Here is a 55923-nt window from a genome sequence, read left to right as displayed (position 1 = left end):
AGGCCGCGATGCCGCCCGCGACCCGCAGCCCCGTGATCGAGGCGATGTTGACGATCGCGCAGCCCCGCCCCGCATCGCGCGCGGCGCGCGCGGCCGCCTGCGCCACCAGAAAGCAGCCCTTGAGGTTGGTGTCCAGAACGCGGTCCCATTCGGCGGGGGCCAGATCCAGGCTGCGCCGCGCGTCGCTGACGCCCGCGTTGTTGATCACGATATCGGGCGCGCCCGCGCTGTCGAACACCGCCGCCACCGAGCCCGCCTCGGTCACATCCAGCCGCAGGCCCCGCGCGCTGCCCCCGCCCGGCTGCGCCGCGATCTGAGCACATGCCTGATCCAGCGCCTCCTGCCTGCGCGCGGCCAGAACGACATGCACCCCCCTGCCCGCCAGAAGCCGCGCGAAATGCAGCCCCAGCCCGCCCGAGGCCCCCGTCACCAGGGCGGTCTTGCCGCTCAGATCGTCGAACATGGCCGCTGCCTCCCGTTTTTTCGTCCCGACGATGGTTTCGGAAATCGCCACCGGCAGCAACCCCCGCGACCCGGCCCGGGCGCAGGAAATTTTCGCAGCGCGCCGGGCCCTACCCATGCCTCTGACAGCACATGTGTTTCCTGGCATTTCCAGGCGCACCCCGCGCCGCCGTCGGCAATTCCGCCACCCCGCGCTTCCCGCGCGAAATTTAATTGAAAAACCCCTTGCTTTTAGGCGCGACTCGCCTCATTTGCCAAACTCAAGACGCCAACGCACGCGCCTCTGGCCGGTGGGCTCGACCCACCCGTGTTTACGTAGCGACGGTAACGTCTCCCTTGGAAGTGAGCGGTCATATCTTTGGCCGGGTCTATTGGAGATGACCATGAACGCCTACGTAACCGATTTCGTCGGACGTGTCGCCGATGCACAGGCCAACCGCATTGAAACCTATATCCGCGCGCATGATTTCGATCGCCCGACGCTGGTGCTGGACACCGAAGTCGTGGCCGCGAACTTCCGCGCGCTGAAGGCGGGCCTGGGCCACGCCGACATTCACTATGCCGTCAAGGCGAACCCCGCCCGCGAGATCGTGGAAGAACTGGTCAACCTCGGCTCGCATTTCGACGCCGCATCGCGCGGCGAGATCGAGCTCTGCCTCAGCCTGGGCGCCGCGCCCGACACGATCTCCTTCGGCAACACCGTCAAACGCGGCTCCGACATCGCCTTCGCCCATCACGCGGGCATCGAGCTTTTCGCGGCCGACGCCGAGCAGGAGCTCGAGAAGATCGCCCTCCACGCCCCCGGCGCGCAGGTCTACATCCGCCTGATCGTCGACGCGTCGGAGGCCGACTGGCCGCTCAGCCGCAAGTTCGGCTGCGCCCGCGACAAGGCGCTGGACCTGCTGGCACTGGCGCGCGATCTCGGCCTGCGTCCCGTCGGCTTTTCCTTCCACGTCGGATCGCAGACCCGCAAGGCCGAGATGTGGACCACCACGCTCGACCAGATCGCCGCGATCTGGGCCCAGGCGCAGGCGGCGGGGTTCGACCTGTCGCTGCTCAACATCGGCGGCGGTTTCCCCGCCTTCTACGGCGAGGAGATCGAGCATCCCACCACCTACGCCGCGCGCGTGATGCAACTGGTCGAGGCCCGCTTCGGCCATGTCGCCCGCGTGATGGCGGAACCCGGTCGCGGCCTCGTCGCCAATGTCGGCATGATCGCCGCCGAGGTGCTGCTGGTGTCGAAAAAATCCGAGCAGGACATGCACCGATGGGTCTATCTCGACATCGGCAAATTCTCCGGCCTGGCCGAAACCATGGACGAGGCGATCCGTTACCAGTTCACCACCGACCGCGACGACGAGGCGACAGGTCCCTGCATCCTCGCGGGGCCCTCCTGCGACAGCGCCGACGTGCTGTACGAAAAACGTCCCGTCCAGCTGCCGCTGGGCCTGCGTTCGGGCGATCGCTTCATCATCCGCTGCTGCGGCGCCTATACCTCAAGCTACTCCTCGGTGGGCTTCAACGGCTTCCCGCCGCTCGACGTGGTCGTGATCTGACCGGACACCGCCCGCCACGACGCCCTGCCTGACCCCCGCGCGCCCCATCGGCGGGCGGGGGTCTGTGCTTTCGCGCGCCGCCCCCTTCATTGTCGTCCATACATCCCCGCCGGAGGCATCCCGCCCCCGCCGTCCGTTCCCGCCGACGGCTCACAGCGCCCGTTCCGCCGCCGACTGACAGAGCCCGTGCCGCACGCTCTTGCACGGCACAACCTTCTACGCCACAAATCCGCGACCGCTTCAATTCAAGGACCAGACAATGCCGGGGTTTTCCGACGACCTGCTCTCCCAGATCCGCGACCGCTTCGCGCATGTCGACAGCGATCCCTGGCAGGGAGAGCGCATCTTCTTCGAGAACGCCGGCGGCGCGCTGACGCTGAAATCGGTGGTGGAGACCTCGGCCGAATTCGCCGCGATCCCCGACAATCAGGGCCGCGCCAACGCGGCCTCCCGCGCGCTGGTCGAGGTGATCGAACGTGCCCGCGACGACGTGCGCCTGTTTTTCAACGCGACCGGCGGGCAGGTCATCACCGGCGAAAGCGGCACCGAGCTGCTGTTCCGCCTGATCGGCACCGCCATCCTCGGGCGCGGCAAGGGGCTGGTGCTGGGCTCCACGCTGGAACACCCCGCCTCCGCCTCCGCCGCGGCGCGCTGGTCCGAGGTCGCGGGCATGGACTACGTGCAGGTGCCGCATGACGATGCCACCGGCACCGTCGGCGCCGAGGCCTACGCCCCCGCGATCCATCCCGACACGGCCGTGGCCACCATCCTGCACACCTCTCCGGTCACCGGCATGGGGGTCGACGTGGGCGCGATCACCGCCACAATCCGCAAACGTGCGCCCGAGTGCATCGTGATCGTCGACGGCATCCAGCACGCGGCCCACGGCCATATCGACGTGGATGCCTATGGCGTCGACGGCTACGTGATCTCGCCCTACAAGGTCTTCTCGCGCCACGGCTACGGCGTCGCCTGGCTGTCGGACCGGCTGGCGGCCCTGCCCCACAACGCGCTGCGCGGCGGACCCGAGATGAACTGGGAACTGGGCACCCGCGACACCGGCTCCTACGCCACGATGTCGGATGTGGTGGGCTATCTCGACTGGCTGGGCGGCGCGGTTTCCGACGCCACCGATCCCCGCGCCCGGATCGAGGCCGCGGCCCGCGCCATCCACGAACACGAACACGCGCTGACCCGGGCGATGCTGCACGGCACCGGCAACCAGACCGGCCTGGCGGAACTGGACGGGGTCGAGGTCCTGGGCGGCATCGACAACCCCGCGCGCGAGGGGCTGGTGTCGCTGACCGTCCGCGGCAAGGAGGCGCCCGAGGTCGTGGAGGCGCTGAACGCGCGCGGCATCCGCACCCATTCGCGCAAGGCGGATCATTATTCGGGCAACATCCTCAACCCGCTGGGGCTGAGCAGCTGCGTGCGGGTGTCGATGTGTCACTACAACACTCTGGGCGAGGTCGCCGATTTCCTCGCCGCGATGCGCGAGATCTCGGGCACCGCAGGCTGAACCGCACGCGCCCCTACACCCGACAAAGGAGAGAGACGAATGCTGACCATCAAGCGGCTGGACATCGAGGAGGCGCGCAAGCTGATCGCGGGTGCCCGCGCCAGAGCAGACGAGATCGGCGTGCCCATGTGCATCGCCGTGACCGACGAGGGCGGCAACCTGATCGCGTTCGAGCGGATGGACGGCGGCAAGATCACCTCGATCACCCTGGCCATCGACAAGGCCTTCACCGCCGCCGCGGCGCGCAAGCCCACCCATGAATACGGCACGGCCAGCCAGCCGGGCGCGCCCGCCTACGGCATCGCCTCGGCGATCGGGGGGCGGCTGATGGTGGTGGGCGGCGGGCTGCCGGTGATCGCGGGCGGCGAGGTCGCGGGCGCCATCGGCGTGAGCTCCGGCACGCCCGAGCAGGACCGGGAAGTCGCACAGGCCGGGATCGACGCCCTCGCCGCCGGGTAGCACAGCGGCGGCGCCCGCGCGCCGCGCGCCCGAATGCCCGCGCGCCCGAATGCCCGGGTGCCCGCGCGCCTGATCGTCCGATCGTCCGACGCGCGCGCAGGATCAATCGGGGGATTCTCTTGCGCGTGCATCGACGCTATCATGGCGCGCATGACAGGGCCCTGCCGCGAAACCGACCTATACCCGCCGATCAAGGCCTTTCTGGAATCCCAGGGCTATGAGGTGAAATCGGAAATCGGCGCCGCCGATGTGGTGGCGCTGCACCCCGGCGTGCAGGACGAGGACCCGCTGATCGTCGAGCTGAAGACCGGCTTTTCGCTGTCGCTGATCCATCAGGCGGTGCAACGGCAGGCGATCAGCGACACGGTCTATATCGCCGCCCCCCACGGGCGCGGAAAGCCCTTCATGCGGGCGCTCAAGAACATGACCGCGCTTTGCCGCAGACTGGGCGTGGGGCTGATCACGGTGCGCCTGCGGGACGCGCTGGTGCAGGTGCATTGCGACCCCGCCCCCTATCGGCCGCGCCCCGCGCCCCGCCGCAGGGCCGCGCTGCTGAAGGAATTCGCCCGGCGCGTGGGCGATCCGAACAGCGGCGGCGCGACCCGGCGGGGCCTGATCACCGCCTATCGGCAGGACGCGCTGCGCTGCCTGCACCACCTCAACCGCAGCGGCCCCAGCAAGGGCGCCGAAGTCGCCCGCGAGACGCAGATCGCCCATGCCCGCCGCCTGATGGCCGACAACCACTACGGCTGGTTCATCCGGGTGGAACGGGGGATCTATGCACTCAGCCCGCAGGGTGTCGCGGCGCTCGATGCCTATGGGCCTGCGCTGCCACAGCCTGCGGCGGGCGATTGACCGGCCGCGCATAAATCTCGCCCGGTTGCAAATCGCGACGTTGCCGCGCCACGGCAATCGCTGCACTATCCGGCGCAAGGCACAAAAAACCGGGAGGATGCGAGATGACCACCAAACTGATGAAGACCGCACTGACGGCTGCGGCGCTGATCCTCGTTCAGGGCACAGCCTTCGCGCAGGAATTCACCTTCAAGCTGCACCATTTTCTGGGGGCCAAGGCGCCCGCGCAGACCCAGATGCTGGAACCCTGGGCAAAGGCGGTCGAAGAGAACTCCGGCGGCCGCGTCAAGATCGAGATCTTTCCGTCGATGACGCTGGGCGGCCGCCCGCCGGAACTGGTCAGCCAGGCCCGCGACGGCGTGGTCGATCTGATCTGGACGGTGAACGGCTATACCCCCGGCCTTTTTCCCCGGACCGAAGTGATGGAGCTGCCCAACGTCTATGAAAACGACCCCAGGGCGGCCAACCTGGCGCTCTACGACATGTTTCAGGATCAGCTGAAACAGGATTACAAGGGGCTCGAGGTGATGTTTTTGCACGTGCACGCCGGTCAGGCCATCCAGATGGCCGACAGCGACGTGCGCGCCCCCGCCGACCTGGCGGGCAAGAACATCCGCATCCCGACCCGCACCGGGGCCTGGGTGATCGAGGCCCTTGGCGCCAATCCCGTCGCCATGCCGGTCCCCGAGCTGCCGCAGGCCCTGTCCAAGGGTGTCGTCGACGGCGCCTTCATCCCGTGGGAGATCATCCCCGCGCTGAAAATCCAGGACCAGACCAGGTTTCAGATCGAGGGGGCCGACAGGACCCGTTTCGGCAACACCACCTTCCAGGTCTCAATGAACCAGGCGCGCTGGGACGGGCTGCCCGACGACATCAAGAAGGCGTTCCGCGACGCGTCGGGGCGCGATTGGTGGGGCAAGGTGGGCGATATCTGGCGCGCCTCCGACGACTTCGGCATCAAGGTGGCCACCGACGCGGGCAACACCCATGTCACCCTGACCGACGCGCAGACCGAGGCCTTCCGCCAGGCGATGGAGCCGGTCGTGCAGCGTTGGATCGATGAGGTCGCCGCCAAGGGCATCGACGGTGCCGCGCTGGTGGAGGAGGCGCGCCGCCTGATCGCGGAAAACGCAAGCGGCGCGTCCAACTGATGTCGCAACGGCCCCCGGCCGCGCCCCGCGCACCATCGGCCCCGCCGGGACGGGTCCCGGCCGGTGGAGCGTCGGTGCACGGGGGTCCGGTGCAGGATGGCCGCGGCGGCGCGCCCGGCCTGCTCGGGCGGCTCATCACCCTCTGGGCGCTGCTGGGCGGGGTCGTGCTGCTGCTGGTGGTGGCCATGAACGTGGCTTCGGTGCTGGGGATGATCGTCTGGAAACCCTTTCCTGGCGATTTCGAGATGACGCAGGTGGGCGTGGCGGTCGCCGTCTTCGCCTTTCTGCCCTACTGCCAGCTGACGGATGCGAATGTGACCGCCGATATCTTCACCGCCCGCGCATCACCGCGCGCGCGCGCGCTGCTGCGCGGGCTGGCCTCGCTGATCGCGATGGGTTTCGCCGCGCTCCTGCTGTGGCGGATGTATGCGGGGATGCTGGACCAGAGGGCATATGACTACACCACCGCGATCGTGCAATTTCCGATCTGGCTGGCCTTCTTGCCTATCCTGGTCTCGCTGGCGCTGCTGGTCGCGGCCGCGGCGCTGACGTTCGTGCAATCGCTCGGCGCTGCGGCCACCGCGGCGCGAACGCCGCGCGGATGAGCGACCCGATCATCCTCGGCCTCGGCAGCCTGGCGCTTCTTGTCGTGCTGATCGCGATCCGCATCCCGGTCGCCTATGCGATGATCCTGGTGGGCGGCGGCGGCATCGTCTGGGTCAACGGCCCCGGGCTGATGCTGAGCCAGCTCAAGACGCTGGCCTACGGGCAGTTCTCCATCTACGACCTGTCGGTGGTGCCGATGTTCATCCTGATGGGCGAGCTCGCCACCGTCACGGGGTTGTCGGGCGCGCTCTTTCGCGGCGCGAACGCCTGGCTGGGCTGGATGCGCGGCGGCACCGCGATGGCCGCCATCGCCGGTTGCGCGGGCTTCGGCGCGGTCTGCGGCAGCTCGCTCGCGACCGCCTCGACGATGGGCAAGGTCGCCCTGCCGGAACTGAAGCGCTACAACTACTCGGGCGCGCTGGCGACGGGCGCGCTGGCGGCGGGCGGCGTGCTGGGCATCCTGATCCCGCCCTCGGTGGTGCTGATCGTCTATGCCATCATCGTCGAGGCCAATATCGTCACCATGTTCATGGCGGCGATGATCCCGGGCCTGTTGGCGGTTCTGCTGTTCATGCTGACCATCGCCGCCTATGTGATGATCCGCCCCGACGCGGGCCCGCGCGGCGGCGCCGCCGACCGGGCGGAATTCATCGCGGCGACGCTGGGGATGCTGCCGGTCTTCGCGATCTTCGGCATCGTGCTGGGCGGCATCTACGCGGGGTTCTTCAACCCCACGCCCGCCGCCGCGGTGGGCGTCGTGCTGGTGTGGATCTATGGGCTGGCCAAGGGCCGCATCCGCCTGGCGCAACTGTCGCGCGCGCTGCTGGCGACGGCGGGCACCTCGGGGATGATCTATCTGATCCTGCTGGGCGCGGAGCTGATGAAGATCTTCATGTCGCGCCTCGGCCTGCCCCAACAGGCCGCCGCCTGGATCGCCCAGTCCGGCCTTTCGCCGATGGCGGTGATGGTGCTGCTGCTGGTGGCGCTGATCCTGCTGGGCTGTTTGATGGACAGCCTGTCGATGATCCTTCTGGTGATCCCCTTCTTCTGGCCCATGCTGCTGGAAATCAACGGCGGCCTCTATCAGATGGCCGAGGGCTCCGGCTTCGGGATGAGCACGGAGGATCTGAAAATATGGTTCGGCATCCTCGCGCTCATCGTGGTGGAGCTCGGGCTGATAACGCCGCCCGTGGGCATGAACGTCTTCGTGATCTCGGCGCTGGCCCGCGACACGCCGATGACCGAGACGTTCAAGGGCGTGGCCCCCTTCTTCGGGGCGGAGCTGATCCGCGTGGCGCTGCTGCTGGCCTTTCCGGCGCTGACGCTCTGGCTGCCGCGCATGCTGGGGGGCTGAGCCATGGCCGCAACCGTCACCGCCGGCGGCGCGATCTTCCGCAGGCTCAAGGCGCTCGGCGTCGACTGCGTCTTTGCCAATTCCGGCACCGATTTCCCGCCGATCATCGAGGGGCTGGCCGAGGCCGCCGCCGAAGGTGCGGACCTGCCCCGCGCGCTGGTGATCCCGCATGAACATGCCGCGCTCGGCATGGCGCACGGCTATACGCTGATGACGGGCCGGGCGCAGGCGGTGATGCTGCACACCAACGTGGGGCTGTCGAACGGGGCGACCGGCGCGATCAACGCGGCCTGCGACAACATCCCGATGATCCTGATGTCGGGCCGCACCCCGGCGACGGAAAAAGACCGCTTCGGCGCGCGCACCGTGCCCATCGGCTGGGGCCAGGAAATGCGCGACCAGACGGCGCTGGTGCGCGAGGCGTGCAAATGGGATTACGAGCTGCGGTTCCCCGAACAGATCACGGAACTGCTGGACCGCGCCCGCGCCATCGCGCATTCCACGCCCCGCGGCCCGGTCTACCTGTCGCTCCCCCGCGAGGTGCTGTGCGAGCCGGTGGAGGCCGCCGCGCTGGCGGACCCGCCGACCATGACCCCCGCCGCCGCCGCGCCCGATCCGGCCGCCATCCGCCAAGCCGCGCAATGGCTGGCGCAGGCGCGCGCGCCGCTGGTGATCGCGCAACGCGGCACGGGCGACGCGCGGAGTTTCGCGGCCTTTGCCGACTGGGCCCGCGACTGGGGCGTCGCCGTCTGCTCCTGGTGGGCCAACCGGCTGCCCATCGCGACCGACCACCCCTGCCACATCGGCCCCGACCCCGGCGCGGCGCTGGCGCGCGCGGATGTGGTGCTGGTGCTCGACAGCCTCGCTCCGTGGTGGCCCGACCGCCACACCCTGGCCCGGGGCGCACGTGTGATCCAGGCGGGGCCAGATCCGCTCTTTTCCCGCTTTCCGGTCCGCACTTTCCGCGCGGATCTTTCCCTCACCGGAGAGCTTGCGCTGATCCTGCCGCCGTTGATCGACGCGATGCGCGCACAGCCCCGCGACAATCCCGCCATCGCCGCCCGGTGCGCCGCGCTTGCCGCCGACAGTGCGCGCCGCACTGCCCGCGCCACGGCATCGACCGAAAGCGGGACCGGCATCACCAAGGCGCTCGTCGCGCAGCGGCTGGGCGAGGCGCTCGGTTCGCTGCCGTCCTCCGTCTTCTCCGAACTGGGCGTGCCGCTGTCGCATCTGCCGCGGCGCGATCATCTGTCATGGTTTCAGGAACCGCACTCCGGCGGGCTCGGCTGGTGCTTTCCCGCGGCACTCGGCGCGCAGCTCGCCGCGCCCGAACGGATCTGCGTGGCGACGATGGGCGACGGCTCCTACATGTTCTCGAACCCCACCGTCTGCCACCAGATCGCCGAGGCGCTGGCGCTGCCAGTGCTTGTCGTGATCCTCAACAACGAGGAATGGGGCGCGGTCCGCGCCTCCGTCGCAGGGCTCTATCCCGAAGGCCAGGCCGTGCGCGCCAACCGGATGCCCCTGACCGCCCTCGAACCCACACCCGATTTCACCCTGACCGCGCAGGCCAGCCGCGCCTGGACCCGCCGCGTGAGCGACCCGCAGGCGCTTGCCCCCGCGCTCGAGGCGGCGCTGACGGTGGTGCGCTCCGAACGCCGCTCCGCGCTGCTGGACATCAAGATCCTGGCGGACCGCTGAGTCGGCCGCTTCTTCTGGTCAAAAATATCCATGGCGCCGCGGCGGGCGCGGGTGCGCCGCCCCGACAGGCGATCAGCGGCCGCCCCGGCTTTGCCCGCCGCTCCGCGCCGCCCCGTCCCCGCCGCGCCCGCCGCGGCCCAGACGGTGCTTGCGGAACATCCGCCGGTTCAGCTTGATGAAGCCGTCGACAAAGTAATGCACCCCGCCCACATCGCGCCCCGACAGGTAAAGATACCCCGCCCCCGCACCGAGGCTCGCGCCCGCGACATCGACGATCAGATCGCCCATCGTGTCCACGAGCCCCGATTTCTGCATGTTCAGGCCGAACCATTGGTCCATCGCGAATTCGAAGATTTCCCACAGCACACCGATGGTCACCGCGAAATTCAGCGCCATGAATGCCACGACGACAGGCGGCGCGGCGTAGCGGTCGCCCTCGAACAGGGTAAAGACGAACAGGAACCCGATCAGCCCGAACCCCAGCGCCGATCCGCCATGCAGCACGATATCCCACCACCAGTATTTTTCGTAGAAATCGATCGCCTCGCCCAGAAAGATCGTGGCGAAGATGAACACCACGATCGCCGCGATAAAGCTGAGCGGCAGCTTCACCTCCATCCGCTGCGCGAAATAGACCGGCACCAGCGTCAACAGAAAGGTGATCCCCGCGACGAAGGACAGCGACAGCCGCCCGATCGCGATGCCGCCCACGAAGGCGAGGCACAGGATCAGCCAGATCCCCTTGACGACGAAACCCTGTTCTCTCATCGGCTTTAGCATTCCGGCTCCACTTGTTTCCGGGGCACACTATATAAAGCCGATGAGCAGCAACAGCCCTCCCGAGCTTCGCGTCGCAAGCTATAACATCCGTGCCGGCCTGGGGACCGATCTGCGCCGGTCCGCGGATCGCACGGTCGCGGTGATCGACCGGCTCGACGCCGATGTCATCCTGCTGCAAGAGGCCGATTTCCGTCTGGGCGCGCGGCCCGCCTCGCTGGCCCGGCACCGTTTCGGACCGCACTGCGAATTCGTCTCGGTCCCGGTGCCCCATAACGAGGTGTCGATGGGCTGGCACGGCAATGCGATACTCGTGCGCCCTTCGACGGTGATCGAAGAGGTGCATCTGATGGATCTGCCGGGGTTGGAGCCGCGGGGCGCCATCGCCGCCGATCTGACGCTCGGCGGGCGGCGCGCGCGCGTGGTGGGCGTGCATCTGGGCCTGCTGCGCAGCTCGCGCCGCAAGCAGCTGCACGCGATCCGCGAACAGCTTGCCCGGATGCCGACGCGCCCGACCATCATCGCGGGCGATTTCAACGAATGGGCCGCCACCCGCGGCACCGAGCCGCTGGCGCCCGATTTCAGGGTGCACAGCATGGGGTTCAGCTACCCCTCGCGCCGCCCCTTCCTGCATTACGACCGGATGGCCTGCTCGAAGGATCTCCACCTGAAGGCGTTCGGCGTGATCCGCGAAGGCGAGGCGCGGCGGGCCTCGGACCATCTGCCGGTTTGGGGTCATTTCGTGCCGGGCCACGCGGGCTGAGCACAGCGCCCGGCCCCGGTCCCGGGATCCGGCGCCTCCTCCCTCGCGGCGGTGCGGATCATCCGGCGGTCACGGGATATTGCCGCCGGATACGGGCGGACCGGATACGGGCGCCATCGCCACATATCGCCCGTCGTGGTCCTCTACTGCTTGAACGCTTTCGCGTCGCCCTCCTCGGCGGCCGGGCGGCGCGGGTCGATCAGCTCCGTCGCGCGGTCGTTGGTCTTTTCAACCTCGGTCACGGCGGCGATGTCGTAGGTGTAGAAGGTCGCGAGCGATAACAAAATCGCCACACCCGCGCCTGTCAGGAAGGCAGTCATCTCAGGCCTCGCTCTTGCGGCCGACGACAGGCTGGATGCCCGTGCGCCGTGCCGGAGTGTGTTTCGGATCATGCTCGCCCAGTTCGCGGACCCACAGCTCGTGGTGTTCCTCGGCCCAGTTGAGATCGACGTCGCCGCCCCACATGGCCCAGAACGCGCCCTGCATGCCGACGGTGCCGATATAGATGTGACCCACGAAAACGGTGATCAGCAAGGCGCCGATGATCGCGTGGGTCAGCATCGCCCAGCTCATCGCTTCGAGATCCAGCCAGTAATAGGGGAACATCAGCAGCAGCCCCGAGACGATCATCAGACCGCCGCCCAGGAAAGCCGACCAGAATATCAGCTTCTGGCCCGCGTTGAACTTGCGCGCGGGCGGGTTGTCGCCGCTGTCGGAAAAGAACCCGCCGCCACGCTTGAGCCATTCCCAGTCAAGCCGGGACGGAAGATTGCGCCAGGTCCACATCAGCGCCATCGCGACCACCCCCAGCGTGAAGGACGGCACGAAAATCGCGTGCCCCCAAGTCGCCAGCCAACCCGACCAGCCCAGGACATCCTTGCCGAAGGGCCGGATCAGCGTGTCGCCGAAGGCGATGGTCAGCCCCGTCAGCGCCAGCATGATGAAGCTGAGCGCGGTCATCCAATGGTTCGCGCGTTCGAGAAAGTTGAACCGCTTGACCGTGCGTCCGCTGCGCCCCTTGGCGATGGGCACGCGGCCCCGGACCGCCAGCAGCAGCGCCAGCAGGAACGAAAAGCCCAGCAGTGCTATGGCACCTATATGGGTCGCCACATCGGCCAGCCCAATGCGCCAGTCGCGGGCGTTCGGCCGCTCGAACAGGGGGGCGTTGGCATAGGGCAGCGACGAGGTTCCGACGACCTTCTGGCCCTGGCGCAGCATATCGGAGGTGGCGCTGTCTGCGGTGGCCCAGCTGCGGGTCAGCCCCGCGCCGTCGTTCATCGGGCTTTCGGTCAACAGCTCTCCCTGGCTGAGCGCGTAGCGCGGCGCGTCGCTGGCGGGGGCGGGCCCCGACCGGGCGCGATCCTCCTGAAGCTGGGTCCGCTGTTTCAGAACCTCCGCGGCCAGCGTGCGGTTCTGGCGCTCCAGATCGCCGGTCTGCTGACCCTCGATGACGCTGACACCCCAGCGGACCTCGGGCGTGGTCTGATGACGGCCGCCGAACAGGAAGACGATTTCCACGACCAGCGCGATCGCCAGCAGCAGCGCCGCGATCGCGCCCCAGACGCGGTATGCGGTGAAATCACGGCCATGTACCACGACCTGACCTTCGGGGGGGGTAGCTGTGCGGCTCATGACTTTTCATCCGGATAATAGGCGGTTTTCCAGCCCCAGGCGCCGGAGCCGTAGCCGCGGTGAATGACCCTCTCGCGGTAGATCTCGCCGATGGTCTCGCCGTCACCGGCCAGCAGCGCGCGGGTCGAACAGACCTCGGCGCACAGCGGCAGCTTGCCCTCCGCGATGCGGTTGCGCCCGTATTTCTGGAATTCGATCTCCGAGCCGTTCTCCTCGGGGCCGCCGGCGCAATAGGTGCATTTGTCCATCACCCCGCGCGACCCGAACAGCGTGGCGTTGGGATATTGCGGCGCGCCGAAGGGACAGGCGTAAAAGCAATAGCCGCAGCCGATGCAGGTGTCCTTGTTGTGCAGCACGATCCCCAGATCGGTCTGATAGAGCGTCGAGACCGGGCAGACCGCCACACAGGGCGCGTCGGTGCAATGCATGCAGGAAATCGCGATGGATTTCTCGTCCGGCTCGCCGTCGTTGATGGTGACGACGCGGCGGCGGACCATGCCCCAGGGCACCTCGTTCTCGTTCTTGCATGCGGTGGCACAGGCGTTGCATTCGATGCAGCGTTCGGTGTCACAGAGAAATTTCAATCTGGACAAGATGCTTGCTCCTTATGCGGCTTCGATACGGCACAAAGTGGCCTTGGTTTCCTGCATCTGCGTCACCGAGTCATACCCGTAGGTCTGCACGGTGTTCGATGCCTCGCCGATGACATAGGGCTTTGCGCCCTCGGGGTAGCGATTCGAGATGTCCTCGCCCATCCACATCCCCGCGAAGTGGAACGGCATGAACACCGTCCCCGGCCCGACGCGCGGCGTCACCAGCGCCTTGACGCGCACGCGCCCCTCGGGCGTTGCGACCCAGCAGAAGGCGCCGTTCGACACGCCCACCGCATCGGCATCGGCGGGGTTGATCTCCGCGAACATCTGTTGCTGGAATTCGGCCAGCCATTTGTTCGAGCGCGTCTCGTCGCCGCCGCCCTCGAATTCCACCAGGCGCCCCGAGGTCAGCGCCATCGGGTATTCGGCGGCATAGTCGTTTTTCTGCACCGACTCGTAGAGCAGCGGCAAACGCCACATCCGCGTGTCTTCGTAAGTCTTGTACTTGGGCAGAAGATCGCGGCGCGGCGTGAACAGCGGCTCGCGGTGGACCGGCACGGGATCGGGGAAATTCCACACCAGTGCGCGCGCCTTGCCGTTGCCGAAGGGCGACAGCCCATGCGCGATCATCACCCGCTGGACCCCGCCCGACAGGTCGGTCTTCCAGTTCACCTTCATGATCTTGTCGCGCAGCGCCTCGCGGTCGCTTTTCTTGGCGTCTTTCTTCTTCTTGTCCTTCTTGTCCTGCGGATTGGCCGCCAGATAGGCCTTGATCGCGATCAGCGCTTCCTCGGGATAGTCGGGGAACATCGACAGATCGACCTGATCGGGCTGATCGGCGGTGCCGGAATTGGAGGCATTGTTGCCCGACTGCCAGCTCCCGTTGGTGTCGGGATGGGTCTCCTTGCCCTTGGTGTCGCGCGCCATCTGGATGGCCATGCGCTCGAATTCCGCCATCGCCTTCCGCACGTCGGCGTCGGACATGTTCGGCATCTCATGGCGGTATTCGTCGAGGGCGACGGCCACGATCATCAGCTTTTCGCGATCCGTCAGCTCACCCGCCCAGCCGAGCGCCTGCAACATGCCCAGCGTGCCCTCGGGATAGCCGTCGCGGATCTCGCTGCCCTGGGAAAAGCTGTCCTCCGCGAGCAGGTTCTCGCCGTTTCGCTCGACACCCCAGCGTGCGCGGAAGGTCAGCCCGCCTTTCGCCACGGATTTCGACGTGTCGTAGAGCAGCGGCGTACCGGGGTGACCCATTTCCGGCGTGCCCCAGGCGGGCCAGGGCAGGCAATAATATTCGCCCTTCACCGGCTCTTCCTTGCCCTCCAGCGAGACGCTGTCGAACTTGTCCTGATGCTGCATATGCAGCTTGAGCCGCTCGGGCGACTGGCCGGTATAGCCGATCGTCCAGGTGCCGCGGTTAATCTCGCGCAGGATGTCTTCGGCCACCGGCTCCTCGTTCTCGACCTTGATATGCTTGAACATCTCGTCGGCGAAGCCGAGCTCGCGCGCCAGCGTGTAAAGGATGCGGTAGTCCGAGCGCGACTCGAACAGCGGCTCGAACACCTTGTCGCGCCATTGCACCGACCGCGAGGAATTGGTGACCGAGCCGTGGATTTCGGCCGTGGTGGCGGCGGGCAGCAGATAGACGTCATCCTGCTTCTGGGTCATGATCGCGACCTGCGTGGGATGCGGGTCGATCACGCACAGCAGCTCCACCTCCTCCAGCGCCTTGAGCTGGTCGACGCCGCGGGTGATGGAATTCGCCGCGTGCCCCCAGAAGGTCATCGCCTTGACCGGGTTCGGCTGGTCGATCTTGTCGGGCGCCTCGATAATCGCGTCCAGGTAGCGGCTGACCGGCATCCCGGCCTTTTCCATCAGGTCCTTGGACCCGAAGCGCCCCTGTAGCCAGTCGTAGGGCGTGTCCCAGACGCGCGCCCAGTGGCGCCACGCCCCTTCGGCCAGGCCGTAATAGGCCGGCAGCGTATCGCAGGAGACGCCCAGATCAGTCGCGCCCTGCACGTTGTCGTGGCCGCGGAAGATGTTGGCGCCGCCGCCGGATTTGCCGATGTTGCCCAGCACCAGTTGCAGGATGGAGGCGGTGCGGGTCTTGTTGTTGCCGATATGGGATTGGGTCAGCCCCATGCACCAGACCAGCGTGCCGGGGCGGTTTTCGGCCAGCATCCGGGCCACGCGGCGGGTCTGCTCGGGGGCGATGCCCGCGACGCGCTCGACCTCCTCCGGCGTCCACTTCTCGGCTTCCTTGCGGACCTCCTCGATGTTCCAGACGCGCTGGCGAAGATATTCCTTGTCTTCCCACCCGTTGGCGAAGATCTCGCGGATCAGCCCCATCATGAAGCCCACGTCGGCGCCGGGCCGGATGCGCACGTATTCATCGGCATGGGCGGCGGTGCGGGTGAAGCGCGGATCGACCACGATCATCTTCGCGCCGTTCTCCTTGCCGTTGAGCACATGCAGCATCGAGACGGGGTGCGCCTCGGCCGGGTTGCCGCCGATGATGATGATCGACTTGGCGTTGCGGATGTCGTTGAACGTGTTCGTCATCGCGCCGTAGCCATAGGTATTGGCCACGCCCGCCACGGTGGTCGAGTGGCAGATCCGCGCCTGGTGGTCGATGTTGTTGGTGCCCCAGTAACCCGCGAACTTGCGGAAGAGATAGGCCATCTCGTTGGAATATTTGGCCGAGCCGAGCCAATAGGCGCTGTCGGGACCGTATTTTTCGCGGATGGTCGTGAGTTTCTCGCCGATTTCCTTCAGCGCCTGGTCCCAGCTGATCCGGGTCCATTCCCCCGCCACTTTCTTCATCGGGTATTTCAACCGCCGATGCCCGATGGAGATCTCGCGCATCGCGGCGCCCTTGGCGCAATGCGTGCCCTGATTGATCGGACTCTCGAAGGCGGGTTCCTGGCCGATCCAGACGCCGTTCTGGACCTCTGCCCAGATCGAGCAGCCGACCGAGCAGAACTGACAGATGGTCTTGCGCCGCACGACGCCGACCTCGCTTTCGGCCACGACGGCGGGGGCGCTCTGCACCCGGTTGGCGCGCCAGACCCCGGCGGTGCCCAGCGTCAGCCCCGCAAGGCCGCTGGTTTTCAGAAACGCGCGCCGCGACGGCGCATCGGCGGGCGCAGTGTCACGCGGGAACGCCGGTCTGGCTTTCGGGGTTGCGACGGTTGAGGTGGTGCGCTTTTTCAACATGGAACAGGTCTCGCTAGATCGGCGCGCAACGGATCACCGCCGAGCCAGATCGTAATAAGTTCGGATAAGATCGGTTTCGCGGTAAGCGGGGTCGAAACGACCATTGTCCGGCGGGTCGGCGGAAACCGGCGCGGCCTCGGCGGCGGGGGCGACCGCGGCGGCGGCGGCCAGCGTGGTGCCCCCGCGCAGCAGCCCGCGGCGCGTGACCCCGCCCCTCCGGCGTTTGTCGTTCATATTTTCCATTGAGATCCCCCTTTTTCAATTACTGGTCACCCCCTCGGGGGCCTGTATCTGAGCCCGGGCGCGCATCTGTGGTACAAGCTCGCCAGCAAAGGCGAAACTCTTTCCTGCGGGGTAAGGTTCCGAAAAAACGTAAAAAAAAATTCTAGGGCGGCTGCGAAGTCTGTCCGCGCATCCGCCGCGCGCGGTGAGGGCGCCCCGAGTCCGCCCGCGAGGGCCGCCACGGCCCCCGACGAACGGCGACGACCGGAGACGGGCCGCGGCCGCGCGGGGCTGGTCGGCTGGTCCGGGCGCCTCCCTCCTGCGGCGGCGCGTCAGCTGTAGCGTTCCGGCCCCATCGCCTGAGCCGCCGAATAGCGGTCGCCATAGGCCCAGCCGACGGGCAGGCAGGCATCGATCCGGTCCAGATCCTCGCGCGACAGATTCAGATCCACGCCCTGCACCAGCTCGCGCAGATGCACGACCGAGCGGGTGCCGGGGATCGGGATCACATGGGGGCCCCGGCTCAGCAGCCATGCCATCGCCACGGCACAAGCGGGTGTTCCCCGCTCGGCCGCGAAGGCGCGAAACCCTTCACTTGCCGCGAGGTTCCTGAGCAGGTTGTCGGGCTCGAACCGCGGATTGTTCGCCAGGAAAGGCAGATCCGCCACCCTTTCGGGCGTCGGCGGATCATCTGACAGCAATCCCCGCCCCACCGGCGAAAACGCGACCAGCGCCGTGCCCAGCTCGGCGCAGGCCTGCACCATTCCGAGTTCCGGCAGGCGGGTGGAAAGCGAATATTCCGATTGCACCGCCATGACCGGGTGCACCGCCTGGGCCCGGCGCAGCGAATAGGGCGCGATTTCGGAGAACCCGAACCCGCCGATCTTGCCCGAGGCCTTCAGCCGCACCAGCGTCTCGGTCACCTCTTCGATGGGGCGCGCGGATTCCCGGCGATGGACATAGAACAGATCGACGTGATCCACCCCCAGCCGCTTGAGGCTGCCGTCGAGCTCGGCCTCCAGATAGGCGGCGGAATTGTCGAAATGCCGCGCGCCGCTTTGCGGGTTCGCGACGATCCCCGCCTTGGTGGCGATGCGGAAGAAGTCGCGCGCGGGTGCGCCGCGCGCGGCCAGGTATTCCCCGATGACGGTTTCAGACCGCCCCTTGCCGTAGATGTTGGAGGTATCGAGAAAATTCACCCCCAAATCCATCAGCGCGTCCATCACCGCAAAAGACGCGTCCCGCGTGGTCTTGCCGTAGAAATCGGTGAACGACATCGCGCCGTAGCCGATGGACGACACTTCGGGGCCGCCCCGGCCCAGCTCGCGATATTTCATCAGACGCTCCTTGTGTGCATTGCGCGCAGACTAAGCAGCGTGCCACGGGGCTGCAAGCGGGAGGGAGGGCCGGTGGAAGGAAGCGGAGCCGGTGGATCGGCGTCGGGACGCCCCGCCGGACGCACGCGGAAGACCGCGCCTCCGGCGGGAGTATTTGGACAAGAAGAAGCGCGGGCGCCTATTCGAATTCCATCTGTTCGTAGACACGGCCCGCGTTCTTGGTCGCGAGCTCCTCGAAGGTGTCGAGCTGCTCATAGGGCGACTGGTCGACGTAATAGGCCGAGGCGAGGTCCCCGCCCTCATCGATCAGCGCGCCCACCTTTTCACGCAGGTAAACCAGGTAATCGCGGGTATAGCGGCGCACCTGATCCATATTCGTTGGATGGCCATGGCCCGGGATCACATAGGTGGCGCCCAACGGCTCGAAGCCGGTTTCCCAGGTTTCCAGCCAGGATTTGGTGATCGTGTCGGGAAAGATCGGCAAAAGCCGTTCGGCAAACGCCATATCGCCCGAGATCACCAGTTTCTGTTTGGGCAGCCAGACCACGATGTCGCCGGGGCTGTGCGCGGGGCCGAGGTATTTCGCCTCGATCGTGAAATCGCCCATCTCGACCACATATTCATCCTCGAACGTCTCGGTGGGCGGTTGCAGGCGGGTGTCGCCGATCCGTTCCTTCAGCAGCTGCTTTCCGGCGGTCAGCGGCCCCATTCCGGCCTCCTCGAAGGCGCGGGCGGCCTCGGCGTGGGCGACGACGGGCACGCCCTGATCGACCCAGTAGCCATTGCCCAGCATCGCGTGCCCCTGGCCGTTTTCATCCAGCACCAGTTTCACCGGCTGATCGGTACGCTTCTTGATTTCCTCGTGCAGCGCCTTGGCCAGCCCGTTGCTTGCGCCCGCGTTGATCACCACGACGCCGTCGCCGGTGATGATGAAGCTGAGGTTGTTGTTGTGGCCCGCGTTATCGTAGCTGGGCGCGGCGGTGGCGCCGGTCGCGGTCCAGACGCCGGGGATATATTCCACCGGCTCGGCATAAAGCAGGGAGCCGGGATATTTATCCGCGATCTGCGCGCTGGCAGAGGCGGCGCCCGGGCTGTTCGCCGCCAGCATTCCGAAGGCAAGCGCGATGGCCGCTCTGGTCAAGAATTTCATGTCACATCCTCCCTTGTCGGTGTCCCGACTTGATATTCGTCAAACGGAATGTGACAGGGTTTCAGGCCTCGGGCAATGGGAAGGTCGGGCGGCGCGCCGGAGATGACGCCCGCCGCGCGGCAGGCGCCCGCCGCGCCTAATCCTCGGCCTTGGCGCAGTAGAGCCCGTAGAGCGTGTCGAGCACGGCCAGAACCTCCGGCCCGCTGATCGCGTAATAGATGGTCTGCGCATCGCGCCGCGCCTCGATCAGGCCCGCGTCGCGCAGTTTCTTGAGCTGCTGCGACATGGTCGGCTGCGAGACGCCGCAACGCTCCGCCAGCTCGCCCACGTTGCATTCGCCCTTTACCAGGCGGCACAGGATGCGCAGCCGCGACGGGCTGGACAGCATCGACATCAGCGCCGCGGCGCTTTGCACATGCTCTTCCAGCGGATCGGCCAGATGCGCGGCGTCATGTGCCGCGTGGGCGGGAGGGAGTCGGGTTTTTTCAAAGATCATTATATTAGACTTGTTGAATGTTCGACATGGCGAATATATAATGACACGCATGGCGCCACAAGGGCTTGTCGGCGCCGCACAGGATATTGCCTACAAGGAACGACACCGTGACTGAATTCACTCCATACCTATCGCTGGCGGGCGGTGCGCTGATCGGGCTGTCGGCTGTTCTGCTGATGGCGCTGAACGGGCGCATCGCGGGGATCAGCGGCATCACATCGCGCCTGCTCGAGGGCTCGCTCGGCGGGAAATCCCAGCGGCCCGGCCTGTTCTTTCTGATCGGCCTGCTGATTTCCGCCCCGGTCTGGCTGCTGACCACCGGGTCCTGGCCTGAACAAGCGGTGCCGGGCAACCTGGCACTGATGGCCGTCGCGGGCCTGCTGGTGGGCTTTGGTGCCGTGTTCGGCAACGGCTGCACCTCGGGACACGGCGTTTGCGGCATCTCGCGCGGCTCGGGCCGGTCGATCGTCGCCACGCTGACCTTCATGCTGACCGCCGCGGTGACCGTGTTCGTCGCGCGCCACATCATCGGAGCCTGAGCCATGAAAAACATCGCAGGACTTGTCTCCGGGCTGATCTTTGGCCTGGGTCTGATCATCTCAGGCATGGCCGATCCGGCCAAGGTGCTCAACTTTCTCGACATCTTCGGCACATGGGATCCCAGCCTCGCCTTCGTGATGGGCGGCGCGATCCTGGTGACGATGCCCGGCTACTGGCTGGCGACCCGTCAGAGCGCACCGCTGCTGGGCGGCACGTTCCAGCTGCCCACCAAGACCGACCTCGACGCGCGCCTCTTGTCGGGCGCGGCCATCTTCGGGGTGGGCTGGGGGCTGGGCGGCTTCTGCCCCGGCCCCGCGCTGACGGCGCTGCCGATCGCCGCGACCGGCACGCTTGTGTTCGTGCCCGCCATGCTGGTGGGCATGTGGCTGGGCCGCAGAAGCGGCCTGCTGCGTCCCGCCGCCATGGCCGCAGAATAAGGAGAGAACCGATGTCCGACAGCCCCGCCTACCCTGTCGATCTGTCGCAGCGCCCGCAGGTCGACGCCTTCTTCGATCCGGCCACCAACACGATCAGCTATGTCGTCAGCGATCCGGCCACCCGGGCCTGCGCCGTGATCGACAGCGTGATGGATATCGACTATGCGGCCGGGCGCATCACCTATGGCCACGCCGACCGGATCATCGCGCATATCCGCGACGCCGGGCTGACGCTTGAATGGATCATCGAAACCCATGTGCATGCCGATCACCTGAGCGCGGCGCCCTATATCCAGCAGCAGCTGGGCGGGCGCATCGGCATCGGCGGCAACATCATGGTGGTGCAGGATACCTTCGGCAAGATCTTCAACGAAGGCACCGAGTTTCAGCGCGACGGCAGCCAGTTCGACCGGCTGTTCCAGGATGGCGACAGCTATCGCATCGGGTCGCTGAACGCCTTTGCGATGGACACGCCCGGCCACACGCCCGCCTGCATGGTGCATGTGGTGGGCGATGCGGCCTTCGTGGGCGATACGCTCTTCATGCCCGACGGCGGCTCGGCGCGGGCCGATTTTCCCGGCGGCGACGCGGGCACGCTTTACGATTCGATCCAGAAGGTGCTGGCCCTGCCCGACGACATGCGCCTGTTCATGTGCCACGACTACGGCCCGGACGGGCGCGAGATCCAGTGGGAAACCACCGTCGGCCAGGAAAAGCGCGACAACATCCACGTCGGCGGCGGCAAGACCAGGGAGGAATTCGTCCGCTTCCGCACCGATCGCGATGCCGAGCTGGCGATGCCCAAGCTGATCATCCCCTCGCTTCAGGTCAACATGCGCGCGGGCACCATGCCGACCGACGAAGAGGGCCGCCCGCAGCTGAAGGTGCCGATCAACGGCCTGTAACGGTCGCCCCTGCCGGTCGGCGGCCCTGTGACGCCCGTACCCCTGTGATCCACGCCCGCCCGCGGTTGTCGGGCGGGCGACCGCAACACCCAATATCCAGTGGAACATCCCGTGGCACCCTCTTCCCGTCTGTCCTCCCGCCTGCCCTCTGCCGTGACCAGATACCTGCCCGTGCTCGACTGGGCCGGCCGCTATGACCGCGACAAGTTCAGCGGCGATCTGGTGGCGGCCATCATCGTCACCATCATGCTGATCCCGCAATCGCTGGCCTATGCGCTGCTGGCCGGGCTGCCGCCCGAGGCGGGGATCTATGCCTCGATCCTGCCGATCGTGCTTTACGCGATCTTCGGCACCAGCCGCACGCTGGCGGTGGGGCCGGTGGCGGTGGTGTCGCTGATGACGGCGGCGGCGCTTGGCAATCTGGGCGATCAGGGCATCGACTATGTCACCGCCGCGCTGACGCTGGCTTTCCTGTCGGGGGCCTTCCTGCTGCTGCTGGGGGTGTTCCGGCTGGGGTTTCTGGCGAATTTCCTGTCGCACCCGGTGATTTCGGGGTTCATCACCGCCAGCGGCATCCTGATCGCGACCAGTCAGCTGAAGCACATCCTCGGCATCAAGGCGTCGGGGGATACGCTGATCGAGATGCTGCACGGCCTGTGGTCGGGGCTGGGTCAGATCAACTGGATCACTGTGGCGATCGGCGTGTCGGCGACCGCGTTTCTGTTCTGGGTGCGGCGCGGGCTGAAGCCGCTGCTGCGCCGCATCGGCCTGGGGCCGACCCTGGCGGACATGGGCGCCAAGGCCGGGCCGGTCTTTGCCGTCATCGCCACCACGCTGGCGGTCTGGGCGCTGGGGCTGGCGGATCGCGGCGTCGACATCGTGGGCGCGGTGCCGCAGGCGCTGCCGCCGCTGACCATGCCGTCGTTCAACCCCGGCGTGCTGAGCGCGCTGATCGGCCCCGCGATCCTGATTTCGATCATCGGCTTTGTCGAATCCATCTCGGTCGCGCAGACGCTGGCGGCCAAGCGGCGCCAGCGCATCGACCCCGATCAGGAATTGATCGGCCTGGGCGCGGCCAACATCGGCGCCTCGCTGACCGGCGGCTTTCCGGTCACGGGCGGGTTTTCGCGCTCGGTCGTGAACTTCGACGCGGGCGCGCGCACGCCGGCGGCGGGCGCCTATACCGCGCTGGGGCTGGCCATCGCGGCCCTGCTGCTGACCCCGCTGATCCACTTCCTGCCCAAGGCCACGCTGGCCGCCACCATCATCGTCGCGGTGCTCAGCCTGGTGGATTTCTCGATCCTCAAACGATCCTGGCATTATTCGCGCGCCGATTTCACTGCCGTGCTGGTGACGATCCTACTGACCCTCGCGCTGGGGGTGGAGGTGGGCGTTTCCGCCGGTGTGCTGATCTCGATCCTGATCCACCTTTACAAGACCTCGCGCCCGCATATGGCCATCGTCGGGCAGGTGCCGGGGACCGAGCATTACCGCAACATCCACCGCCACGACGTGGATCTGCACGACGCGATCCTGTCGGTCCACGTGGACGAAAGCCTCTATTTCGCCAATGCCCGCCATCTGGAGGACCGGATCTACGACATGGTGGCCGAGCGCGACGATCTGAAACATGTCATCCTGATGTGCGCCGCGGTTAATGAAATCGACCTCAGCGCGCTTGAATCGCTGGAGGCGATCAACGCGCGACTGGATGCGCTGGGGGTGAAATTTCACCTCAGCGAAGTGAAGGGCCCGGTCATGGACCGACTGAAATGCAGCCACTTCCTGGACCAGCTGACAGGCTGCGTCTTCCTGACCCAGCACCGCGCCGTGCAGACGCTGTGCAACGCGCGGACCGAACACCACCGACCCTCAAAAGACGGAGTCTCCCTGTGAAACGTCGCCAATTCCTGACGCTCTCCGCCGCCGCGCTGGCCACGCCCGCGTTGCTGTCCCGCCGCAGCCTTGCCGCCGAACCCGGCACGCCGCTGCCCCTGCCGCAGGTGATGGATGTCGACGCCGGCAACGGCAACAGCCTGAACGCCATCCTCGGCCAGCGCGAATTCATCGCGGGCGCGCCGTCGAATACGCTGGGCTACGACCAGGATTACCTCGGCCCGGTGCTGCGTTTCAAACGCGGCGCGACGGCCAGGCTGGCGATCACCAACCGCACCGACGGGCCGATTACCACCCATTGGCACGGGCTGCATATTCCAGGCCATCTGGACGGCGGCCCACAGCTGGCCTTCGACACGCAGGAAACCTGGACGCCCGAGCTGCCCATCGACCAGCCGGCCACGACGCTGTGGTATCACAGCCACGTCCACGGAAAGACCGCCGAGCAGGTCTATCGCGGTCTGGCCGGTCTGATCCTGGTCGAGGACCCCGACATTGCCGATCCGCTGCCGCGCGATTACGGGCAGAACGATTTCCCGCTGATCATCCAGGATCGCAGCTTCGACAGCAGCGGCCGGATGACCTATGATCTTGGCATGATGGGCAGGATGGCCGGCTTTCAGGGCAGCGAAATGCTGGTCAATGGCGCGATCCGGCCCCGGCTGTCGGTGCCCGCCGGGCTGGTGCGGCTGCGGCTGCTCAATGCCTCGAACGCGCGGGCCTATGCGCTGCGCTTCGACGACAACCGCAGCTTTTACCAAGTGGGCAGCGACGGCGGCCTGCTGCCCGCGCCGGTCGCGATGACCGGGCTGCATCTCTCTTCCTCCGAACGCGCGGAAATCGTCGTCGATTTCTCCGACGGGGCGCCGGTGCGGCTGGTCTCGACCGACACCGGGATGATGGGCGGCACGGGTGGCGGCATGATGGGCGGCATGATGGGTGGCAGCACGGGCGGAAGCAGCAGCATGATGGGCGGCATGACGAACCGCGGCGCCTCCGGCCCCGAGTTCGAGATCATGTCCTTCGCCGTCTCGGATGCGCCGCTCAAGGGCCCGCAGTCCCTGCCCGCCACACTGCCCGCGCAGATCCCCGATCTGGGCCAGCCCGTGCGCACCCGCGATTTCACGCTGAACATGAGCATGGGCATGGGCGGGATGATGGGCAGCATGATCAGCGGCCTTATCGGCGGCGGCGGTCAGTCGATGGGCATCAACGGCCAGTCCTACGACATGGGCCGCATCGACCAAAAGGTGGCCTTGGGCGAAACCGAGCTCTGGCGGATCAACACCGACATGATGATGCACCCGTTCCACGTGCATGGCACCTCGTTCCAGGTGCTCAGCCTGCAAGGCAAAAAGGTCGATCAGGCGCGCATCGGCATGAAGGACGTGGTGCATGTCATGGGACCCTCGGAAATCCTCGTGCGCTTCGACAGGCCCGCCGCCGCCGAAACCCCGTTCATGTTCCACTGCCATATCCTCGAACATGAGGATTCGGGCATGATGGGGCAATTCACCGTCACCTGAGGAGCGCCGCGTCATGGACAAGGACACCCATTGGAACACCGTCTACACCAGCAAGGATGAGGATGAGCTGTCGTGGTTCCAGCAGGCGCCCCAGCCCAGCCTTGACATGATCCTGGCGCATCGCGATGCGGCCGCTCAGGGGGTGGTGGACATAGGCGCGGGCGCGTCGCGGCTGGTCGACGCGCTGCTGGACGAAGGGCTCGAGGACATTACCCTGGTCGATCTGGCCGAACACGGGCTGGCCACCACCCGCGCCCGGCTGCGCGAGCGCGGCGCGCTGCCGCGCTATGTGGTCGCCGATGCCACACAATGGACGCCCGCGCGCCGCTTCGGCCTGTGGCACGACCGGGCCGCCTTCCATTTCCTGACCACGCCCGAGGCACAGGCCGCCTATCTGGAGGCGCTGCGCCTCGGCACCGGGGCGGGCGCCATCGTGATCATCGCCACCTTCGCCGAAGACGGCCCCGAAAGATGCAGCGGGCTGCCGGTGCAGCGCTACAGCCCCGAGACGCTGTCGGCGCGGCTAGGCGCGGGTTACGATCTCATCGACAGCCGCGCGGTCGGGCATCACACCCCGTCGGACGCCACGCAGAAATTCCAGTATTCGGTATTTCGCCGCCTGGGCTGAGGGCGCGCGCCGCGCGCCTCAGCCCTCGAGCTCTTGTGCCCAGGGCGGGTTGGCGCCCTTGCGCGACACGGTGATCGCCGCGACGCGGTTGGCAAAGGCAAGCGCCGGTTCCAGCGCCGCCCGATCGAGATCCGACAGCGCGGCGCGGCGCAGCAATCCTTCGCGCGACAGGGCCGCCAGAAAGCCCGCGTTGAACGTATCGCCCGCGCCCACGGTATCGACGACCTCCGCCCGAGCGGCGGGCACCGACAGGGGCGCATCCCACGGCCCGAAGGCCGTGACCCCCCGGCTGCCCTGCGTGATGAGCACGATCCGCGATGCGCGCGCCGTCCCGGTCAGCGCCGCCACCCTGGCGGCGTCGTCACCGGCGTGCGGCACCAGCCAGGCCAGGTCCTCATCCGACAGCTTGACGATATCGGCCAGCGCCAGCAGCCGGTCCAGCCGCGCGCGATAGGCACGCTCATCGGCGATGAACCCCTGGCGGATGTTCGGGTCGAGCATGACCGGAAACCACTGCGACTGTTCGGCGATGTAATCGGCGTAGGCTTCGGCCGCGGGCTCCACCACGAGGCTGATCCCCCCGCAGTAAAGCGCCTGCGTTCCCTCGGGCGGCGGCGGCAGCTGCGCCGCGTCCAGCATCCGGCCGGCGGAATTCTCGTCGTAGAACGTGTAGCTCGCGTGGCCGTCCGCCAGGTCCACGAAGGCAAGCGTCGTCGGGCGCGCGGACCGGATCAGGCGCGATGTATCTACGCCCGCGCGCGTCAGCTCCCGCGTCAGCAGGGCGCCGTGCAGATCGCTGGACACGCCCGACAGCATGGAGGTGTCCACGCCCAGCCGCCCCAGCGCGATCGCGGTGTTGAAGATCGCCCCGCCCGGACAGGGCACATAGCCCAGCCGCCCCGACGCCGTGGGCTCGGGGATCATGTCGATCAGCGCTTCACCGCAGCAAAGGATCATCGCAGGTGCCTTCGATCAGGAGGTCGGGTTCAGATAGGCATCTATGGCAGCCGCCATCCCCTGCCCGTGAATGTGTTCCAGCCAGCCGGCAAAGGCGCCCGCGAACCGTGTGTCCTGCGCCAGATCGCCGTAGATCCAGGTCATTTCCAGCCAGGCGGCGGGGCGTTCTTGCGCGGCACGCGCGCTTTCGTGCAGCCGCGCCCAATTGGGATCGTTGGGCGCGACGGCGCTGCCGTCTTCGCGGATGCCGGTGCAATAGCGCGCCCAGGCCGCCGAAACCAGCGCCAGCCCCGCGACCGGCGCCCCCGTCGCCAGCGCGGCGCGGATCGAAGGCAGGATGAACCCCGGCTGACGGCTCGACCCGTCGAAGGCCACCCGGCGCGTGGTGTCGACGATGGCGCTGTTGGAAAACCGCCGCTCGACCAGATCGAAATAGGCCTGGGGCGTATAGCCGGGCACAGCGCCGACATGGGGGGCGATCTCCTCGATGGCGACCTTGCGCAGCAGGCCGCGGATCGCGGGGTCGGCCATCGCGCCCGCGATGCTGGATATGCCCAACAGCTCGGCCGGAACGGCGATCACCTGATGGCCGCCGTTCAACATGCGGATCTTCATCGTCTCGAAGTCATGGACGCGGTCGGAAAAGGTCACGCCCACATCCTGCCAGTCGGGGCGCCCGGCGGAAAAATCATCCTCGATCACCCATTGGCGGAAATTCTCATGGGTGACGGGCGCGGCGTCGTCGACGCCGAATTCCCGCGCCAGGGCGATCTCTGCCGGGCCGGTGGCGGGCACGATGCAATCGACCATCGAGTTGGGAAAGCGCACATGCGCCGCGATCCAGTCGGCAAGATCCGGGTCGGACAGCCGCGCCAGCGCAACGACCGTCTGCGCCAGAATGCGCCCGTTGCCCTGCAGGTTGTCGCAGCTGAGACAGGTAAAGGCGGGCACCCCCGCGGCACGGCGCAGGCGCAGCGCGGCGATCATCGCGCCGAACGCGGTCTCGGGGCGGTCGGGGTGGGCCGCGTCGTGGCGGATATCGGGGTGGTCGGCATCGAAGCCGCCGGTCGCGGGGTCGGTGTAATAGCCGCCTTCGGTCACGGTCAGCGACACGATGCGAATGGCCGGATCGGCCATCTGCGCGATCAGCGCGGCATTGCCCGGCTCCACCGGCAGAAAGCCGATCATCGCGCCGTTGACCTCAGCGGATTTGCCCGCGGGGTCGAGCTCGATCAAGGTGGTCAGACAATCCTGCGCCAGCAGCCGCGCGCGCTGCGCCGCGTCGCCCGGCCGCACGCCCGCCCCGATGATGGCCCAATCCAGATTGCGGCCCTCATCGAACAGACGGTGCAGATACCACGCCTGATGCGCGCGGTGAAAATTGCCCAGCCCGATATGCACGATGCCCGGCCGCAGCGCGGCACGGTCGTAGCGGGGGCCGCGCACGCCCTCGGGCAGCCGGTCCAGGTTTTCGTCGCGCAGCGCGATCAGCTCATCCATTGGCCACCATCCACGTTGTAGGTCTGCGCGACGACGTATTCGGATGCGTCGCTTGCCAGAAAGACCGCCATGCCGGTCAGATCCTCCGCCGTTCCCATGCGCCCGTAGGGCACCGCCGCGCCGACCTCGCGCTTTTTCTGGCCTGGCGCCTTGTTCTCGTATTTCGCGAACAGGGCGTCGACCTGGTCCCAATGCTCTCCGTCGACCACGCCGGGCGAGATCGCGTTCACGTTGATGCCATGCGCGATCAGGTTCAGCCCCGCCGACTGGGTCAGCGAGATCACCGCCGCCTTGCTGGCGCAATAGGCCGCGACCAGCGGCTCGCCGCGGCGGCCGGCCTGGCTGGCCATGTTGATGATGCGCCCGCCCTGCCCGCGCGCGATCATGTGCCGCGCGACGGCCTGCATGGTGAAAAGCGTCCCCGCCACGTTGATCGCGAAGACCCGGTCGAAATCCGCGCGCGCGATGTCGACGATGGGCGCGGCGGAAAACACGGCCGCGTTGTTGATCAGAATGTCGATGTGCCCCAGCGCGTCGACGGTCCGGTCGACCGCGCGGGCGATGCTGTCCTGCGCGCTCACGTCCATCCCGACCGCGACGGCCGCATCGCCGATCTCGGCCGCGGTGGCGCACGCGCGGTCCAGATCGATGTCGGCGATCGCCACGCGCGCGCCCTCGCGCACATAGGCTTCGGCAAAGGCCCGCCCGATGCCGCGCGCGGCGCCGGTGATCAATGCCGTCTTTCCGTCAAGCACGGTCATGCCAGACGCAGCCCCTGCGCGTCGAAGCGGTGGATCTCATCGTGGCGGGGCGTCAGGTGAATCCGGTCGCCGTGCCTCAGCTGCACCTCGCCGGGGGCGCGCACGGTCAGGGTTTCGGCCAGCCCCGTCTGATGGATGTGAAAGAACGTGTCGGAACCCAGATGTTCGGCCACGCCCACCACGCCCTGCCATTCGCCCGCGCCCTCGGGGGCGACGTCGATATGCTCGGGCCGGATGCCGACGGTCTCGGCCCCCAGCCGCGCCGCCGCATCGCCTTCGATGAAGTTCATGCGGGGCGAGCCGATGAACCCGGCGACGAAACGGTTGCGCGGCGTGCGGTAGAGATCCAGCGGGCTGCCGACCTGCTCGATATGGCCCGCGCGCAGCACCACGATCTTGTCGGCCATGGTCATCGCCTCGACCTGATCGTGGGTCACGTAGATCATCGTGGTCTTCAGCCGCTTGTGCAGCTCGCTGATTTCCAGACGCATCCCCACGCGCAGCGCGGCATCCAGGTTTGACAGCGGCTCGTCGAACAGGAACGCCTCCGGCTCTCGCACGATGGCCCGGCCGATGGCCACGCGCTGGCGCTGGCCGCCCGACAGCTGGCCGGGTCTGCGGTCCAGGTAGTCGGTCAGGTTCAGCGCCGCCGCCGCCTGCTCGATCCGCCGGTCCTGTTCGGCCCGGTCAAGCCCGGCCATGCGCATCGGGAAGGCGATGTTCTTGCGCACCGTCATATGCGGGTAGAGCGCATAGGACTGGAACACCATCGCCAGCCGCCGCTTGGCGGGGGCAAGCGACGTGGCGTCCTGCCCGTCGATGCGCACCACGCCCGAGCTTACATCCTCCAGCCCCGCGATCAGCCGCAGCAGCGTGGACTTGCCGCAGCCCGAGGGTCCGACGAAGACGGTGAATTCGCCGTCCTCGATCGTCAGGTCCAGCGGTGGGATCACCTCCGCCTCGCCGAACCGTTTCGTCACCTTTTCAAGGGTAATCTGTCCCATGATCGGATTCCTTATTTGACCGCGCCGAAGGTCAGGCCGCGCACAAGTTGTTTCTGGCTGAACCAGCCCAGGATCAGGATCGGCGCAATGGCCATGGTCGAGGCCGCCGACAGTTTGGCGTAGAACAGCCCCTCGGGGCTGGAATAGCTGGCGATGAACGCCGTGAGCGGCGCCGCCTTGGCGGCCGTCAGGTTCAGCGTCCAGAAGGCCTCGTTCCAGGCGAGGATGAAGTTCAGCAGCAAGGTCGACGCGATCCCCGGCACCGCCATCGGCGTCAGCACATAAAGGATCTCGGACCGCAGCGACGCGCCGTCCATCCGCGCGGCTTCCAGGATCTCGCCGGGAATTTCGCGGAAATAGGTGTAGAGCATCCACACGATGATCGGCAGGTTGATCAGCATCACCACCAGCGTCAGCCCGATACGGCTGTCCAGCAGCCCCATGCGGATGAAGATCAGATAGATCGGATACAGCACCCCGACCGCCGGCAGCATCTTGGTCGACAGCATCCACAGCAGGATATCCTTGGTGCGCCGCGACGGCACGAAGGCCATCGACCAGGCGGCGGGGATCGCCACCACCAGCCCCAGCACGGTCGAGCCGCCCGCGATGATGATCGAGTTCCACAGGAACCGCGCATAGTCGGAACGCTCCTGCACAACGCGGTAGTTGTCCAGCGTCCAGTCGAAGAACACGAACACCGGCGGGTCGGCGATGGCCGCGGCCTCGGTCTTGAAGCTGGTCAGGATGGTCCACAGGATCGGAAAGAAGATCAGCAGACCCATCGCCCAGGCAAGCAGGGTGTTCAGTGTCTTGCGGCGTGTGGTGACGGTGCGGGCCATGGTGTCCTCCCCCTCAGGCGTCCAGATTCTTGCCGACGATGCGCATCAGGAAAAGCGCCGCGATATTGGCCAGGATGACCGCATAGATGCCCCCCGCCGATCCCAGCCCGATGTTCTGGCTTTCCAGCACGCGCTGGTAAATCAGATAGGTCAGGGTGCGGGTGCCGAACGAGCCCTGCGTGGTCACGAAGATTTCGGCAAAGATCGAAAGCAGAAAGATGGTCTGGATCAGCACCACGATGGTGATCGCGCGCGCCAGATGCGGCAGGATGATATAGGCGAATTTCGACAGCGGCGGCGCGCCGTCCATTTCCGCGGCCTCGAGCTGCTCTGCGTCCAGCGACTGGATCGCCGTCAGCAGGATCAGCGTGGCAAAGGGCAGCCATTGCCAGGCCACGATGATCACGATCGAGCTCAGCGACGCCTGGCTCAGCCATTCCACCGGCGTCAGCCCGAAAAACCGCCACAGATGTGCGAACAGGCCGTTCACCGGGTCCATGAACATGTTTTTCCAGACCAGCGCCGAAACGGTGGGCATCACGAAAAACGGCGCGATCACCAGGATGCGCACGACACCCTGCCCCCACATCGGCTGATCAAGCAGCAGCGCCAGCAGCACGCCGAAGACCACCGTGATCAGCAGCACGCCGCCCACGATGACCAGCGTGGCCTGGACCGACGGCCAGAAGGCGCTGGACGAGACGAAGCGCACATAGTTGTCGAAACCGACCCAACCCTGGTCCCCGCCGCGCAACGGCAGGTATTTCTTGAACGAAAAATACAGCGTCATCGTCAATGGCACCAGCATCCAGCCAAGCAGCAGGATAACGGCGGGCGCCATCATCAGTCGGGCGGCGGATCTGGAATGCTGCGTTGCCATGCGTGTTCTCCCACCGGGCGGCGATAGGGCCCGGACACCTGCGCCGCGGCGGCCGTCGTGCGGCCTGCGGGCGGGGATTAGGGGCGAGCCGCCAAGGGCCGCCGGACGAATTCGAAAAGCTGCGGAAGGCAGCCGGGCCGCCTTCCGCAAGGGGAGGATGGGATCAGTAGCCTGCGGCTTCCATCTCGTCGGTGGTCAGGGCCTGCGCCTTGGCGAGGGCCTCATCCACGGTCTGCTGGCCCGCCAGCGCGGCCGAGAATTCCTGGCCCACCTGGGTGGCGATGCCCGCGAATTCCGGGATGGCCACGAATTGCACGCCGGTATAGGGCACCGGGTCGACGGTGGGGTTCTTCGGATCGGCCGAATTGATCGAATCCAGCGTCATCTGCGCGAAGGGCGCGGCCTTCTGATACTTCGCGTTGTCATAGAGCGACTTGCGCGTGCCCGGGGGCACATTCGCCCAACCTTCCTTTTCGGCAACAAGCGCGGTGTATTCCTTGCTTGTGGCCCAGGCGACGAATTTCTTTGCCTCGTCGGTCGCGTCAGAGCCTGCCGGAATGGCCAGCGACCATGCCCACAGCCAGTTGCCGCGCTTGCCCAGGCCCGCGTCGGGCGCCAGGGCAAAGCCCACCTGATCGGCAACGGTGGAATCGTCGGGGTTGGTCACGAAGGACGCGGCGACCGTGGCGTCGATCCACATGCCGCATTTGCCCTGCTGGAACAGCGACAGGTTTTCGTTGAACCCGTTCGTCGACGCGCCCGGAGGGCCGTAGTTCGTCATCAGATCCATGTAGGTGGTCAGCGTCTGCTTCCAGGGGGCGGTGTCGAACTGGGCCTTCCAGTTCTCATCGAACCAGCGCGCGCCATAGGAATTGGACATCGCCGTCAGGAAGGCCATGTTCTCGCCCCAGCCGGCCTTGCCGCGCAGGCAGATGCCGTAGACGTCGTTTTCCTTGTCGGTCATCGCCTCGGCGGCTTTCTTGATGAAATCCCAGGTCGGCGCCTTGGGCATTTCCAGACCCGCCTCCTTCATCAGGTCCTTGCGGTACATCACCATCGAGCTTTCGCCATAGAAGGGCGCGGCGTAAAGCGTGCCGTCGACGGTCAGACCGTCGCGGATGGCGGGCAGCAGGTCGTTGGCGTCCCAGGCGGCGGGCAGATCGTCCAGCGACACCAGCCAGCCCTGCTTGCCCCAGATCGGAACCTCATAGGTGCCGATGGTCATCACGTCGAACTGACCGCCCTTCGCGGCGACATCCTGCGTGACGCGCTGACGCAGGACGTTTTCCTCCAGCGTGACCCATTCCAGTTTGATATCGGGGTTCTTCGACGTGAAATCGTCGGTCAGCCCCTGCATGCGGACCATGTCGCCGTTGTTCACGGTGGCAATGGTCAGCGTGGTTTCCGCCGTGGCGACCGTGGCCGCCGACGCGGCCATCGCGCCGATCACGAAAAATGACGTGCTCAGTTTCATCCGGTGTCCTCCCTGGTGCATTGGATGCTGACCGAAAGACTAGTCCTTGAGCCAACACGGCGTCAACAAAAATTTTACGCGCGTAAAAATATGGCGCTCACGCCGAAGCCCGCATGATCAATCGCCCCTCGAACAGCGTCTCGCTGCGCGAATCGGCGCCTCCCTCACGGTGCATCGCCGCCAGCAGGGCCTGCACGCTGCTTTCCGAAATCGCCTTGTAATCCTGCGCCACGGTCGTCAGCGACGGGCAGGTGAATCGCGAAAACGGGTGATCGTCATGCCCCGCCACGCGCAGCGAACACCCCTGCGCGATACCGACCCTGATGCCGCTTTCATATGCCGCCGCCAGCAGCCCGATCGCCAGACGGTCGTTGCTGCACAGCACCGTCCGGCTGGGCAACGCACCCCGTGCCAGCAGCTTCATGCCGCCGTCGTAGCCGACCTCCTCGAAATTCCAGCTGGTACCGTCCGCGCGCAGCACATGGGGCGTGTGGCCCAGCCGTTCCATCGCCTGAACATAGGCATTGCGCCGCTTGTTGGCGTTGGGGTTGACCGGCGCCATCTCGAAAAAGCACGGCGGCTCCCCGGTGCGGCACAGGTAATCGACAATCAGCGGAATTGATTGGAAATTATCCGACCCGATGAAGGCCGCGCCCACCTCCTCCAGGTTGCTGTCGAACAGGACCGTCGGCACCTCCTTGCTGAACGCCGCCACCGCGTCGCGCTGCGAGGCCCGCCCGAGCGGCGCCAGCAGCACGCCCGCCGGCCTGAGCGAGCGCAGCGTGTCCAGGATCTTCACCTCTTGCGCGGGGCTGCCGTGAGAGCTGAAGGTCGAAGGCGAATACCCCGCCTCGATGCACAGCGCCTCAAGCTTGCGCGCCACTTCGGCAAAGAACGGATCGGCGACATAGGGCAGCACGATGCCGATGGTCTTGGTCAGCCGCCGGTTCTGGTTGACCGCGTAAAGATTGGGGCGGAAATCATGCTGCGACAGTGCCTTCTCGATCCGCGCGCGAGTGGAACTGCGCACGCTGTCGGGATCGTTGAAATACTTCGAAACCGTGGGGCGCGACACGCCGCAGCGCGCGGCGAATTCCTCCATGTTGCGAATTTTTCCCTTACCCATGCGTCCCCCGCCCTCAGCGAAACTTGTGCGCACCCAAAGTTAATTTACGCGCGACAACAATCATACTATGAGCAGAAAGTTTCCCTTTCAACAAGCGCCTTGCCCCGACGCGGGGAACGGGACAGCCCGGCAGACCCCGGCCGGAGCCGTGTCACCCACGCCGGGCACGCGCAAGGGGAATGTCCACTTTGTCCGAGACAATTGAGGGTTCGGCAGCGTATGGATGCTCTCGCCGCTGGCGCCGACCGTCCCGGCCCCTATCTTCTTGCCAGGACGATACGCGGACCGGCCGCGCCACAAGGAGGACTGTCATGGACTATACCATCAACCGCAAGCTCGAAGGGGTCTCCCTCGAAGACGCCGACGCCCGAACGCGCGCGGCCCTATCCGAGGCCGGTTTCGGCGTGCTGACGGAGATCGACGTGCAGGCCACGATGAAGAAGAAGCTGGGCGAAGACATGCCGGGCTACCGCATTCTGGGCGCCTGCAATCCCACGATGGCACATCAGGCGCTGGGGATGGAGCCACGCGTCGGCGCGATGCTGCCCTGCAACGTGATCCTGCGCGAGGTCGACGGCGGCGTCGAGGTTTCCGCCGTCGATCCGGTGGCCTCGATGCAGGCGATCCAGAACCCCGACCTTCTGCGCGTCGCCGCACAGGTCCGCGAAATGCTCGGTGGCGCCGTCGAAAATGCCTGATGCCGAATCCAACGCCATCTGCATCACCGAAGGCCTCATCCGGCTGGATGTCGACACAGCCAACGGCCCGGTGGAGGTCAAACGGATCGCCGATCCCGCCCATTGCCTTACCGGCGAATGGGCGCATACCTCCCGCCCGGCCCCGCCGGCGGTGCTGCAACCGCTGCTGCCGGTGCCGGGCGTGGTCCCGCTGGGCGAGCTGGAATTGATCGAGGCGCTGCGCGACCCGCATACAGTGGTCGCCGACGGCCGCAAGCCCGCGCAATTCGAAAGATACACGATCCCCGGCGCGATCAACCTGCCCTTCACAGATGTCGAGAGCGCATTGGACCACCTCGGTTGCCGCCGCGCCGCGGATGGCTGGGATTGCCGCAACGCCAGCCGCGTGGCGCTGTTTTGCAACGGCGCATGGTGCGGACAATCGCCCGCGGCGATCCGCAAGATGACCGCGGCGGGCTTTCCCGCGGACCGCATCCTCTACTATCGCGATGGCTTGCAGGGATGGCTCCTGCAGGGACTCAGCGTCTGGACACCGGGCACATCAGCGAGTTTTCACATCTGACGGGCATCGACCCGGCCTTCGTTTCCGCGCACCTCCCGCCCGCGATCCGGCGGCTTGCGTCGGCGCGGCCCGACCCCCGCACCCGCCGGACGCCCGCCGGATGCGCCGCCACAGCCGCGCGATCCCGCCGCCCCGGAAGGGTTTCGGTCCATGCCGACAGGCAGGTATGCATAGGATTGCAAACTCTTGTGCTATCGCCCGCGCCGGAAGTGGCTCTGCATCCGGCCCAGCACGTCCACGCCCATCTGCATCAACAGATCAAGGACATCGAGCGGCACCCAGTTTTCGCGGATCAGCCCTTCGTGGTGGAGGTAGAAATCCATCACCCGCATGGTGACCGGCTTTCCCGTGGCGCCCACGCCCAGAAAATCCGGCCCGGTGTGCAGCGCAAAGACGCTGGGCCAGCCGCCGGTCACGGAATAGGCGCCGTCGCCGACACGGATGTAATGCCCGCCGCCGTGGCGCGCCTTCTGCTCGGCGATCTCTTCCCACTGCCCGCCCCCCTTGCGCCCCGGAAAGGCACGCCGGAAGGGCAGTTGGTGATAATCGACAAAACCCTGCAGGCCGCGGGTCGTGCCGATGCCCGAGGGGCCATACCACATCATTCTGGGATGCCAGTGGTCCTTCTGAGGCATGTTCAGCAGGCCCTCGCGCCCGGCGTCCCCGAAATCGTCGTAAGCGCCCAACGTGTCATGCATGGCGAGGGTTTGTGCAATGCTGGCAGCACCTTGACCCGGATCCTGCGGAGTCAGCAGCACCCCGTCGGCGGTGATCGGGCCGGGCCACATGGCTTCGGTTCCCAGGCTGGGGGCAAGGGGCCAGAAGCCCGCCTGCCGGATCACGTCGAGCACGTCCCACAGGCAGTTGGTCTGTATGATTCGCCCCTCGCGCAGCTCATGCACTTCGCCGTACCGCAGGAAGACCGGACGCCCCGTGGCGGGAATGGTCAGCCAATCCTCGCGGAAGGTGCCGCAGTAATGGCCCATCATCGCCACGTAGTCGCGGCCCTCGTAGCGTCCGCCCATGACGATCAGGTCGCGCCGCTCCAGGTCGGGGAACGACGTCAGCAGCGGCCCGTAAAGCGCAGTTTCGAGAAACTCCAACCCCTTGCCTTCATTGATCGGATGCGCGGCGCGCACCTCGACTTCGGGGTGATACAGAGCTTCCGCCCGGGCGCCCAACCCGGCCGGACCGGCCTCGCAGAGTGCTGCAAGCCCGGTGTGCAACCTGGTCTTCAAGGCGATGATGTCGTCGGTCATGTCGTTCTCCTCTCCGGCGCATCCTGCCGCCTGGAAGAAAATATTGCAAACGTATTCATTCGTCCGTATGGTACGCCCCATGCTTGGCGTGGCCTTGGGTCCGCACAGCGGAAAATCACGACGTTGCCCCGGCGGGAGGCTGGAGGGCGCGCAAACTTCTGACGGGAGAGATCGGAATGAACTTCAGGATCAAGGCATCGGTCGCGGCAGCCGCGCTGATTGCATCGGCCGGCGGCGCATGGGCCGATTGCGGTATCGAAAGCGGCTCGGTCCGCATACTGTCGAACGATTTTCCGGCGTTGTCGGCGGTGAACGGCCGCGCCGCCGAATGTGCGTCCGACACGGTGGAGGTGACCGTGAACCAGACCACGGAGCACAGCAACATCCAGGTGCCGGCGCTCAGCGCCGATCCTGCGACCTACACGGTCGCGGTGGTTGCGACCAGCTCGATCGTGCCGCTGCTGTCCGACGACCTGATCCGCCCGCTCGACGTGTATGTCGAGAAGTGGGGCGACCAGCTTCTCGACAGTCAGAAGATCGCCGTGGGCGGCAAAACCATGGCGATCGCCTTCATGGCGAACGCCCAGCACCTATTCTATCGGAAGGATGTACTGGAGGAACACGGCATCGCGGTGCCCAAGACCTATGACGAGCTCTTCGCGGCCGCCGAAAAGCTACAGCAGGAGGGTTGGAAATACCCGTTGTCGTCGAACTTCATGCCGGGCTGGAATCTCGCGGCGGAATTCGTGAACCTCTATCTCGGCACCGGCGGCCAGTTCTTCGCGCCCGGCTCGGCCGAGCTTGCCATCGACAACGAGGACGGCATCGCCGTGCTCGAGACGATGAAGAAGATGACCGACTACATGAATCCCGACTACGTCACCTATGACAGCAACGCGCAGACCCCGATCTGGGAAGCGGGCGAAGTCGCGCTGTCGATCGCCTGGGGCTCGCGCGCGGCCAATTACATCGGCGCAGACGCCCCGGACCAGGAGATTGCTGCGAACACCGCCTTTGCCGCGGCACCGACGCTGGGCGACGGCACCACGCCCACCGCGGCGCTGTGGTGGGACGGGTTCACCATCGCCAAGAACATCTCCGACGAAGATGCCGAAGCCTCGTTCCGTGCCATGATGCACGGCATCGCGCCGGAGGTGCTCGAGGGCAACATGGACAAGGCAGTCTGGCTGATCGACGGGTTCGAGCCGACGCGCGCCGCCGACGGCGTCATCGCCAACCTGCAGGGCAAGGCAAAGCCCTATCCGATGCTGCCCTACATGGGCCTGCTGCACGTGGCGCTCGGCGACAACCTGTCCGAATTCCTGCAAGGCAACGAAAGCGCGGAGCAGGCGCTGGCCGACGTCAAGGCGGCCTATACGACAGCGGCCACCGAAGCCGGGTTCCTGAACTAGGACTCCACCTGCAAGAGGCCGCCGCGCGGCGGCCTCGCGCCTTCCGCGACGACGGATGACCTCGTGCCGGAGCCCGGCACGGCAAGGGGATGGTTATGCCACACAAGACCTTCATGGCCTTTATCTGGCCCTCGCTCCTGGCGATGATCCTGTTCATCGCGCTGCCGATCATCTCGGTGGGGTATCAGTCGCTCTACATCGAGCATGAGCAGATCCTCACGGAATCCGAAACCTGCGGCCCCTTCGGCTGCAATACGGAGGTCAGCGTCGACACCCAGGCCATGGCGCGGTTGCGCGAAGAACAGCCTGCCGGGCGGTTCAACGGCCTGGGCACTTACACCAACGCCAGCCACCTTGCCGTTGACGAGATCGGCGAGATCGTCGCCACCAGCAAAAACTTCGGCGAGATCCGCAACAGGATCATGAACCTGCCGTTCTACAAGGCGCTGATCTTCACGCTGGCCTATACCTTCATCGTGACGCCGCTGGTAATCATCCTGGGTTTCATCATCGCCGTGGTGGTCAACTCGATCCCGAAGGTTCTCAAGGGGCCGGTGATCTTCTTTTCCCTGCTGCCGATGCTGGTGACGCCCCTCGTCGGCTCGCTGGTGCTTTACTGGATGATCGACAGCCGCGGCATCATCGGGGCGGGCTTGCAGGCGCTTTTCGGCGATCCGTCGCTGTCGCTCAAGGCCTCGCCGGTGCTGACCTGGATCACGCTCTTCGTCTACGGCGTCTGGCATTCCGCGCCCTTTGCCTTTGTCGTGTTTTACGCCGGGCTTCAGACCGTGCCGCAGGACACCATCGAATCCGCCATGGTCGATGGGGCCAGCCGGTGGGAGCGGGTGCGCTTCGTCATCGTGCCCTACCTGATGCCGCTGGCGACCTTCATTGCGCTGATGCAGCTGATGGACAACTTCCGGGTGTTCGAGCCGATCATCGGCTTCTCCGCCGCCGCCAGCGCCACCTCGCTGAGTTACCTGATCTACAACGATCTGCGCGCCTCGGAATCGCCGCTCTTCGGCTCGGCCGCCGCGACATCGCTGCTGACCATCCTGGGCGTCATCATCCTGCTGTTGCCGGTCCTGCGCCGCAACTGGCGCGAATTCAACCGCAAGACCTGAGGGGGCCGTGATGTCCAATCTTGCCGACAAGAAACCGCCGTCGCTCGTGGCCCTGTCGACCGGCTTCGTGCTGCTCTGGCTCGTCATCGCGGCCTTCCCGTTCCTCTGGACCATGTGGGGCTCGTTCAAGGTCGAGGCGGATTTCTTCTCCCGCGCCGATTGGATGAACGCCATCACCGGCCCGGTGACCGAGCGCCAATACGGCGACCCCTTCACCGGCGTCGGCTATGAAGGCGCCTGGATCGAACAGGAGTTCTGGCGCGCGGTGCTCAACACCGCCATCGTCACCTTTTCGGTCGTGGTGATCTCGCTCACGCTTGGCACGCTGGGCGGCTACGCGCTGGCCCGCTCGGGGTTCAAATACACCTTCTGGCTCTTGATGGCCGCGCTGGTGTTCCGTGCCATGCCCCATGTCACGCTGGTCTCGGGCTACCTGCTGCCGTTCTTCCAGCTCAACATCTGGGGCCACCTGCCCACGACGATCATCGTGCTTGTGGCGATCAACCAGCCGTTCACGCTCTGGATGCTGCACAGTTTCTTCCTGTCGATTCCCAAGGATCTGGACGAGGCCGCCATGGTCGATGGCTGCACGCGGTTCCAGGCCTTTCGGCTGGCGATCATCCCGGTGATGTGGCCCGGCGTGGTGACGACGGGACTGTTCAGCTTCCTGCTGGCCTACAACGACTTCACCGTCACCTCGATGCTGCTCACCCAGGAAAACGCCACGATGATCCCCAAGATCAACTCGTTCCTGGGCTCCACCCAGGAAGAAGGCAAGGTGATGTATGCCGTCGCCGCCGTGGTCTCGGCCATCTTGCCGCTCTTCGGGCTCATTCTGTTTTTCCAACGTCAAATCGTGAGCGGTCTGACCGCTGGCGCCGTCAAGGGATAAGGGGCTTCTGCAATGGCCAGACTGCAACTGAAAAACGTCAACAAGCGTTGGGGCTCCTTCGTCGGCGTCGAGAATTTCGACCTCGATATCGCGGACCGGGAATTCCTGGTTCTGCTGGGGCCTTCGGGCTGCGGCAAGTCCACCACCATGCGGATGATCGCGGGGCTGGAGGATGTGACCGAGGGCGAGATCCTGTTCGACGACAAGGTCGTCAACAAGATGGAGCCGAAGGACCGCGACATCTCGATGGTGTTACAGTCCTACGGGCTTTACCCGAACCTCAGCGTCTACGAGAACATCCGCTTCCCGCTGCGCGTCCGCAAGGTGCCGAAGGAGAAGCACGACGAAATGGTGATGAACGCGGTTCGCATGACCGAACTCGAGGATTTCATGCACCGCCGCCCCGCCGAGCTGTCCGGCGGTCAACGCCAGCGGGTCGCTTTGGGCCGGGCCATCGTGCGCAAGCCCAACATCTTCCTGATGGACGAGCCGCTGTCCAACCTGGACGCCAAGCTGCGCGTCAGCACGCGGGCGCAGATCAAGAACCTGCAATCGAAGCTGAAGATCACCACCGTCTACGTGACCCACGACCAGATCGAGGCGATGACCCTGGCCGACCGCGTGGTGGTGATGAACAGGGGCAGGATCCAGCAGGTCGGCACGCCCACGGACATCTACGACAACCCCGCCAACACCTTCGTCGCCAGCTTCATCGGCTCGCCCGCGATGAACCTCGTCGAGGGCAGGCTCGAAAACGGCGTGTTCCAGGGCGACGGCATCCGGGTCGAGGGCCTGCCGACCGGGCCTTCGGGCGCGATCACGCTGGGCTTCCGCGCCGAGGACGCCGAGATCGTCGAAGACGACGGCCAGATCGCCGCGCCGATGTATTCGATCGAGCTTCTGGGCGAGGCCTCGATGATCACCTGGCGGCTGGGCGGTGCTCTGGTCTCGATCAAGACCCACAAGGATTTCCGCGCCGAGATCGGCGAGATGGTGCACGCGCGCATTCCCGCCGGGATCTGCCACCTGTTCGATACCGCCTCCGGAGAAAGGATCACACACGGATGACGTACGAAGAACAAGCCGAAGCCACCCGCCAGGTCATCATCCGGATGGAAGAGGCGCTCGGCGCCAATTCCGACGACATGGCGGCGCATTTCCACGAGGATTTCCGCTGGATGGGCAATCAGGGCTGCGGCACCAAACCCGACCTCGCGGCCTTTCGCAACAACTGGCAACTGCCGCTCCGCGCCGCCTTTACCGAGCGGGACTACAAGACCGAGAAGTTCATCTGCGAAGGCGAGTGGGCGTCCTGTTTCGGCCATATCGAAGCCACCCATTCCGGCCCTTTCATGGGCATCGAGGCCACCGGCAAGCGGGTGACGATCCCCTACATGGACTTCTGGAAAGTGAAGGACGGCAAGATCGCCGACAATTGGGTCTCGGTCGATTTCGCCCATGTGCTGGCCCAGCTGGGACGCGATGTGTTCGACGGGCAGGGATGGGAAGCCTTCGACCGCGGTGAGCGCGAAGCCCCCCGGCCCCACCCAGCGAAAACCGCGTCCCGGGCCTGACCCCGGACCTCATGGACCAAGAGGCCCCGGATCAGGTCCGGGGCGGGAGAACGCAAAATGACAAAGCAATACCTCAAACGCGGCAAGTCGGAGACCGACCGCGCCGAAGACGACGCCAAGACCGCCCGGGTGGTGGCCACGACGCTGAAGGATATCGAAAGCCGCGGCGACGCGGCGGTGCGCGATCTGGCCGTGAAGTTCGACAAATACGACCGCGACAGCTATCGCCTGAGCGAAGAGGAGATCGAGGCGATCATCGCCAAGGTCGGCCCGCAGGACCTCGAAGACATCAAGTTCGCGCAGGCGCAGGTGAAGAATTTCGCCCAGGCACAGCGCGACTCGATGCTGGATATCGAGGTGGAAACACTGCCCGGCGTCATCCTCGGTCACAAGAACATCCCCGTGCAATCCGTGGGCTGCTATGTCCCCGGCGGCAAGTTCCCGATGGTGGCCTCGGCGCATATGTCCGTGGCCACCGCGGCGGTCGCGGGCGTGCCGCGCATCGTCGCCTGCACGCCGCCCTTCAACGGCGAGCCGAACCCCGGCGTGATCGCCGCGATGCATCTGGGCGGCGCGCATGAGATCTACGTTCTGGGCGGCATCCAGGCGGTTGGCGCCATGGCGATCGGCACCGAAAGCATCGATCCGGTGCACCTGCTCGTCGGCCCCGGCAACGCCTTCGTGGCGGAAGCCAAGCGTCAGCTGTTCGGCCGCGTGGGCATCGATCTCTTCGCCGGGCCGACCGAGACCATGGTGATCGCCGACGAGACCGCCGCCGACGCCGAGCTTTGCGCCACCGACCTGCTGGGCCAGGCCGAACACGGCTACAACTCGCCCTGCGTGCTGCTGACCAACTCCGAAAAGCTGGCGAAGGAGACCCTGTCCGAGATCGACCGCCTGCTCGCCATCCTGCCCACCGCCGACACCGCGCGCGTCAGCTGGGAGGATTACGGCGAGGTGATCGTCTGCGACACCTATGACGAGATGCTGGAGGTCGCCGACGACATCGCCAGCGAGCACGTGCAGGTGATGACCGACCGCGACGACTGGTTTCTCGAAAACATGACCTGCTACGGCGCCTTGTTCCTCGGTCCGCGCACAAACGTGGCCAATGGGGACAAGGTGATCGGCACCAACCACACCCTGCCGACGAAAAAGGCGGGGCGTTATACCGGCGGGCTCTGGGTCGGCAAGTACCTGAAGACCCACAGCTACCAGAAGGTCATGACGGACGAGGCCGCGGCCCGGATCGGCGCCTATGGCTCGCGCCTGTGCCTGCTGGAGGGTTTTGTCGGCCATGCCGAGCAATGCAACGTGCGGGTCCGTCGCTATGGCGGTGTGAACGTGCCCTATGGGGCGCCCGCGCATCTGCCCGAAGCGGCGGAGTGAGTTGAGCGTGCGGGACCGAGGGGCCAGCCCCTCGTGCTCCCCGGGATATTTTCGAACCAGAGAAGGACCGGTCCCGTTCATGGATGTCCATAGTGCCAACAAGGCCCTGATCGCGCCGCTGCGGGCCGCGATGTATGATTTCGAAGAGGCCGCCGTGCGCGATGCGCTGGCCGGGGTCAGCACGTCCGACACGGCGTTCCGCCTGTGCCATCCCTTCGGCGACAGCATCGGGCCGGAGGCGTTCTACGACACCGCCTATCGCGGTCTGCTCGACGCCTGGCCCGATCTGGAGCGGCGCGATTACATCGTCATGGCCGGGCCCGATCAGGACGGCGCGAACTGGGTCGGGTGCGGCGGCTATTACACCGGGGTCTTTACCGGGCCGTGGCTCGACATCCCGCCGACCGGGCATCAGGCCACCATGCGGTTCCACGAGTTCTTTCGTATCGAGGCCGGCCGGGTGGTCGAGGTGCAGGCGGTCTGGGACATTCCCGAAGTCATGATGCAGGCGGGGGCCTGGCCTCTGGCGCCGTCGCTGGGGCTGGAGGTCCACGTGCCCGGTCCGGCGACACAGGATGGGCTGGTGCCCGGGCCGTTCGATGCGGGCAAGGCGCGTGCCTCGCAACAGCATATCGTCGACATGTTGGCCTGCATGAAAAGATACCCCAGCCAGGGCGGGCCGGAGGTGATGGAGCTTGAGCGCTTCTGGCACCCGCGCATGAACTGGTACGGGCCTGCGGGCATCGGCACCGCGCGCGGCATCGCGGGGTTCCGCAACTGGCACCAGATCCCGTTTCTGACGGCCATGCCGGACCGGGGGCAGCATTCGGACGAGACGCATCACCATTTCTTCGGCGACGGCGACTATGCCGGTGTGACCGGCTGGCCAAACATGGCGCAGACGGTCAAGCATGGCGGCTGGCTGGGCATTGCCCCATTGAACAGGAAGATCACCATGCGCAGCCTGGATTTCTGGCGGCTGGAGGATGGCCGCATCCGCGAAAACTGGGTGCTGGTCGATCTGCTGCACGCCTATGACCAGCTGGGTGTCGACGTCTTTGCCCGGCTGCGCGAGTTCAACAAGGCCCGCAATATCGGGCGCATCACCATTCCGGACGGTATGAGCCAATGACAAACCTGCCCCGCACCCCCTCCTTTCGTCTCGATGGCAGGCGCGCCCTCGTGACCGGAGCCTCTTCCGGCATCGGTCAGGCCTGCGCGGTGGCCCTGGCCGAGGCAGGCGCGCATGTGATCTGTGCCGCGCGGGGGCTGGACCGGCTGCAAGACACGGTGGCGGCGATGCAGGCCGAAGGCTGGTCGGCCGAGGCGCTGGCGCTGGACATCGGCGATCTCGACGCGATGACCGGCGCGCTGGCGGGCCAGAAGCTCGATGTGGTGGTCAACTCCGCCGGGCTGGCACGCCACGGCCCGGCGCTGGAAACCACAGCAGAGGATTTCGACGCGGTGATGGGGGTGAACCTGCGGGCGGCCTATTTCCTGTCGGTCGCGGCGGCGAAGAGCATGGCCGGGACCGGCGGTTCGATCATCCACATCAGCAGTCAGATGGGTCACGTCGGCGGCATCGACCGGGCCGTCTATTGCGCGTCGAAACACGGGCTGGAAGGCATGATCAAGTCTATGGCAATCGAATGGGGGAAACGTCAGATCCGCATCAATTCCATCTGCCCGACCTTCATCCGCACGCCCCTGACGGCAGACACGTTCGACAAGCCCGAGCGCGTCGCCTGGATCAGGGAAAAGATCAAGCTGGGCCGCGTCGGTGAGGTCGAGGACATCATGGGGGCGGTGCTCTATCTGGCCTCTGATGCCTCGTCTCTGGTAACCGGCAGCTCCATGCTGATCGACGGGGGCTGGACGGCGGATTGATGGCAAGCGAACGCATTACATCATTGCAGGTGGCGCAGCGCGCCGGGGTCAGCCAGTCGGCGGTGAGCCGGGTGTTCACGCCCGGCGCCAGCGTCTCCAAGGCGACCCGGGAAAAGGTGATGCGGGCGGCCGACGCGCTGGGGTACCGGCCGAACGTGCTCGCCCGCGCGATGATCACCGGCAAGAGCCGGATCATCGGGCTGGTCGTGGCCTATCTGAACAACCAGTTCTATCCGGAGGTGGTGGAGCGCCTGTCAGTGGCGCTTCAGGACAAGGGCTATCACGTGCTGGTCTTCATCTCGCGCAACACGGCCGCGGACGTGCAGAAGGTGATGACCGAAATCCTTGACTATCAGGTGGACGGCATCGTGCTGGCCTCGGTCTCGATGTCGTCGGAACTGGCCAAGCGCTGCCATGAGCACGGCATTCCGGTGGTGCTGTTCAACCGCGTGCAGGACGATCCGGGGATGTCGTCTGTCGCCACCAACAATCACCTCGGCGGGCGGACCATCGCGGCGCATTTCGCCGCCGCCGCCCATCGCCGGATCGGTTATATCGCCGGCATGGAGCAAGCCTCGACCCAGCGCGACCGCGAGGCAGGCTTTCGCGAAGGGCTGAGGGAGGCGGGACTTTCGCTGGCGGCGCGCGAGCTGGGCAACTTCGAATACGGACAGGCACGTGCGGCCGCGCTGGAGATGTTTGCCGGGCGCGATTTTCCCGATGCGGTCTTCGTCTGCAACGATTACATGGCCTTTGCGGTAATGGATGTGATCCGGTCGAAGCTGGGGCTGCGCATCCCCGAAGACGTGGCGGTGGCCAGTTTCGACGACGTGCCCATCGCCGCCTGGCCCGCCTATGACCTGACCAGCTATCGCCAGCCCATCAACCGGTTGGTGGCCGGAACCGTGGATATCCTGATGCGCCGGATCGAGGACCGCGACGCGGCGCCCGAACACGTCAAGCTCGACGGCGAGTTGATGCTGCGCGGCTCAACCATCAACGCGGGGGAAAGCTGAATGCGCGGATTTGATCCGAAGTGGCAGGACGTGCCGCATTACATCATCGGCATCACCAAGCAGATCTGGGAAGACCGTGAGATCGGGTCGCTGCGGCAGCTTTATGCCCCGGGGCTGATCGTGCGCTCGCCCGCTTCGGTGGTGCAGGACAACAGCAACGTGATTGCCGCCACCATGGCGACCCTGGCGGAGTTTCCCGACCGCGAGCTTCTGGGCGAAGACGTGATCTGGTGCGACGACCCGGAGGGCGCGACCGAGAGTTCCGACGCGTTTCTGTCCTCGCACCGGCTGATCTGCACCGCGACGCACAGCCATCCCGGCATGTACGGCGCGCCCACCGGCAGGCGCGTGACCTATCGCATTCTCGCCGACTGCGCGATCCGCGACGGCGCGGTCTATGACGAATGGCTGGTGCGCGACCAGTCGGCAATCGTGGCGCGGATGGGCTTTGACGTGAAGGACTGGACCCGCGACCTGATCGCGCGCGAAGGCGGCGCGGAAGCCTGCGTCAGGCCGATGACGCCCGCGACGGACGTGGCGGGCCCATATGACCGGCGCGGCAACGACAACGAATGGGGGCAGCGCTATGCCGATGTGCTCGGCTCCATCATGGCCGCCGACATGGATGTGATCCCGCGCGCCTATGACCGGGCGGTGAGCCTGCACTATCCGGGCGGGCAGGACGGGCTGGGCTGGGGCGATGCCGATCTGTTCTGGATGGGGCTGCGCGCCGCCCTTCCCCATGCCGAGTTCAAGGTCGAGCATGTGGTGGGCCGTGACGACCCGCTGATGCCGCCGCGTGCCGCCGTCCGCTGGAGCCTGCACGGCAAGCATTCCGGCTGGGGCCGCTTTGGCCGCCCCACCGGCGCCGAGGTCTATGTCATGGGGATCAGCCATGCCGAGTTCGGCCCCTTCGCGGGCAATGGCCCCTGGGGCGAACCCACCGTGCGCCGCGAATTCACCCTGATCGACGAAACCGCGATCTGGAAACAGATCCTTCTGCAAACGGGGCACCACGAATGAAGGCGTTTTCCAACCAGTTCAAGGACCTGCCCGATTACATCCTGAAGATCACCAAGGAGATCTGGGAGGACCGCGGGCTTGCCACGCTGCACCACTACTATGGCAAGGATATCCCCATGCGCTTTCCTTCGGGGCTGGCGCAGGGCAATGCAGGCGTCATCGACGGCACGCTGGCGACGTTGGCGGAATTTCCCGACCGGCAGCTTCTGGGCGAGGATGTGATCTGGTCCGAAGGGCCGGAAGAGGGACGTTATCTGTCCTCGCACCGGATCGTCACCACCGGCACCCACACCGGGCATGGCGCCTTCGGCCCGCCCACCGGCAAGAGCTTCGTCATCCGGGTGATCGCCGATTGCGCCGCAAAGGCCGACGTGATCGACGACGAATGGCTGATCCGCGATGTCGGCGGCATCGCGCGGCAGCTGGGATGGGACCCGGCGGAATATGCCCGTTATCAGATCGAGGCCGAGGGCGGGGCGGAGAGCTGTCAGCGCCCCTTCCATCCCCACCACGACGTTGCGGGCCCCTACACCGGGCGGGGCAACGACAACGCATGGGGCACGCGGCTGGCGGACATCCTGACCCGGATCATGGACAAGGACTTCACCGTCATCCGCGAACAATACGACCGCGCCGTGCGGACCGAGCATTGGGGCGCACGCGGCGGCTGGTCCCACGATTTCGCCGAGACCGACTGGATGCGCCTGCGCTCGTCTTTTCCGACCGCGAAATTCGAGATCCATCACCAGATCGGCCGTTCCGATCCCGGCACGCCGAACCGTGCCGCGGTGCGCTGGTCATTGACCGGCAAGCACTCGGGTCACGGTTTTTTCGGCGCGCCCACGGGGGCGGAAGTTCATGTGATGGGCGCGACCCATGCCGAATGGGGCGAATGGGGCCTGCGACGCGAGTTCACCCTGATCGACGAGGTCGCCATCTGGAAACAGATCCACCTGCACACCTGCGCGCGCGCATGAGAGCGAGCGCACCGCATCTGAGCGCACGGCACGGTTATCTGGCAAGCCTGCGCGCCCGCCGGTTGAACAACCGTCCTCCGGGACGCTGAGCAAATCCCGCCCGATTTGTTCAACCGCCGCGGCCCGCAAGGCCCGGCAACACCAAGGAAGACCCTGATGACACAACACGACATGACCGCCCGCATTGTCCGCTACGGCGAACTCAAGCCCTGCAAGACCGCCTTCATCGACGCCCATACGCCGGGCAGCGACCAGAAGGAGAACTTCACCATCATCGGCGGCGGCGTCAGCGAAAGCCCCGATCAGCACGTCCACATCACCGAACCGCACGGCTTCAACATCGGCGCCGCCGGGCAGCCGCCGCATTGCCGCAACTCGCTGCACAACCACCGCACGGCCGAGGTCTTCTTCATCCTGTCGGGCCGCTGGCGCTTCTTCTGGGGCGAAAAGGGCGACGCGGGCGAGATCATCCTCGAAGAGGGCGACATCTTCAACATCCCCACCAACATCTTCCGCGGGTTCGAAAACGTCGGCACCGATTACGGGATGATCATGGCGATCCTCGGCGGCGACGATGCCGGCGGCGGCGTGATCTGGGCGCCGCATGTGATCGAGGACGCCAAGGCGCACGGGCTGATCCTCGGCGACAACGGCAAGCTCTACGACAGCAAGAAGGACGAGAGCCTCCCCGAGGGGGTGAAGCCGATGCCGCTGCTGACGCAGGGCGAGCTCGCCAAGGTCGACCGTCCGACCGGGGCCGAGGTGGTGAGCGGTCATGTCAGGCGGTATCTGGACATGGTGGCGCTGGCGAATGACGGCCCGGTCAAGGTGATCGGCGAGACGGGCTTGATGCGCGACAAGCCGGGGTTCGAGGTCGATTTCGTGACCCGCGCCAATGCCCCCGAGGACCTGCACGCGCATGACAAGCCCTCGGTGCTGATGCCGGTCAAAGGCCACTGGCGCGTCGACTGGGACGGCGGCAGCACCACGCTTGCGCCCGGCGACACGATGAGCATCCCGGAGGGTTTGCGCCACAGCGCGGCGCCTTCGATGACCGGCGAGGCCGCGCTTTACCGTGTCATCGCCACCGACGATCCGGCCGGCCCGACCTGGCGCGGCTGAGATGAGCATCGCCGATCCCGAGAGCACCCGCGCCGTCTATGACGCCGGGGCCGAAGCCTATGATGCGCAGCGGTCGCGATCGCTGTTCGAAGCGCGCTGGCTGGCGCGTTTCGCGGCCTGCCTGCCCGCGGGAGGCCAAGTGCTCGACCTCGGCTGCGGCGCGGGCGAGCCGATCGCGCGGTGGTTTCTGGCGGAAGGCTTCCGGCTGACGGGGGTGGATGTCGCCCCCGCCATGCTGGATATCGCCCGGCGCCGCTGGCCGGAGGTGGACTGGCACGAAGCCGACATGCGCAGACTCGACCTCGGGCAGCGTTTCGACGGGATCGTGGCCTGGGACAGCCTGTTTCATCTGACAGCCGAAGACCAGCGCCACATGATTTCCCGTATCGCGGACCATCTGCGCCCCGGGGGAACCCTGCTAGCGACGGTCGGCCCCAGCGCAGCCGAGACCAAGGGTATGGTGGCAGACCGGCCCGTCTATCACGCCAGCCTGTCGCCAGCCGGATACGCGCAGCTGCTGGAGGACCACGGCCTGCGGCTCACCGGCTTTCTGGCGGAAGACCCCGAGTGCAACAGCCACAGCGTGCTGATGGCGCGCAAGGAGGAGGAATGACCATGCCCATCAAGACAACCCACGTCGGTTCCCTGCCGCGCAGCCAGAAGGTGGTGGATTTCATTTTCGCCCGCGAAAACGGCGAGGATTACGATGCGAAAGCCTTCGACGCCGCCATGACCGAGGCGGTGAGCGAAACCGTCCGCAAACAGGCCGGGGCGGGCATCGACATCGTCTCGGACGGCGAGACGTCGAAGATCTCCTACGCCACCTACGTCAAGGATCGCTACACCGGCTTCGGCGGCGACAGCCCGCGCAACGCGCCGGCGGATCTGAAGCGGTTTCCCACCTTCCTCAGACGCATTGCCGACGAGGGCGGCACGCCGCAATACGCGCGGCCGATGTGCGTGGGCGAGGTCAAATCCAAGGGCCAGGGCGAGCTCGAGACCGACATCGCCAACCTGAAGGCGGCCATGAACACGCATGGGGTCGCGCGCGGCTTCATGAACGCGGCCTCGCCCGGCGTGATCTCGCTGTTCCTGCAGAACGATTACTACAAGACCCGCGACGCCTATCTGGCCGCGCTTGCCGATGCGATGAAGGCGGAATACGAGACCATCGTCGCCTCCGGCCTCGATCTGCAACTGGACTGCCCCGACCTCGCACTCAGTCGGCACATGCTGTTCAACGAGCTCACGGATGCGGAGTTCGTCAAGGTGGCCGCGAGCCACGTCGAGGCGCTGAACCACGCGCTCTCGGATGTGCCGCAGGACAAGGTGCGCATCCACATCTGCTGGGGCAACTACGAAGGCCCGCATGTCTGCGACATTCCGATGGCCAAGATGTTCGACACGCTGATGGCCGCCAAGGCGCGCTATGTGCTGTTCGAAACGTCGAACCCCCGTCACGGCCATGAATGGACGGTGTTCCGCGACCGCAAGGCCGATATTCCCGACGACAAGGTGCTGGTGCCCGGCGTGGTCGACACCACGACGAATTTCGTTGAACACCCGGATCTGGTCGCACAGCGCATCGCGCGGTTCACCGATATCGTCGGCTCCGAGCGGGTGATCGCCGGGTCGGACTGCGGTTTCGGCACCTTCGCGGGCTACGGCGCAGTCGATCCCGAGATCGCCTATGCCAAACTGGGTGCCCTGGCCGAGGGGGCAAAGATCGCCTCATGATTCCGCTTGTCCTGCTGCCCGGCATGATGTGCGATGCGCGGCTCTACGCGCCGCAGATCGCCGCGCTTTCCGGCACCCGTGCGGTTCATTGCGCGCCCATCGGCGCGCATGACACGGTGGAAGCGCTCGCCGCGGAGATACTGGATCACGCGCCGCCACGTTTCGCGCTCGCGGGCCTCAGCATGGGCGGCATCGTCGCCATGGAGATGTCGCGGCAGGCACCGGAGCGCGTGAAGGGAATGGCGCTGCTCGACACCAATCCCAAGGCCGAAACCGATGCGGTACGCGCTCGCCGCCAGCCGCAGATGGACAAGGTCCGCGACGGCCGGCTGTCGCTGGTGATGCGCGACGAGATGAAGCCCAACTACCTGACCAATGGGCCGCGCCGGGCCGAGATCCTCGATCTGTGCATGGCGATGGCACTGTCGCTGGGCGAGGAGGTCTTTCTCAACCAATCGCGCGCACTGGCCCATCGCCCCGATCAACAGAACACGCTGCGCGCCTATGAGGGACCGGCACTGGTGCTCTGCGGGCGCGATGATGCGCTCTGCCCGGTGGCACGGCACGAGTTGATGCATGATCTGATCGCGGGCAGCACCCTGCGCGTCATCGATGGCGCGGGGCACCTGCCGACCCTGGAACAACCTGACGAGACCACCGCCGCGCTGGCGGCCTGGCTGGAGCAAACCGATGGACGATAAACTTCTGACACTCTTGCGCAGCGTCGACACGCCGACCGTCTGCAATGCCATCGAGGTGGCGCAAGGCCAGCGCGGTTTCAACGGTTTCACGCGCGGCACGATGCTGTGTTCCGACCCCGAGGCGCCTGCGGTCGTGGGCTATGCGGTGACCGCGAAGATCTCGGCTCTGGCCCTGCCGACCGAGCCCGCGGAGGTGATCCGCACCCGCCGCATGGCCTATTACAAGGCGATGGCCGAGGGCCCCAAACCCTCGCTCGCGGTGGTCGAGGACGTGGACTTTCCCGATTGCATCGGCGCCTACTGGGGCGAGGTCAATACCGCGGTCCACAAGGGCTTCGGCATGTCGGGCGCGCTGACCAACGGCGTGATGCGCGACCTGGGCGACCTTGCGCCGGGATTTCCGGTCATCGCGGGTTCGGTCGGTCCGAGCCACGGCTTCGTGCATGTCACCGAACTGGGCACGCCGGTCACGGTGTTCGGCCTCACCGTACGGCCCGGAGACCTCGTCCATGCCGACCGTCATGGCGCGGTCGTGATCCCGGCCGACATCGTGGATCGGATCGCGGCAGCCATCGACAAGATGCAGAGCACCGAACATCTGGTGCTCGGTCCGGCGCGCGAAGAGGGATTCGATTTCGACAAGTTCGAAGCCGCCTGGACCGCGTTCGAAAAAGCCCGAACCTGAGAGCGCGAACCGACTTTCGGGCAGGTCGGTGTGCGGCGCTCAGCCCATGAGGCGTTTGCGGCGTTCCTTCATGCGCACGTTGGCCTCGGGGGTGCCGTCGTGGAAGGATCCGAAGAGCTTGTCCCAGGGCACTTCCAGCGAGCCGTAATTGCACTCGAAATAGCGATGGTGCATCTGGTGGTGGAAGGTGCCCAGCTTCAGCCGGTCCCGGTCGCGCATCAGCAGAGCCTCATAGCCTGAATGCGTGGTCGCGGCGGTCAGCGCCAGATACTGCATGTGATAGATGATGTGGACCGGGTTCGCAGGCACGATCCAGTGGATCATCACCGAACCCAGAAAGATCACATGCTCGACCGGATGCATCGACATGCCCGACCAGGGGCCGACGTTGATATTGCGGTGGTGCAGCGAATGCACCCGCTTGTAGAGCGGCGGCCAGTGCAGCGCGCGGTGGATCAGGTAGAAGTAGAAGCTCTCCCACAGCGGGATCAGCAGGAACAGCAGGACGAACCAGACCGGGCTGTCCGCCCAGCTCAGGACAGGCGCCCAGCCATTGGCCATCGCCCAGAAGAACAGACACTCATAGGCGGTCCAGACGGTCACGCCGCTGACCAGCGTCCAGAACATGTTGTCGCGGATTTGCCCGCCCAGGGTGAACTGCCTGCCCTTGACCATCAGCGGACGCGGGTCGTAGCGCAGCTTCTTGCCCTGCGCGTTGAAGCGATAGAAGTAGAGGTGCAGCCCGCCGGCCACCAGCGTCATAAGCACGATGTTGCGCAGCCAGACTTGGGCGATCCAGCCCGGCGCGAGGGTCTGCGTCACCTCGAGCGGCGGCTGCGTCAGGGCCATCGTGGCAAAGGCGATGCCGACGATGATCAGGCGTTCGGAAATCAGGAACCAGCTGTCCCAGATCCAGCGCAGGATCGCGCCGGGACGCGGCGGCCATTGAAACAGCGGAGAGACTTCGATCGGCACCTTGGGCGTGTGGTTCCAACCGGGCAGCGAGGGTTTCGGGTCGGCGGAAGCAGTCATGGTGTGCTCCTTGTTGATCTGCCTCCACCCTGCCACCGTTGTTAAACCACGAAAAACAGAATATTCAAAACAACAAAGCCTGATTTATAGAGGTATCCGCCGTGCCCCTGTCCCTGCGTGCCATGCGCTATGCCCGCACCGCCATCCTGCGCGGCAGCATCGCCGCGGCGGCGCAGGAGTTGAACGTGGCGGCCTCGGCGGTCTCGGTCGCGATCGATCAGGCCGAGGAGGCTTTCGGCATCACGCTGGTCACGCGGGCCCGGGCCAAGGGCATCTCGCCCACCTCCGCCGGCCGCGTCATCCTGCGGCGGATGGAGGATCTGCTGGATCGCTACGATGCCATGCTCGCCGACGGCGCGGACATGCGCACCAGCCTGTCGGGCGTGCTCAAGATCGGCTACTACGCACCGATTGCCCCGGCCTTCCTGCCGAAGATCATGCATGCGTTGATGGTGGAAAACCCGGGCCTGAGCCTGTCGCTGGAGGAATGTGACAACGCCCGTGCCCAGGAGGGGCTGCTCGAGGGCAGTTTCGATGTCATCCTCTTTGTCTCGGACGCGCCGGTGCCGCAGATCGTCGTCGAGCGGCTGATCCACGCGCCGACCTACTGCCTGTGCAGCGCGGGCCACGCCTTCGCGGAGCGCGGCTCGGTCACGCTCTCCGAGTTGGCCGACGAGCCGCTGGTCATCCTCGACCGTCCTGTGGCCAAGAGCCATTACCTGGACCTGCTCGAAAGCAGCGGCAAGCCGGTTTCGGTGGTGGCGACCGTCAACTCGACCGAAATGGTCAGGGCGCTGGTGGGCACGGGGCTGGGCTGTTCGATGCTGAACATGCGCCCTGCACCCGACCTCACCTATGCGGGCGACGGCACTCGCTGCCTGCCGATCAGAGACAGCGCGGGCGGGCTGGCCCTGTCGCTCGGCCACGCCCCCGGCCCGCGCCGCCGCGTGGTGCAGGCCTTTGCAGAGGCCTGCCACGCCTTCTTCGACACGCCCGAGGGCCGGGCGCTCATCGTCGAGGGTTAGCGACGCCCTGGATCAGGCGTTCTTGAGCACTTCGGCAAGCACCGCGTCATCCATGTGGACCGCATGCGCCTTCTCGGGAAACCGTTGCTCGGTCACATCCTCCATGTACTCACGATAGGCCGCAACGCGCTCGGCCTGCAAACGCTCACGCTCGGCCGTGAAGTTGCGGTAGACCTTGGCGTGGCGCGGGATGTGCCCGCTGTTGTCGCCCAGAAGATCGGCCGAGAAAAGATACTGTGCGTCACAGTCGCTGCCCGAGCCCAGCGAGATCGTCAACATGGCGCTGCGTTCGGTTATAGCGGCGGCAAGATTGGCCGGCACGACCTCCAGTTCCACCGCGAAGGCGCCGGCGTTCTCGAAGTCTCGCACCGCCTGCAATACGTCGCGCGCCTGCTCCGGCGTCTTGCCGACCGAGCGGAACCCCCCGGTCCATGTGGCCTTTGGCGGCACGAGCCCGACATGGCAGATTACCGGCACGCCCTCGCGGGCCAGCACCTCGACGATGGCGGGGCTCATCCCGCAATAAACCGACTGCGCCCCGGCCTGCATCGCCTGCATGGCATCCCGCAGGGCCTCGGACGCCGAGGCGTGCTTGCCCCAGGGCAGACCGAACTGGAAATGCGTGCCCTTGGCCAGCCCGGCGAAATGCGCACGCTCGGGAATGAAGGCAGTGCCGATCATGTCCATCCCGGCCTCGGCCGCGGCGATCACCTCTGCATCGCACGCGGCCTGCACATAGGCCAGTTTGCGTTTGCCCTTACAGGCGAGAAGGTCGTGAACGGTCAGGCCCTGAAAGCTCATGGATAGGATGTCCTTTATGCTGCGATTAAACTAGTGATCGGCGCGTCATGGCAGCCGGGTCATGGGACCCGAACCGTTTTGCGCCTTGCCCAGGACATGTGCCGGTCGAGTCTGAAACCTGGGTATGAGGGCGGAAGATAAAGAGTTCTCATCGCAAGAAAAACAGTTTTAATCGCACAAAAAAAACTGAAAAGCAGATGTTAATATACACCCTGCATGCATGAAATATCATTGATTTCCACGTATGTGCCGTCTCCATTATTTCATCGAGATCCTGGCCACTCAGGCTCCGAACACCTCAACGGCAAACAAAAACGGCTATCGGTCACGTCCGTCAAGGTGGTGTAATTTCCCGGGTGGCCTGAGGGCATGATCAGGCGGCCTGGGTTGTGATGCTGAGAATTGGGTCTGAATAGCCCCGTGTCTTGTGGACACCTTCTTCGCTAATTTTGAGGCAAGGAGGCCATGATGAGCAGCAACAGGTTCAGCGACGAGTTCAAGCGGGATGCGGTCGCGCAGATCACCGAGCGAGGCTACCCGGTCAGGGAGGTGTCGCAGCGGCTGGGGGTCAGCCCGTATTCGCTCTACTGAGCTACTCCCCGTCTCTTGGACAGGATCTGGCATGATTTAAGCTACTCGTTGCACCTGCTGACCGGGTTGGTTGCTATCATTTCTCTGC

General features: G+C 66.1%; 55 protein-coding genes and 1 pseudogene (1 of these 56 only partly in view). 35 read left to right on the top strand and 21 right to left on the bottom strand.

What is annotated here, in order from left to right; translation table 11 throughout:
* Nucleotides 1-463, bottom strand: the 5' portion of a protein-coding gene (locus ACU0BR_RS01725) for an SDR family NAD(P)-dependent oxidoreductase (protein ID WP_446155113.1). Its footprint begins 293 nt before the window's first position; the window shows 463 of its 756 coding nt (coding positions 1-463); the start codon lies at nucleotides 461-463; the stop codon falls past the left edge of the window.
* 382 nt (nucleotides 464-845) lie between these two features.
* On the opposite strand from ACU0BR_RS01725, the gene ACU0BR_RS01720 reads away from it, so the two are divergent.
* The 8 genes from ACU0BR_RS01720 to ACU0BR_RS01685 all read left to right on the top strand — a co-directional run bounded on the left by ACU0BR_RS01720 (nucleotide 846) and on the right by ACU0BR_RS01685 (nucleotide 9663).
* Nucleotides 846-2018, top strand: coding sequence for a type III PLP-dependent enzyme (locus tag ACU0BR_RS01720; RefSeq protein WP_446155112.1), 1173 nt, complete (start codon nucleotides 846-848; stop codon nucleotides 2016-2018).
* A gap of 259 nt (nucleotides 2019-2277) precedes the next feature.
* Complete coding sequence (locus ACU0BR_RS01715) at nucleotides 2278-3537, top strand: aminotransferase class V-fold PLP-dependent enzyme (RefSeq protein WP_446155111.1); 1260 nt, start codon at nucleotides 2278-2280, stop codon at nucleotides 3535-3537.
* 39 nt (nucleotides 3538-3576) lie between these two features.
* Entirely contained in the window at nucleotides 3577-3996 is a 420-nt protein-coding gene (locus ACU0BR_RS01710) for a GlcG/HbpS family heme-binding protein (protein ID WP_446155110.1), read from the top strand.
* 150 nt (nucleotides 3997-4146) lie between these two features.
* Entirely contained in the window at nucleotides 4147-4851 is a 705-nt protein-coding gene (locus tag ACU0BR_RS01705; RefSeq protein ID WP_446155109.1) for a DUF2161 domain-containing phosphodiesterase, read from the top strand.
* Nucleotides 4852-4955: 104 nt separating this feature from the next.
* The gene (locus ACU0BR_RS01700) at nucleotides 4956-6002 is read left to right on the top strand and encodes a TRAP transporter substrate-binding protein (protein WP_446155108.1); all 1047 of its coding nucleotides are present in this window, start codon (nucleotides 4956-4958) and stop codon (nucleotides 6000-6002) included.
* Nucleotides 6003-6091: 89 nt separating this feature from the next.
* Complete coding sequence (locus tag ACU0BR_RS01695; RefSeq protein WP_446155107.1) at nucleotides 6092-6607, top strand: TRAP transporter small permease; 516 nt, start codon at nucleotides 6092-6094, stop codon at nucleotides 6605-6607.
* A complete protein-coding gene (locus ACU0BR_RS01690) occupies nucleotides 6604-7962 on the top strand; it encodes a TRAP transporter large permease (protein WP_446155106.1) in 1359 nt (452 codons plus the stop codon). Before ACU0BR_RS01695 ends, ACU0BR_RS01690 begins: the two co-directional genes overlap by 4 nt.
* Before the next feature lie 3 nt (nucleotides 7963-7965).
* On the top strand, nucleotides 7966-9663 hold the full coding sequence (locus tag ACU0BR_RS01685; protein ID WP_446155105.1) for a thiamine pyrophosphate-requiring protein: 1698 nt from the start codon (nucleotides 7966-7968) through the stop codon (nucleotides 9661-9663).
* Nucleotides 9664-9735: 72 nt separating this feature from the next.
* Here the strand turns inward: ACU0BR_RS01685 and ACU0BR_RS01680 are convergent, their stop codons facing one another.
* Nucleotides 9736-10431: a hypothetical protein gene (locus tag ACU0BR_RS01680; protein WP_446155104.1), complete on the bottom strand. Its 696-nt coding sequence runs from the start codon at nucleotides 10429-10431 to the stop codon at nucleotides 9736-9738.
* A gap of 52 nt (nucleotides 10432-10483) precedes the next feature.
* On the opposite strand from ACU0BR_RS01680, the gene ACU0BR_RS01675 reads away from it, so the two are divergent.
* Nucleotides 10484-11203 (top strand): endonuclease/exonuclease/phosphatase family protein, encoded by a 720-nt coding sequence (locus tag ACU0BR_RS01675; RefSeq protein ID WP_446155103.1) that lies wholly within the window; start codon nucleotides 10484-10486, stop codon nucleotides 11201-11203.
* Nucleotides 11204-11346: 143 nt separating this feature from the next.
* Here the strand turns inward: ACU0BR_RS01675 and ACU0BR_RS01670 are convergent, their stop codons facing one another.
* The 8 genes from ACU0BR_RS01670 to ACU0BR_RS01635 form a co-directional block, all read right to left on the bottom strand.
* Nucleotides 11347-11523, bottom strand: coding sequence for a hypothetical protein (locus ACU0BR_RS01670; protein WP_446155102.1), 177 nt, complete (start codon nucleotides 11521-11523; stop codon nucleotides 11347-11349).
* A gap of 1 nt (nucleotide 11524) precedes the next feature.
* On the bottom strand, nucleotides 11525-12835 hold the full coding sequence (locus ACU0BR_RS01665; protein WP_446155101.1) for a formate dehydrogenase subunit gamma: 1311 nt from the start codon (nucleotides 12833-12835) through the stop codon (nucleotides 11525-11527).
* Nucleotides 12832-13428 carry a formate dehydrogenase FDH3 subunit beta gene (gene fdh3B / locus ACU0BR_RS01660; protein WP_446155100.1) on the bottom strand — a complete coding sequence of 199 codons (597 nt, stop codon included), beginning with the start codon at nucleotides 13426-13428 and terminating at the stop codon, nucleotides 12832-12834. The genes ACU0BR_RS01665 and fdh3B overlap by 4 nt, the downstream gene beginning before the upstream one ends.
* A gap of 12 nt (nucleotides 13429-13440) precedes the next feature.
* Nucleotides 13441-16647: a formate dehydrogenase subunit alpha gene (locus tag ACU0BR_RS01655; RefSeq protein ID WP_446155099.1), complete on the bottom strand. Its 3207-nt coding sequence runs from the start codon at nucleotides 16645-16647 to the stop codon at nucleotides 13441-13443.
* A 33-nt stretch (nucleotides 16648-16680) separates the two neighbouring features.
* Nucleotides 16681-16890, bottom strand: a complete 210-nt coding sequence (locus tag ACU0BR_RS01650; RefSeq protein WP_446155098.1) for a hypothetical protein — start codon at nucleotides 16888-16890, stop codon at nucleotides 16681-16683.
* 311 nt (nucleotides 16891-17201) lie between these two features.
* Nucleotides 17202-18206: an aldo/keto reductase gene (locus ACU0BR_RS01645; protein ID WP_446155097.1), complete on the bottom strand. Its 1005-nt coding sequence runs from the start codon at nucleotides 18204-18206 to the stop codon at nucleotides 17202-17204.
* 178 nt (nucleotides 18207-18384) lie between these two features.
* The gene (locus ACU0BR_RS01640; protein WP_446155174.1) at nucleotides 18385-19314 is read right to left on the bottom strand and encodes an MBL fold metallo-hydrolase; all 930 of its coding nucleotides are present in this window, start codon (nucleotides 19312-19314) and stop codon (nucleotides 18385-18387) included.
* 178 nt (nucleotides 19315-19492) lie between these two features.
* Entirely contained in the window at nucleotides 19493-19852 is a 360-nt protein-coding gene (locus tag ACU0BR_RS01635) for an ArsR/SmtB family transcription factor (protein ID WP_446155096.1), read from the bottom strand.
* A gap of 107 nt (nucleotides 19853-19959) precedes the next feature.
* On the opposite strand from ACU0BR_RS01635, the gene ACU0BR_RS01630 reads away from it, so the two are divergent.
* The 6 genes from ACU0BR_RS01630 to ACU0BR_RS01605 all read left to right on the top strand — a co-directional run bounded on the left by ACU0BR_RS01630 (nucleotide 19960) and on the right by ACU0BR_RS01605 (nucleotide 25784).
* On the top strand, nucleotides 19960-20391 hold the full coding sequence (locus tag ACU0BR_RS01630; protein ID WP_446155095.1) for a YeeE/YedE family protein: 432 nt from the start codon (nucleotides 19960-19962) through the stop codon (nucleotides 20389-20391).
* Nucleotides 20392-20394: 3 nt separating this feature from the next.
* Nucleotides 20395-20829, top strand: coding sequence for a DUF6691 family protein (locus ACU0BR_RS01625; protein ID WP_446155094.1), 435 nt, complete (start codon nucleotides 20395-20397; stop codon nucleotides 20827-20829).
* 11 nt (nucleotides 20830-20840) lie between these two features.
* Nucleotides 20841-21734 carry an MBL fold metallo-hydrolase gene (locus ACU0BR_RS01620; protein WP_446155093.1) on the top strand — a complete coding sequence of 298 codons (894 nt, stop codon included), beginning with the start codon at nucleotides 20841-20843 and terminating at the stop codon, nucleotides 21732-21734.
* Nucleotides 21735-21845: 111 nt separating this feature from the next.
* Entirely contained in the window at nucleotides 21846-23630 is a 1785-nt protein-coding gene (locus ACU0BR_RS01615; RefSeq protein ID WP_446155092.1) for a SulP family inorganic anion transporter, read from the top strand.
* Entirely contained in the window at nucleotides 23627-25156 is a 1530-nt protein-coding gene (locus ACU0BR_RS01610; protein WP_446155091.1) for a multicopper oxidase family protein, read from the top strand. Before ACU0BR_RS01615 ends, ACU0BR_RS01610 begins: the two co-directional genes overlap by 4 nt.
* 13 nt (nucleotides 25157-25169) lie before the next feature.
* Nucleotides 25170-25784, top strand: coding sequence for a class I SAM-dependent methyltransferase (locus ACU0BR_RS01605; protein WP_446155090.1), 615 nt, complete (start codon nucleotides 25170-25172; stop codon nucleotides 25782-25784).
* Nucleotides 25785-25802: 18 nt separating this feature from the next.
* Here ACU0BR_RS01605 and ACU0BR_RS01600 read toward each other — a convergent pair whose 3' ends face one another.
* The 8 genes from ACU0BR_RS01600 to ACU0BR_RS01565 form a co-directional block, all read right to left on the bottom strand.
* Nucleotides 25803-26741 carry a carbohydrate kinase family protein gene (locus tag ACU0BR_RS01600; RefSeq protein WP_446155089.1) on the bottom strand — a complete coding sequence of 313 codons (939 nt, stop codon included), beginning with the start codon at nucleotides 26739-26741 and terminating at the stop codon, nucleotides 25803-25805.
* Between the two features lie 15 nt (nucleotides 26742-26756).
* The gene (locus ACU0BR_RS01595) at nucleotides 26757-28241 is read right to left on the bottom strand and encodes a mannitol dehydrogenase family protein (RefSeq protein ID WP_446155088.1); all 1485 of its coding nucleotides are present in this window, start codon (nucleotides 28239-28241) and stop codon (nucleotides 26757-26759) included.
* Nucleotides 28229-29002 (bottom strand): L-iditol 2-dehydrogenase, encoded by a 774-nt coding sequence (locus tag ACU0BR_RS01590; RefSeq protein WP_446155087.1) that lies wholly within the window; start codon nucleotides 29000-29002, stop codon nucleotides 28229-28231. The genes ACU0BR_RS01595 and ACU0BR_RS01590 overlap by 13 nt, the downstream gene beginning before the upstream one ends.
* Nucleotides 28999-30006: an ABC transporter ATP-binding protein gene (locus ACU0BR_RS01585; RefSeq protein WP_446155086.1), complete on the bottom strand. Its 1008-nt coding sequence runs from the start codon at nucleotides 30004-30006 to the stop codon at nucleotides 28999-29001. Before ACU0BR_RS01585 ends, ACU0BR_RS01590 begins: the two co-directional genes overlap by 4 nt.
* Before the next feature lie 11 nt (nucleotides 30007-30017).
* Entirely contained in the window at nucleotides 30018-30848 is an 831-nt protein-coding gene (locus ACU0BR_RS01580; RefSeq protein ID WP_446155085.1) for a carbohydrate ABC transporter permease, read from the bottom strand.
* Between the two features lie 13 nt (nucleotides 30849-30861).
* Entirely contained in the window at nucleotides 30862-31728 is an 867-nt protein-coding gene (locus ACU0BR_RS01575; RefSeq protein WP_446155084.1) for a carbohydrate ABC transporter permease, read from the bottom strand.
* A 163-nt stretch (nucleotides 31729-31891) separates the two neighbouring features.
* On the bottom strand, nucleotides 31892-33202 hold the full coding sequence (locus ACU0BR_RS01570) for an ABC transporter substrate-binding protein (RefSeq protein WP_446155083.1): 1311 nt from the start codon (nucleotides 33200-33202) through the stop codon (nucleotides 31892-31894).
* A gap of 97 nt (nucleotides 33203-33299) precedes the next feature.
* Entirely contained in the window at nucleotides 33300-34328 is a 1029-nt protein-coding gene (locus ACU0BR_RS01565; protein WP_446155082.1) for a LacI family DNA-binding transcriptional regulator, read from the bottom strand.
* A gap of 311 nt (nucleotides 34329-34639) precedes the next feature.
* Here ACU0BR_RS01565 and ACU0BR_RS01560 point away from each other — a divergent pair, with 311 nt between their 5' ends.
* Both ACU0BR_RS01560 and ACU0BR_RS01555 read left to right on the top strand, forming a co-directional pair.
* Nucleotides 34640-35026 carry a DUF302 domain-containing protein gene (locus ACU0BR_RS01560; protein WP_446155081.1) on the top strand — a complete coding sequence of 129 codons (387 nt, stop codon included), beginning with the start codon at nucleotides 34640-34642 and terminating at the stop codon, nucleotides 35024-35026.
* The gene (locus ACU0BR_RS01555; RefSeq protein WP_446155080.1) at nucleotides 35019-35588 is read left to right on the top strand and encodes a rhodanese-like domain-containing protein; all 570 of its coding nucleotides are present in this window, start codon (nucleotides 35019-35021) and stop codon (nucleotides 35586-35588) included. Before ACU0BR_RS01560 ends, ACU0BR_RS01555 begins: the two co-directional genes overlap by 8 nt.
* Nucleotides 35589-35779: 191 nt before the next feature.
* On the opposite strand, the gene ACU0BR_RS01550 is transcribed toward ACU0BR_RS01555, so the two are convergent.
* Entirely contained in the window at nucleotides 35780-36847 is a 1068-nt protein-coding gene (locus ACU0BR_RS01550; RefSeq protein WP_446155079.1) for an ester cyclase, read from the bottom strand.
* Nucleotides 36848-37023: 176 nt separating this feature from the next.
* Here ACU0BR_RS01550 and ACU0BR_RS01545 point away from each other — a divergent pair, with 176 nt between their 5' ends.
* The 16 genes from ACU0BR_RS01545 (at nucleotide 37024) to ACU0BR_RS01470 (ending at nucleotide 52386) form a co-directional block, all read left to right on the top strand.
* On the top strand, nucleotides 37024-38259 hold the full coding sequence (locus tag ACU0BR_RS01545) for an ABC transporter substrate-binding protein (protein ID WP_446155078.1): 1236 nt from the start codon (nucleotides 37024-37026) through the stop codon (nucleotides 38257-38259).
* Nucleotides 38260-38354: 95 nt separating this feature from the next.
* A complete protein-coding gene (locus tag ACU0BR_RS01540; protein ID WP_446155077.1) occupies nucleotides 38355-39383 on the top strand; it encodes a carbohydrate ABC transporter permease in 1029 nt (342 codons plus the stop codon).
* A 10-nt stretch (nucleotides 39384-39393) separates the two neighbouring features.
* Nucleotides 39394-40275 carry a carbohydrate ABC transporter permease gene (locus ACU0BR_RS01535; RefSeq protein ID WP_446155076.1) on the top strand — a complete coding sequence of 294 codons (882 nt, stop codon included), beginning with the start codon at nucleotides 39394-39396 and terminating at the stop codon, nucleotides 40273-40275.
* A gap of 12 nt (nucleotides 40276-40287) precedes the next feature.
* Nucleotides 40288-41343: an ABC transporter ATP-binding protein gene (locus ACU0BR_RS01530; RefSeq protein WP_446155075.1), complete on the top strand. Its 1056-nt coding sequence runs from the start codon at nucleotides 40288-40290 to the stop codon at nucleotides 41341-41343.
* Nucleotides 41340-41849 carry an ester cyclase gene (locus ACU0BR_RS01525; RefSeq protein WP_446155074.1) on the top strand — a complete coding sequence of 170 codons (510 nt, stop codon included), beginning with the start codon at nucleotides 41340-41342 and terminating at the stop codon, nucleotides 41847-41849. Before ACU0BR_RS01530 ends, ACU0BR_RS01525 begins: the two co-directional genes overlap by 4 nt.
* Before the next feature lie 57 nt (nucleotides 41850-41906).
* Nucleotides 41907-43238: a histidinol dehydrogenase gene (gene hisD, locus ACU0BR_RS01520; RefSeq protein ID WP_446155073.1), complete on the top strand. Its 1332-nt coding sequence runs from the start codon at nucleotides 41907-41909 to the stop codon at nucleotides 43236-43238.
* A gap of 79 nt (nucleotides 43239-43317) precedes the next feature.
* Nucleotides 43318-44370: an ester cyclase gene (locus ACU0BR_RS01515; RefSeq protein ID WP_446155072.1), complete on the top strand. Its 1053-nt coding sequence runs from the start codon at nucleotides 43318-43320 to the stop codon at nucleotides 44368-44370.
* Nucleotides 44367-45125, top strand: a complete 759-nt coding sequence (locus tag ACU0BR_RS01510; protein ID WP_446155071.1) for an SDR family NAD(P)-dependent oxidoreductase — start codon at nucleotides 44367-44369, stop codon at nucleotides 45123-45125. The genes ACU0BR_RS01515 and ACU0BR_RS01510 overlap by 4 nt, the downstream gene beginning before the upstream one ends.
* Nucleotides 45125-46141, top strand: coding sequence for a LacI family DNA-binding transcriptional regulator (locus tag ACU0BR_RS01505; protein ID WP_446155070.1), 1017 nt, complete (start codon nucleotides 45125-45127; stop codon nucleotides 46139-46141). The genes ACU0BR_RS01510 and ACU0BR_RS01505 overlap by 1 nt, the downstream gene beginning before the upstream one ends.
* Complete coding sequence (locus ACU0BR_RS01500; RefSeq protein WP_446155069.1) at nucleotides 46142-47164, top strand: nuclear transport factor 2 family protein; 1023 nt, start codon at nucleotides 46142-46144, stop codon at nucleotides 47162-47164.
* Nucleotides 47161-48141: an ester cyclase gene (locus tag ACU0BR_RS01495; protein ID WP_446155068.1), complete on the top strand. Its 981-nt coding sequence runs from the start codon at nucleotides 47161-47163 to the stop codon at nucleotides 48139-48141. Before ACU0BR_RS01500 ends, ACU0BR_RS01495 begins: the two co-directional genes overlap by 4 nt.
* A 156-nt stretch (nucleotides 48142-48297) precedes the next feature.
* Nucleotides 48298-49263 (top strand): cupin domain-containing protein, encoded by a 966-nt coding sequence (locus tag ACU0BR_RS01490; RefSeq protein WP_446155067.1) that lies wholly within the window; start codon nucleotides 48298-48300, stop codon nucleotides 49261-49263.
* Between the two features lies 1 nt (nucleotide 49264).
* Nucleotides 49265-49876: a class I SAM-dependent DNA methyltransferase gene (locus tag ACU0BR_RS01485; protein WP_446155066.1), complete on the top strand. Its 612-nt coding sequence runs from the start codon at nucleotides 49265-49267 to the stop codon at nucleotides 49874-49876.
* Nucleotides 49877-49878: 2 nt separating this feature from the next.
* The gene (locus ACU0BR_RS01480) at nucleotides 49879-51000 is read left to right on the top strand and encodes a cobalamin-independent methionine synthase II family protein (protein ID WP_446155065.1); all 1122 of its coding nucleotides are present in this window, start codon (nucleotides 49879-49881) and stop codon (nucleotides 50998-51000) included.
* On the top strand, nucleotides 50997-51701 hold the full coding sequence (locus ACU0BR_RS01475; RefSeq protein WP_446155064.1) for an alpha/beta fold hydrolase: 705 nt from the start codon (nucleotides 50997-50999) through the stop codon (nucleotides 51699-51701). The genes ACU0BR_RS01480 and ACU0BR_RS01475 overlap by 4 nt, the downstream gene beginning before the upstream one ends.
* Nucleotides 51691-52386: an RraA family protein gene (locus ACU0BR_RS01470; protein WP_446155063.1), complete on the top strand. Its 696-nt coding sequence runs from the start codon at nucleotides 51691-51693 to the stop codon at nucleotides 52384-52386. Before ACU0BR_RS01475 ends, ACU0BR_RS01470 begins: the two co-directional genes overlap by 11 nt.
* 39 nt (nucleotides 52387-52425) lie before the next feature.
* Here the strand turns inward: ACU0BR_RS01470 and ACU0BR_RS01465 are convergent, their stop codons facing one another.
* Nucleotides 52426-53418, bottom strand: coding sequence for a sterol desaturase family protein (locus ACU0BR_RS01465; RefSeq protein ID WP_446155062.1), 993 nt, complete (start codon nucleotides 53416-53418; stop codon nucleotides 52426-52428).
* A gap of 101 nt (nucleotides 53419-53519) precedes the next feature.
* Here ACU0BR_RS01465 and ACU0BR_RS01460 point away from each other — a divergent pair, with 101 nt between their 5' ends.
* Nucleotides 53520-54443 (top strand): LysR family transcriptional regulator, encoded by a 924-nt coding sequence (locus tag ACU0BR_RS01460; RefSeq protein WP_446155061.1) that lies wholly within the window; start codon nucleotides 53520-53522, stop codon nucleotides 54441-54443.
* Nucleotides 54444-54455: 12 nt separating this feature from the next.
* On the opposite strand, the gene ACU0BR_RS01455 is transcribed toward ACU0BR_RS01460, so the two are convergent.
* Nucleotides 54456-55244 (bottom strand): 3-methyl-2-oxobutanoate hydroxymethyltransferase, encoded by a 789-nt coding sequence (locus ACU0BR_RS01455; protein ID WP_446155060.1) that lies wholly within the window; start codon nucleotides 55242-55244, stop codon nucleotides 54456-54458.
* 465 nt (nucleotides 55245-55709) lie between these two features.
* Between ACU0BR_RS01455 and ACU0BR_RS01450 the strand changes: the two are divergent.
* A pseudogene (locus ACU0BR_RS01450) lies at nucleotides 55710-55832 on the top strand (transposase); the annotation flags it as partial.
* Nucleotides 55833-55923: the final 91 nt, after the last annotated feature.

The sequence above is a fragment of the Brevirhabdus sp. genome, assembly GCF_052826345.1.
This window is presented reverse-complemented; position numbering and strand designations above follow the sequence as displayed.

Bases quoted from the DNA above. Each gene is read 5' to 3' on its own strand.
- ACU0BR_RS01675 (WP_446155103.1), top strand. From the start codon at position 10,484: ATGAGCAGCAACAGCCCTCCCGAGCTTCGCGTCGCAAGCTATAACATC.
- ACU0BR_RS01530 (WP_446155075.1), top strand. From the start codon at position 40,288: ATGGCCAGACTGCAACTGAAAAACGTCAACAAGCGTTGGGGCTCCTTC.
- ACU0BR_RS01635 (WP_446155096.1), bottom strand. From the start codon at position 19,852: ATGATCTTTGAAAAAACCCGACTCCCTCCCGCCCACGCGGCACATGAC.
- ACU0BR_RS01670 (WP_446155102.1), bottom strand. From the start codon at position 11,523: ATGACTGCCTTCCTGACAGGCGCGGGTGTGGCGATTTTGTTATCGCTC.
- ACU0BR_RS01685 (WP_446155105.1), top strand. From the start codon at position 7,966: ATGGCCGCAACCGTCACCGCCGGCGGCGCGATCTTCCGCAGGCTCAAG.
- ACU0BR_RS01700 (WP_446155108.1), top strand. From the start codon at position 4,956: ATGACCACCAAACTGATGAAGACCGCACTGACGGCTGCGGCGCTGATC.
- ACU0BR_RS01715 (WP_446155111.1), top strand. From the start codon at position 2,278: ATGCCGGGGTTTTCCGACGACCTGCTCTCCCAGATCCGCGACCGCTTC.
- ACU0BR_RS01540 (WP_446155077.1), top strand. From the start codon at position 38,355: ATGCCACACAAGACCTTCATGGCCTTTATCTGGCCCTCGCTCCTGGCG.
- ACU0BR_RS01470 (WP_446155063.1), top strand. From the start codon at position 51,691: ATGGACGATAAACTTCTGACACTCTTGCGCAGCGTCGACACGCCGACC.
- ACU0BR_RS01600 (WP_446155089.1), bottom strand. From the start codon at position 26,741: ATGATCCTTTGCTGCGGTGAAGCGCTGATCGACATGATCCCCGAGCCC.
- ACU0BR_RS01550 (WP_446155079.1), bottom strand. From the start codon at position 36,847: ATGACCGACGACATCATCGCCTTGAAGACCAGGTTGCACACCGGGCTT.
- ACU0BR_RS01480 (WP_446155065.1), top strand. From the start codon at position 49,879: ATGCCCATCAAGACAACCCACGTCGGTTCCCTGCCGCGCAGCCAGAAG.
- ACU0BR_RS01690 (WP_446155106.1), top strand. From the start codon at position 6,604: ATGAGCGACCCGATCATCCTCGGCCTCGGCAGCCTGGCGCTTCTTGTC.
- ACU0BR_RS01505 (WP_446155070.1), top strand. From the start codon at position 45,125: ATGGCAAGCGAACGCATTACATCATTGCAGGTGGCGCAGCGCGCCGGG.
- ACU0BR_RS01555 (WP_446155080.1), top strand. From the start codon at position 35,019: ATGCCTGATGCCGAATCCAACGCCATCTGCATCACCGAAGGCCTCATC.
- ACU0BR_RS01605 (WP_446155090.1), top strand. From the start codon at position 25,170: ATGGACAAGGACACCCATTGGAACACCGTCTACACCAGCAAGGATGAG.
- ACU0BR_RS01455 (WP_446155060.1), bottom strand. From the start codon at position 55,244: ATGAGCTTTCAGGGCCTGACCGTTCACGACCTTCTCGCCTGTAAGGGC.
- ACU0BR_RS01560 (WP_446155081.1), top strand. From the start codon at position 34,640: ATGGACTATACCATCAACCGCAAGCTCGAAGGGGTCTCCCTCGAAGAC.
- ACU0BR_RS01620 (WP_446155093.1), top strand. From the start codon at position 20,841: ATGTCCGACAGCCCCGCCTACCCTGTCGATCTGTCGCAGCGCCCGCAG.
- ACU0BR_RS01575 (WP_446155084.1), bottom strand. From the start codon at position 31,728: ATGGCAACGCAGCATTCCAGATCCGCCGCCCGACTGATGATGGCGCCC.
- ACU0BR_RS01485 (WP_446155066.1), top strand. From the start codon at position 49,265: ATGAGCATCGCCGATCCCGAGAGCACCCGCGCCGTCTATGACGCCGGG.
- ACU0BR_RS01580 (WP_446155085.1), bottom strand. From the start codon at position 30,848: ATGGCCCGCACCGTCACCACACGCCGCAAGACACTGAACACCCTGCTT.
- ACU0BR_RS01595 (WP_446155088.1), bottom strand. From the start codon at position 28,241: ATGGATGAGCTGATCGCGCTGCGCGACGAAAACCTGGACCGGCTGCCC.
- ACU0BR_RS01585 (WP_446155086.1), bottom strand. From the start codon at position 30,006: ATGGGACAGATTACCCTTGAAAAGGTGACGAAACGGTTCGGCGAGGCG.
- ACU0BR_RS01625 (WP_446155094.1), top strand. From the start codon at position 20,395: ATGAAAAACATCGCAGGACTTGTCTCCGGGCTGATCTTTGGCCTGGGT.
- ACU0BR_RS01545 (WP_446155078.1), top strand. From the start codon at position 37,024: ATGAACTTCAGGATCAAGGCATCGGTCGCGGCAGCCGCGCTGATTGCA.
- ACU0BR_RS01565 (WP_446155082.1), bottom strand. From the start codon at position 34,328: ATGGGTAAGGGAAAAATTCGCAACATGGAGGAATTCGCCGCGCGCTGC.
- ACU0BR_RS01510 (WP_446155071.1), top strand. From the start codon at position 44,367: ATGACAAACCTGCCCCGCACCCCCTCCTTTCGTCTCGATGGCAGGCGC.
- ACU0BR_RS01515 (WP_446155072.1), top strand. From the start codon at position 43,318: ATGGATGTCCATAGTGCCAACAAGGCCCTGATCGCGCCGCTGCGGGCC.
- ACU0BR_RS01535 (WP_446155076.1), top strand. From the start codon at position 39,394: ATGTCCAATCTTGCCGACAAGAAACCGCCGTCGCTCGTGGCCCTGTCG.
- ACU0BR_RS01495 (WP_446155068.1), top strand. From the start codon at position 47,161: ATGAAGGCGTTTTCCAACCAGTTCAAGGACCTGCCCGATTACATCCTG.
- ACU0BR_RS01665 (WP_446155101.1), bottom strand. From the start codon at position 12,835: ATGAGCCGCACAGCTACCCCCCCCGAAGGTCAGGTCGTGGTACATGGC.
- ACU0BR_RS01570 (WP_446155083.1), bottom strand. From the start codon at position 33,202: ATGAAACTGAGCACGTCATTTTTCGTGATCGGCGCGATGGCCGCGTCG.
- ACU0BR_RS01645 (WP_446155097.1), bottom strand. From the start codon at position 18,206: ATGAAATATCGCGAGCTGGGCCGGGGCGGCCCCGAAGTGTCGTCCATC.
- ACU0BR_RS01650 (WP_446155098.1), bottom strand. From the start codon at position 16,890: ATGGAAAATATGAACGACAAACGCCGGAGGGGCGGGGTCACGCGCCGC.
- ACU0BR_RS01640 (WP_446155174.1), bottom strand. From the start codon at position 19,314: ATGCTGGCGGCGAACAGCCCGGGCGCCGCCTCTGCCAGCGCGCAGATC.
- ACU0BR_RS01680 (WP_446155104.1), bottom strand. From the start codon at position 10,431: ATGAGAGAACAGGGTTTCGTCGTCAAGGGGATCTGGCTGATCCTGTGC.
- ACU0BR_RS01465 (WP_446155062.1), bottom strand. From the start codon at position 53,418: ATGACTGCTTCCGCCGACCCGAAACCCTCGCTGCCCGGTTGGAACCAC.
- ACU0BR_RS01655 (WP_446155099.1), bottom strand. From the start codon at position 16,647: ATGTTGAAAAAGCGCACCACCTCAACCGTCGCAACCCCGAAAGCCAGA.
- ACU0BR_RS01705 (WP_446155109.1), top strand. From the start codon at position 4,147: ATGACAGGGCCCTGCCGCGAAACCGACCTATACCCGCCGATCAAGGCC.
- ACU0BR_RS01490 (WP_446155067.1), top strand. From the start codon at position 48,298: ATGACACAACACGACATGACCGCCCGCATTGTCCGCTACGGCGAACTC.
- hisD (WP_446155073.1), top strand. From the start codon at position 41,907: ATGACAAAGCAATACCTCAAACGCGGCAAGTCGGAGACCGACCGCGCC.
- ACU0BR_RS01500 (WP_446155069.1), top strand. From the start codon at position 46,142: ATGCGCGGATTTGATCCGAAGTGGCAGGACGTGCCGCATTACATCATC.
- ACU0BR_RS01720 (WP_446155112.1), top strand. From the start codon at position 846: ATGAACGCCTACGTAACCGATTTCGTCGGACGTGTCGCCGATGCACAG.
- ACU0BR_RS01710 (WP_446155110.1), top strand. From the start codon at position 3,577: ATGCTGACCATCAAGCGGCTGGACATCGAGGAGGCGCGCAAGCTGATC.
- ACU0BR_RS01475 (WP_446155064.1), top strand. From the start codon at position 50,997: ATGATTCCGCTTGTCCTGCTGCCCGGCATGATGTGCGATGCGCGGCTC.
- ACU0BR_RS01525 (WP_446155074.1), top strand. From the start codon at position 41,340: ATGACGTACGAAGAACAAGCCGAAGCCACCCGCCAGGTCATCATCCGG.
- ACU0BR_RS01590 (WP_446155087.1), bottom strand. From the start codon at position 29,002: ATGACCGTGCTTGACGGAAAGACGGCATTGATCACCGGCGCCGCGCGC.